The sequence below is a fragment of the Streptomyces sp. NPDC046335 genome (genome assembly GCF_055587985.1).
In genome coordinates, this window is record NZ_JBVJFF010000020.1 from 1 (window position 1) to 55,448 (window position 55,448).

At 70.0% G+C, this 55,448-nt stretch carries 63 protein-coding genes and 2 pseudogenes (1 of these 65 running past the window's edge); 40 read left to right on the forward strand and 25 right to left on the reverse strand.

Annotated elements, in window-relative coordinates; genetic code table 11:
• Positions 1 to 610 precede the first annotated feature (610 nt).
• From ACZ6JY_RS36670 to ACZ6JY_RS36680, 3 genes are read left to right on the forward strand one after another with little or no spacing between them, the layout of a single operon-like run.
• Entirely contained in the window at positions 611 to 1,789 is a 1,179-nt protein-coding gene (locus ACZ6JY_RS36670) for a tyrosine-type recombinase/integrase (protein ID WP_469203233.1), read from the forward strand.
• The gene (locus tag ACZ6JY_RS36675) at positions 1,786 to 4,404 is read left to right on the forward strand and encodes a tyrosine-type recombinase/integrase (RefSeq protein ID WP_469203235.1); all 2,619 of its coding nucleotides are present in this window, start codon (positions 1,786 to 1,788) and stop codon (positions 4,402 to 4,404) included. Before ACZ6JY_RS36670 ends, ACZ6JY_RS36675 begins: the two co-directional genes overlap by 4 nt.
• Positions 4,401 to 4,991, forward strand: coding sequence for a DUF6262 family protein (locus ACZ6JY_RS36680; RefSeq protein ID WP_469203237.1), 591 nt, complete (start codon positions 4,401 to 4,403; stop codon positions 4,989 to 4,991). Before ACZ6JY_RS36675 ends, ACZ6JY_RS36680 begins: the two co-directional genes overlap by 4 nt.
• Positions 4,992 to 5,162: 171 nt before the next feature.
• Here ACZ6JY_RS36680 and ACZ6JY_RS36685 read toward each other — a convergent pair whose 3' ends face one another.
• Both ACZ6JY_RS36685 and ACZ6JY_RS36690 read right to left on the reverse strand, forming a co-directional pair.
• Positions 5,163 to 6,122 carry an NAD(P)H-quinone oxidoreductase gene (locus ACZ6JY_RS36685; RefSeq protein ID WP_469203239.1) on the reverse strand — a complete coding sequence of 320 codons (960 nt, stop codon included), beginning with the start codon at positions 6,120 to 6,122 and terminating at the stop codon, positions 5,163 to 5,165.
• Positions 6,123 to 6,460: 338 nt separating this feature from the next.
• Positions 6,461 to 7,045 (reverse strand): TetR/AcrR family transcriptional regulator, encoded by a 585-nt coding sequence (locus tag ACZ6JY_RS36690; RefSeq protein ID WP_469203241.1) that lies wholly within the window; start codon positions 7,043 to 7,045, stop codon positions 6,461 to 6,463.
• Between the two features lie 110 nt (positions 7,046 to 7,155).
• Here ACZ6JY_RS36690 and ACZ6JY_RS36695 point away from each other — a divergent pair, with 110 nt between their 5' ends.
• The 5 genes from ACZ6JY_RS36695 to ACZ6JY_RS36715 all read left to right on the forward strand — a co-directional run bounded on the left by ACZ6JY_RS36695 (position 7,156) and on the right by ACZ6JY_RS36715 (position 13,052).
• Positions 7,156 to 8,421, forward strand: coding sequence for an NADH:flavin oxidoreductase/NADH oxidase family protein (locus ACZ6JY_RS36695; protein WP_469203243.1), 1,266 nt, complete (start codon positions 7,156 to 7,158; stop codon positions 8,419 to 8,421).
• Positions 8,422 to 8,709: 288 nt separating this feature from the next.
• Positions 8,710 to 9,684 (forward strand): alpha/beta hydrolase, encoded by a 975-nt coding sequence (locus ACZ6JY_RS36700; RefSeq protein WP_469203245.1) that lies wholly within the window; start codon positions 8,710 to 8,712, stop codon positions 9,682 to 9,684.
• A gap of 89 nt (positions 9,685 to 9,773) precedes the next feature.
• On the forward strand, positions 9,774 to 10,694 hold the full coding sequence (locus ACZ6JY_RS36705; RefSeq protein ID WP_469203247.1) for an acetoacetate decarboxylase family protein: 921 nt from the start codon (positions 9,774 to 9,776) through the stop codon (positions 10,692 to 10,694).
• A gap of 14 nt (positions 10,695 to 10,708) precedes the next feature.
• Positions 10,709 to 12,307: a succinic semialdehyde dehydrogenase gene (locus tag ACZ6JY_RS36710; RefSeq protein WP_469203249.1), complete on the forward strand. Its 1,599-nt coding sequence runs from the start codon at positions 10,709 to 10,711 to the stop codon at positions 12,305 to 12,307.
• A gap of 43 nt (positions 12,308 to 12,350) precedes the next feature.
• On the forward strand, positions 12,351 to 13,052 hold the full coding sequence (locus ACZ6JY_RS36715) for a type 1 glutamine amidotransferase domain-containing protein (RefSeq protein WP_469203251.1): 702 nt from the start codon (positions 12,351 to 12,353) through the stop codon (positions 13,050 to 13,052).
• Between the two features lie 60 nt (positions 13,053 to 13,112).
• Here the strand turns inward: ACZ6JY_RS36715 and ACZ6JY_RS36720 are convergent, their stop codons facing one another.
• A complete protein-coding gene (locus ACZ6JY_RS36720) occupies positions 13,113 to 13,913 on the reverse strand; it encodes a hypothetical protein (RefSeq protein WP_469203253.1) in 801 nt (266 codons plus the stop codon).
• Positions 13,914 to 13,973: 60 nt separating this feature from the next.
• Here ACZ6JY_RS36720 and ACZ6JY_RS36725 point away from each other — a divergent pair, with 60 nt between their 5' ends.
• Positions 13,974 to 14,237, forward strand: a complete 264-nt coding sequence (locus ACZ6JY_RS36725; RefSeq protein ID WP_469203255.1) for a hypothetical protein — start codon at positions 13,974 to 13,976, stop codon at positions 14,235 to 14,237.
• Between the two features lie 4 nt (positions 14,238 to 14,241).
• Positions 14,242 to 14,730 (forward strand): DUF6233 domain-containing protein, encoded by a 489-nt coding sequence (locus tag ACZ6JY_RS36730; protein WP_469203257.1) that lies wholly within the window; start codon positions 14,242 to 14,244, stop codon positions 14,728 to 14,730.
• A gap of 133 nt (positions 14,731 to 14,863) precedes the next feature.
• On the opposite strand, the gene ACZ6JY_RS36735 is transcribed toward ACZ6JY_RS36730, so the two are convergent.
• The 20 genes and pseudogenes from ACZ6JY_RS36735 to ACZ6JY_RS36830 form a co-directional block, all read right to left on the reverse strand.
• Positions 14,864 to 15,907: an MSCRAMM family protein gene (locus ACZ6JY_RS36735; protein ID WP_469203258.1), complete on the reverse strand. Its 1,044-nt coding sequence runs from the start codon at positions 15,905 to 15,907 to the stop codon at positions 14,864 to 14,866.
• Between the two features lie 50 nt (positions 15,908 to 15,957).
• A complete protein-coding gene (locus ACZ6JY_RS36740; RefSeq protein WP_469203260.1) occupies positions 15,958 to 16,098 on the reverse strand; it encodes a hypothetical protein in 141 nt (46 codons plus the stop codon).
• A 9-nt stretch (positions 16,099 to 16,107) separates the two neighbouring features.
• Positions 16,108 to 16,308: pseudogene (locus ACZ6JY_RS36745) on the reverse strand (SPDY domain-containing protein); the annotation flags it as partial.
• A gap of 9 nt (positions 16,309 to 16,317) precedes the next feature.
• Positions 16,318 to 16,746, reverse strand: coding sequence for an SPDY domain-containing protein (locus tag ACZ6JY_RS36750; RefSeq protein ID WP_469203262.1), 429 nt, complete (start codon positions 16,744 to 16,746; stop codon positions 16,318 to 16,320).
• A 10-nt stretch (positions 16,747 to 16,756) separates the two neighbouring features.
• Positions 16,757 to 17,599 carry an SPDY domain-containing protein gene (locus ACZ6JY_RS36755; protein WP_469203264.1) on the reverse strand — a complete coding sequence of 281 codons (843 nt, stop codon included), beginning with the start codon at positions 17,597 to 17,599 and terminating at the stop codon, positions 16,757 to 16,759.
• A gap of 291 nt (positions 17,600 to 17,890) precedes the next feature.
• Positions 17,891 to 19,126, reverse strand: coding sequence for an ATP-grasp domain-containing protein (locus ACZ6JY_RS36760; RefSeq protein WP_469203439.1), 1,236 nt, complete (start codon positions 19,124 to 19,126; stop codon positions 17,891 to 17,893).
• 62 nt (positions 19,127 to 19,188) lie between these two features.
• Positions 19,189 to 19,524 (reverse strand): hypothetical protein, encoded by a 336-nt coding sequence (locus tag ACZ6JY_RS36765; RefSeq protein WP_469203266.1) that lies wholly within the window; start codon positions 19,522 to 19,524, stop codon positions 19,189 to 19,191.
• Positions 19,525 to 19,564: 40 nt separating this feature from the next.
• Positions 19,565 to 20,803, reverse strand: a complete 1,239-nt coding sequence (locus ACZ6JY_RS36770) for an MFS transporter (RefSeq protein WP_469203268.1) — start codon at positions 20,801 to 20,803, stop codon at positions 19,565 to 19,567.
• A complete protein-coding gene (locus tag ACZ6JY_RS36775) occupies positions 20,800 to 21,378 on the reverse strand; it encodes a hypothetical protein (protein WP_469203270.1) in 579 nt (192 codons plus the stop codon). Before ACZ6JY_RS36775 ends, ACZ6JY_RS36770 begins: the two co-directional genes overlap by 4 nt.
• Complete coding sequence (locus ACZ6JY_RS36780) at positions 21,375 to 22,277, reverse strand: winged helix-turn-helix transcriptional regulator (RefSeq protein WP_469203272.1); 903 nt, start codon at positions 22,275 to 22,277, stop codon at positions 21,375 to 21,377. The genes ACZ6JY_RS36775 and ACZ6JY_RS36780 overlap by 4 nt, the downstream gene beginning before the upstream one ends.
• Positions 22,278 to 22,307: 30 nt before the next feature.
• On the reverse strand, positions 22,308 to 22,727 hold the full coding sequence (locus tag ACZ6JY_RS36785) for a hypothetical protein (RefSeq protein WP_469203274.1): 420 nt from the start codon (positions 22,725 to 22,727) through the stop codon (positions 22,308 to 22,310).
• Between the two features lie 10 nt (positions 22,728 to 22,737).
• The gene (locus tag ACZ6JY_RS36790; RefSeq protein ID WP_469203276.1) at positions 22,738 to 23,181 is read right to left on the reverse strand and encodes a hypothetical protein; all 444 of its coding nucleotides are present in this window, start codon (positions 23,179 to 23,181) and stop codon (positions 22,738 to 22,740) included.
• A complete protein-coding gene (locus ACZ6JY_RS36795; RefSeq protein WP_469203278.1) occupies positions 23,178 to 23,639 on the reverse strand; it encodes a hypothetical protein in 462 nt (153 codons plus the stop codon). Before ACZ6JY_RS36795 ends, ACZ6JY_RS36790 begins: the two co-directional genes overlap by 4 nt.
• Positions 23,615 to 24,067, reverse strand: coding sequence for a hypothetical protein (locus ACZ6JY_RS36800; protein WP_469203280.1), 453 nt, complete (start codon positions 24,065 to 24,067; stop codon positions 23,615 to 23,617). Before ACZ6JY_RS36800 ends, ACZ6JY_RS36795 begins: the two co-directional genes overlap by 25 nt.
• Before the next feature lie 227 nt (positions 24,068 to 24,294).
• A complete protein-coding gene (locus ACZ6JY_RS36805; protein WP_469203282.1) occupies positions 24,295 to 25,017 on the reverse strand; it encodes a hypothetical protein in 723 nt (240 codons plus the stop codon).
• A gap of 38 nt (positions 25,018 to 25,055) precedes the next feature.
• On the reverse strand, positions 25,056 to 25,745 hold the full coding sequence (locus ACZ6JY_RS36810) for a hypothetical protein (RefSeq protein WP_469203284.1): 690 nt from the start codon (positions 25,743 to 25,745) through the stop codon (positions 25,056 to 25,058).
• Between the two features lie 229 nt (positions 25,746 to 25,974).
• Positions 25,975 to 26,631 (reverse strand): DUF3631 domain-containing protein, encoded by a 657-nt coding sequence (locus ACZ6JY_RS36815; protein WP_469203285.1) that lies wholly within the window; start codon positions 26,629 to 26,631, stop codon positions 25,975 to 25,977.
• Positions 26,628 to 27,116: a hypothetical protein gene (locus ACZ6JY_RS36820; protein ID WP_469203287.1), complete on the reverse strand. Its 489-nt coding sequence runs from the start codon at positions 27,114 to 27,116 to the stop codon at positions 26,628 to 26,630. The genes ACZ6JY_RS36815 and ACZ6JY_RS36820 overlap by 4 nt, the downstream gene beginning before the upstream one ends.
• Positions 27,113 to 27,727 carry a DUF4913 domain-containing protein gene (locus ACZ6JY_RS36825; protein WP_469203440.1) on the reverse strand — a complete coding sequence of 205 codons (615 nt, stop codon included), beginning with the start codon at positions 27,725 to 27,727 and terminating at the stop codon, positions 27,113 to 27,115. Before ACZ6JY_RS36825 ends, ACZ6JY_RS36820 begins: the two co-directional genes overlap by 4 nt.
• A gap of 204 nt (positions 27,728 to 27,931) precedes the next feature.
• Positions 27,932 to 28,687, reverse strand: coding sequence for a DNA-methyltransferase (locus ACZ6JY_RS36830; RefSeq protein WP_125515899.1), 756 nt, complete (start codon positions 28,685 to 28,687; stop codon positions 27,932 to 27,934).
• A 507-nt stretch (positions 28,688 to 29,194) separates the two neighbouring features.
• On the opposite strand from ACZ6JY_RS36830, the gene ACZ6JY_RS36835 reads away from it, so the two are divergent.
• From ACZ6JY_RS36835 to ACZ6JY_RS36920, 18 genes are all read left to right on the forward strand, one after another.
• Positions 29,195 to 30,325, forward strand: coding sequence for a C40 family peptidase (locus tag ACZ6JY_RS36835; RefSeq protein ID WP_469203289.1), 1,131 nt, complete (start codon positions 29,195 to 29,197; stop codon positions 30,323 to 30,325).
• Positions 30,326 to 30,463: 138 nt separating this feature from the next.
• Positions 30,464 to 30,778: a DUF6112 family protein gene (locus tag ACZ6JY_RS36840; RefSeq protein WP_358778164.1), complete on the forward strand. Its 315-nt coding sequence runs from the start codon at positions 30,464 to 30,466 to the stop codon at positions 30,776 to 30,778.
• Positions 30,775 to 31,476, forward strand: a complete 702-nt coding sequence (locus tag ACZ6JY_RS36845) for a hypothetical protein (protein ID WP_469203443.1) — start codon at positions 30,775 to 30,777, stop codon at positions 31,474 to 31,476. The genes ACZ6JY_RS36840 and ACZ6JY_RS36845 overlap by 4 nt, the downstream gene beginning before the upstream one ends.
• 35 nt (positions 31,477 to 31,511) lie before the next feature.
• Positions 31,512 to 32,888 (forward strand): SCO6881 family protein, encoded by a 1,377-nt coding sequence (locus tag ACZ6JY_RS36850; protein WP_469203291.1) that lies wholly within the window; start codon positions 31,512 to 31,514, stop codon positions 32,886 to 32,888.
• A gap of 81 nt (positions 32,889 to 32,969) precedes the next feature.
• Complete coding sequence (locus tag ACZ6JY_RS36855; RefSeq protein ID WP_469203293.1) at positions 32,970 to 34,442, forward strand: SCO6880 family protein; 1,473 nt, start codon at positions 32,970 to 32,972, stop codon at positions 34,440 to 34,442.
• Positions 34,443 to 34,505: 63 nt separating this feature from the next.
• The gene (locus ACZ6JY_RS36860; RefSeq protein ID WP_469203295.1) at positions 34,506 to 34,979 is read left to right on the forward strand and encodes a DUF6238 family protein; all 474 of its coding nucleotides are present in this window, start codon (positions 34,506 to 34,508) and stop codon (positions 34,977 to 34,979) included.
• Between the two features lie 26 nt (positions 34,980 to 35,005).
• Complete coding sequence (locus tag ACZ6JY_RS36865) at positions 35,006 to 35,209, forward strand: hypothetical protein (RefSeq protein ID WP_469203296.1); 204 nt, start codon at positions 35,006 to 35,008, stop codon at positions 35,207 to 35,209.
• Between the two features lie 43 nt (positions 35,210 to 35,252).
• A complete protein-coding gene (locus ACZ6JY_RS36870) occupies positions 35,253 to 36,767 on the forward strand; it encodes an ATP-binding protein (RefSeq protein WP_469203298.1) in 1,515 nt (504 codons plus the stop codon).
• A 15-nt stretch (positions 36,768 to 36,782) separates the two neighbouring features.
• A complete protein-coding gene (locus ACZ6JY_RS36875) occupies positions 36,783 to 37,352 on the forward strand; it encodes a hypothetical protein (RefSeq protein ID WP_469203300.1) in 570 nt (189 codons plus the stop codon).
• 115 nt (positions 37,353 to 37,467) lie between these two features.
• Positions 37,468 to 37,881, forward strand: a complete 414-nt coding sequence (locus ACZ6JY_RS36880) for a hypothetical protein (protein ID WP_469203302.1) — start codon at positions 37,468 to 37,470, stop codon at positions 37,879 to 37,881.
• A 26-nt stretch (positions 37,882 to 37,907) separates the two neighbouring features.
• Positions 37,908 to 38,345, forward strand: coding sequence for a hypothetical protein (locus ACZ6JY_RS36885; RefSeq protein ID WP_469203304.1), 438 nt, complete (start codon positions 37,908 to 37,910; stop codon positions 38,343 to 38,345).
• On the forward strand, positions 38,335 to 39,180 hold the full coding sequence (locus ACZ6JY_RS36890; protein WP_469203306.1) for a hypothetical protein: 846 nt from the start codon (positions 38,335 to 38,337) through the stop codon (positions 39,178 to 39,180). The genes ACZ6JY_RS36885 and ACZ6JY_RS36890 overlap by 11 nt, the downstream gene beginning before the upstream one ends.
• A gap of 32 nt (positions 39,181 to 39,212) precedes the next feature.
• On the forward strand, positions 39,213 to 39,779 hold the full coding sequence (locus ACZ6JY_RS36895; RefSeq protein ID WP_469203308.1) for a hypothetical protein: 567 nt from the start codon (positions 39,213 to 39,215) through the stop codon (positions 39,777 to 39,779).
• 213 nt (positions 39,780 to 39,992) lie between these two features.
• Positions 39,993 to 41,012 (forward strand): DUF8094 domain-containing protein, encoded by a 1,020-nt coding sequence (locus tag ACZ6JY_RS36900; RefSeq protein ID WP_469203310.1) that lies wholly within the window; start codon positions 39,993 to 39,995, stop codon positions 41,010 to 41,012.
• A 36-nt stretch (positions 41,013 to 41,048) separates the two neighbouring features.
• Complete coding sequence (locus tag ACZ6JY_RS36905; protein ID WP_469203312.1) at positions 41,049 to 41,594, forward strand: hypothetical protein; 546 nt, start codon at positions 41,049 to 41,051, stop codon at positions 41,592 to 41,594.
• Positions 41,595 to 41,615: 21 nt separating this feature from the next.
• Positions 41,616 to 42,188: a hypothetical protein gene (locus tag ACZ6JY_RS36910; RefSeq protein WP_469203313.1), complete on the forward strand. Its 573-nt coding sequence runs from the start codon at positions 41,616 to 41,618 to the stop codon at positions 42,186 to 42,188.
• On the forward strand, positions 42,080 to 42,997 hold the full coding sequence (locus tag ACZ6JY_RS36915; protein WP_469203315.1) for a glycosyltransferase family 2 protein: 918 nt from the start codon (positions 42,080 to 42,082) through the stop codon (positions 42,995 to 42,997). Before ACZ6JY_RS36910 ends, ACZ6JY_RS36915 begins: the two co-directional genes overlap by 109 nt.
• A complete protein-coding gene (locus tag ACZ6JY_RS36920; protein ID WP_469203317.1) occupies positions 42,997 to 43,695 on the forward strand; it encodes a hypothetical protein in 699 nt (232 codons plus the stop codon). Before ACZ6JY_RS36915 ends, ACZ6JY_RS36920 begins: the two co-directional genes overlap by 1 nt.
• A 1-nt stretch (position 43,696) precedes the next feature.
• Here ACZ6JY_RS36920 and ACZ6JY_RS36925 read toward each other — a convergent pair whose 3' ends face one another.
• The gene (locus tag ACZ6JY_RS36925; RefSeq protein WP_469203319.1) at positions 43,697 to 44,026 is read right to left on the reverse strand and encodes a hypothetical protein; all 330 of its coding nucleotides are present in this window, start codon (positions 44,024 to 44,026) and stop codon (positions 43,697 to 43,699) included.
• A 134-nt stretch (positions 44,027 to 44,160) separates the two neighbouring features.
• Here ACZ6JY_RS36925 and ACZ6JY_RS36930 point away from each other — a divergent pair, with 134 nt between their 5' ends.
• The 3 genes from ACZ6JY_RS36930 (at position 44,161) to ACZ6JY_RS36940 (ending at position 46,758) form a co-directional block, all read left to right on the forward strand.
• Positions 44,161 to 44,508 carry a hypothetical protein gene (locus ACZ6JY_RS36930; RefSeq protein ID WP_469203321.1) on the forward strand — a complete coding sequence of 116 codons (348 nt, stop codon included), beginning with the start codon at positions 44,161 to 44,163 and terminating at the stop codon, positions 44,506 to 44,508.
• Between the two features lie 22 nt (positions 44,509 to 44,530).
• Positions 44,531 to 45,550 (forward strand): hypothetical protein, encoded by a 1,020-nt coding sequence (locus ACZ6JY_RS36935; protein WP_469203323.1) that lies wholly within the window; start codon positions 44,531 to 44,533, stop codon positions 45,548 to 45,550.
• A 278-nt stretch (positions 45,551 to 45,828) separates the two neighbouring features.
• On the forward strand, positions 45,829 to 46,758 hold the full coding sequence (locus ACZ6JY_RS36940) for a hypothetical protein (protein ID WP_469203325.1): 930 nt from the start codon (positions 45,829 to 45,831) through the stop codon (positions 46,756 to 46,758).
• A 16-nt stretch (positions 46,759 to 46,774) separates the two neighbouring features.
• Here ACZ6JY_RS36940 and ACZ6JY_RS36945 read toward each other — a convergent pair.
• Positions 46,775 to 47,604: pseudogene (locus tag ACZ6JY_RS36945) on the reverse strand (IS5 family transposase).
• Positions 47,605 to 47,691: 87 nt separating this feature from the next.
• On the opposite strand from ACZ6JY_RS36945, the gene ACZ6JY_RS36950 reads away from it, so the two are divergent.
• From ACZ6JY_RS36950 to ACZ6JY_RS36990, 9 genes are all read left to right on the forward strand, one after another.
• The gene (locus ACZ6JY_RS36950; RefSeq protein ID WP_469203327.1) at positions 47,692 to 49,017 is read left to right on the forward strand and encodes an MFS transporter; all 1,326 of its coding nucleotides are present in this window, start codon (positions 47,692 to 47,694) and stop codon (positions 49,015 to 49,017) included.
• Positions 49,018 to 49,091: 74 nt separating this feature from the next.
• The gene (locus ACZ6JY_RS36955) at positions 49,092 to 49,313 is read left to right on the forward strand and encodes a hypothetical protein (protein WP_469203445.1); all 222 of its coding nucleotides are present in this window, start codon (positions 49,092 to 49,094) and stop codon (positions 49,311 to 49,313) included.
• 193 nt (positions 49,314 to 49,506) lie between these two features.
• Complete coding sequence (locus ACZ6JY_RS36960) at positions 49,507 to 50,649, forward strand: AAA family ATPase (protein WP_469203447.1); 1,143 nt, start codon at positions 49,507 to 49,509, stop codon at positions 50,647 to 50,649.
• Complete coding sequence (locus ACZ6JY_RS36965) at positions 50,646 to 52,436, forward strand: hypothetical protein (protein ID WP_469203329.1); 1,791 nt, start codon at positions 50,646 to 50,648, stop codon at positions 52,434 to 52,436. Before ACZ6JY_RS36960 ends, ACZ6JY_RS36965 begins: the two co-directional genes overlap by 4 nt.
• A gap of 82 nt (positions 52,437 to 52,518) precedes the next feature.
• Positions 52,519 to 52,968 carry a hypothetical protein gene (locus ACZ6JY_RS36970; RefSeq protein WP_469203331.1) on the forward strand — a complete coding sequence of 150 codons (450 nt, stop codon included), beginning with the start codon at positions 52,519 to 52,521 and terminating at the stop codon, positions 52,966 to 52,968.
• A 179-nt stretch (positions 52,969 to 53,147) separates the two neighbouring features.
• Positions 53,148 to 53,507 carry a hypothetical protein gene (locus tag ACZ6JY_RS36975; protein WP_469203449.1) on the forward strand — a complete coding sequence of 120 codons (360 nt, stop codon included), beginning with the start codon at positions 53,148 to 53,150 and terminating at the stop codon, positions 53,505 to 53,507.
• Positions 53,504 to 54,406 carry a hypothetical protein gene (locus tag ACZ6JY_RS36980; RefSeq protein WP_469203332.1) on the forward strand — a complete coding sequence of 301 codons (903 nt, stop codon included), beginning with the start codon at positions 53,504 to 53,506 and terminating at the stop codon, positions 54,404 to 54,406. The genes ACZ6JY_RS36975 and ACZ6JY_RS36980 overlap by 4 nt, the downstream gene beginning before the upstream one ends.
• 16 nt (positions 54,407 to 54,422) lie before the next feature.
• Entirely contained in the window at positions 54,423 to 55,136 is a 714-nt protein-coding gene (locus ACZ6JY_RS36985; protein WP_469203334.1) for a hypothetical protein, read from the forward strand.
• 21 nt (positions 55,137 to 55,157) lie between these two features.
• Positions 55,158 to 55,448 carry the 5' portion of a hypothetical protein gene (locus ACZ6JY_RS36990; protein ID WP_469203336.1) on the forward strand. The gene runs 450 nt beyond the window's last position, so only the first 291 of its 741 coding nucleotides appear in the window; it begins with the start codon at positions 55,158 to 55,160; its stop codon lies off the right edge, out of view.

The following is a 55,448-nucleotide window of genomic DNA, read 5'->3' on the forward strand; positions in this document are numbered from 1 at the left end:
AACCGGAATTGTCAGACACCCCCTAAGGGACGATGGACTGCGACTGAGCCGTCGCGTCCGCTCACCGGCAGCCGAACAAGGCCCGTACCCGAAAGGGTGAACACATCCTCATGCAACGCCACCGCCCTCGGCCAACCCATACCTTTACGGCAGGCCCGGCGGATGCGAGACCGCAACCACCATGCAGAGCAGCGCTGGCACCTACGGCGCACACGCACTGCCCAGGTGGCACAGAACGATCGTGCTGCCGACTCCGAGTGGTCACCACTCCGCCGGGCCGCATGCGTAACAGGGACGTACGAGATACCGCCGATCGTCGCCTCAGATGCCTGGCGAGTTGACTGTATTGGTTGTCAAAGGACAACTGCCGGGCGCGGCTTTCACGCGGCACGGGCAGACGGGCGGGCCGCCCTATGCGCGGGCCGCCGCCCAGGCGGCCCCGAGTTCCACGAGCCTTTAGCGGAGCTGGCCTCGCCGCTCCTCCAGTTTTCCGGCCTGTGAGAGTGCTGTTCGTGATGTCCGTCCGCGCTGTGACCTGGGACATCCTGGCCTCGTTTGCCGACCGGCGTCGTGATGTTCGCGATGTCAGCGCCGTCGGCATGGAGGGCACGTGGCTCAGAGACTGGCACTTGGGCAGCTCAGGATGCAGAAGGTGCGACATCGGAACGGCCGCTGCTCGTACACCATCTTCGGCTCGGCCAGCGGACTGCACTCCGCTGCCGACAGGTACCTGTCGAGGTACGCGAGCACGGGCTCGGACCGGACGTACGCGTACCTGCTCGTAGATCACCTTCGGTGGCTGGAGCACGAGGGGCTGACACCCGACAGCGTGGTCTTTCGCGATCTCCAGCGGTACATGGGCGCCGTCGGGGCGAAGGTCCCGATGCCGTACGGAGCGCCGTGGCGGGTAGGCAAGCGCGCCTATCAGAATGACGCTCTGCGCGGGGCGGCCGCTTGCCTCAAGGGCTTCTACCTGCGGCAGGCCGAACTCGGCATCAACATTGCACTCGTCCAGGTCCTGACGCTGTCGCGGATGCCGACGCAGATGGACAGGGACCGCGCCCTTCTGGGGCATCTCAAGCAGAGCATGAACGCCAATCCGCTCGCGCCGAAGGAACTAAAGCGCCGGCACAAGAAGATGCTGCCGGACGGCGCGCGGAACGTGCTGCTGGAGAAGGTGAGCTCGGCCCGGGACCGGGTCGTCGTCGAGTGGCTGAGCGACGGAGGGTTTCGCATCGGTGAACTGTGCGGCCTTCACCTGGCTGACCTGCATCTGCGCGAGGACGCTGCCTGCGGCGAGTGCCGGGCACCGCACGCCCATGTCTGCCACCGCGACGGATTGATCACCGACGCGCGCGCGAAGACCAAATGGCCGTGGGAGTTCGACAACCAGGTGGTCCGGGGCGGGCTGATCAAACGGGTCAGCCCGGCAATGATCCACGCCTACTTCGACTACATGACGACCGAGTACCCGCGCGGGGCCGCCCACGGGATACTGCTAGTCCAGCAGCACGGACACAACCGCGGTCTGCCCTGGGCGCCCGAAGGGGCACGCAAGATGCTCAAGCGGGCCGGGGCCCGCGCCGGCCTCGGTCTGTTCCGCCCACACATGTTCCGTCACACCTGGGCGAACACTTTGCTCGATGCGTCGAACGGCAACCTGCTCATCGTCAGGGACGCGGGTGGATGGGCCTCGACCGAAACGGTCGATGAGATCTACGCACACGTTGACGTGAACGATCCCGCCTTCAACGCCGCTTTGATGGCCACGTGGGGTGAGCTGGTGTGAGCGACATCCTGTTGCCTGTGCACTCCGGCGCAGACCCGACGAAGCGCCGGGAGACCCGCGACCGGCTGGAAGTGCTGACCGCTCTACTCGCAGGCCCACACGTCGAGCCGCTGTTCCGCGAAGCCCTGATCGAAATCCCTGCGGACCACCCCGTCTTCGGCTGGCGCTGCCGGGTCGAAGACTGCGGCCACTCCCGGTACAACGCCCACGACCTGTGCAACCCCCACCGGCAGGAATGGGTACGCGCCCGCCGGGCCAAGCCGCATCTGACACGCCGTGTCTTCCTGCGGGACGCGAAACCCGAGGAGTTCCTGGCCCGGATAGGCGAGCCTCCGGGGTGCCGCATCTGCCCCGAGCGCCCAGCCAGCAACCACACGCTGCGGCTGTGTATGACCCACCGCAGCCGCTGGAGGAAGGCGTCGAGGGTTGACCCGGATCTGGTCTTTGACGATTGGCTCGCCACTCAGGCAGAGCCGCTGCCCGGCTACTGCGACTGCGTCGTGGCTTCCTGCCCGTCCCTGTCCGACAGCCCGCTCGGACTGTGCTGGGTGCACGAACTGCGCTACGAAAGGGAAGGGCGCCCTGGCAAGGCCGCCCGTCTGCCGGGCTGGTTCAACATCAACCACACGGTCGGCATCCCCGCCCTGCTCCAGCACGCGGACAAGGCCGTGTTCCACCGATGGTGCAGGACCGCGCAGCCGGTCATCCGGGCTGGCACAATCAATCTCCACGGTCTTCCTTCGCTGCTGCGAGCCGAATTCCAGTGGATGCTGGTTGCCCACACCCAGCGAACTGCCCGTACCTACTGGCCGCTTCGCTGGATCCAGCGACTCGTGAACCTGGCCCGCGATCGCCGTGTCGGTTCACTGACGGAGCTGGCCGAAGAACGCAGCCAACTGGAGGTCCACACGCGGCTGATCCTTCAGGAATCGCTGACCGAGCTACGGATCGTCTACTTCACACCGGAGGAGACGAAGGAGATCGGCTACATCGAGACCGAGCACTTCGGGGTCTGCTTCCGGCGCCGGCACAGCCAATGGATTCTCACGGACGTCCCCCAGCGATGGCTGCGCGACCTGCTCTGGGAGCACATTGCTAACCGGTTGCGGGCGCCCAGGGCTCTGCGGAGCACCAACCCGCTCGACAATGACCGGCGGGCTTGCGTAGAGCTGGGCGCCTTCTTGGAAATCACGGCTCCCGGTGGCGGCCACGACCCGCAGCTGCTGGACGAAGAGCACATGCGGCGATTCGTCAGCGATCGCCGGAGTCGTATGCGTAACAGCCTTCCCGCCCTGGCCCTTTGCGACAACACGGGCCAGCCGAGCACGGTCACCGAGCAGTCCGGCCGGTTGGTCTTCAACCACGCGCGGGCGATCCTGCGTGCCGCCCTGGACAGCGGACAGGCGGATGAGCTCATGCTGTCACGGAGGTTCGTCGTCGCGCTGCCTGCCGGCGGCGCCGCTCAGCACAGGGCCCGACGGCCGTTCCCCGACCCTGTCGCCCGGGCACTGGCCGACCAGGGAAACCTGCAGGCGCTGGCGGACCGCTACGACCCGAAGGACCGCGGGATTCGCGATGTGTGGGAGACCTTGGTGTTCACCGGCCGTCGGGCCAATGAAGTGCTGCAGCTACGGCTGGAGTGCCTCGCGGTCCACCGCCGTGTCCCCTTCCTCTGGCACGACCAGACGAAGGTCGGCAACTTCGACGAGGCGATCCGCATCCCCGAGGCGCTCTACCTGCGCCTGCAAAAACGCCAACAGGCCACCCTGGAGCGGTTCGAGGACCGCCACAGCCGGCCAGCGACCACGAAGGAGCGCGCTGCGCTGGCACTGTTCCCCTCTCCCAACCACAACTCCAAAGGTACGGAGCCGATTTCGTACACCTTCTTCCAGAAAAGCTTCAGCAGCTGGCTCCAGGACCTCGACATCGGCGCGTGGGTCCCACACCAGGCTCGTCATACTCTGGCCACCAATCTCCTCAAACACGGGGCCGGCCTGCACCACATCAAGCAGTACCTCGGCCAGGTCTCCCAACGGATGGCCGAGCACTATGCGAAGGTCGTCTCCTCTGAGATCGACGACGTCCTGGAGCGCGTCTGGGTGGCCGGACAGGGCTCTGCCCGCCCCGGTGAGCTCCTCGTCTCGCCGACGCAGGGCATGTCCAAGGCGGATGCCGAAGCCATGGCCCTGGACCTGGCTCGCCGCAGCACCCCGGCCGAAGGCGGCTTCTGCACCTTCCAACCCGTGGTCCGCGGAGACGCCTGCCCCCGGAATCTGGACTGCCACAACTGCGACAAGTTCGTCATGTCCGGCGCCGATCTCCTCTACTGGCGCCGCAAGGCCGAGCAGTGGCGGACCCTGGCTGAACGCGCCCCCGACGATGCCACCGCCGACTACCTGCACCAGCTCTTCGAACCCACGGCCCGCGCCCTCGACGGTCTGGAGCAGGCCCTGACCGCCCTCGGCCTGCTCGAAGACGCGCTCGCGCTGGATCTGCGACGTCCTCAGGACTACTTCCATCGCCTGTGGAGCCTCGCCTTCCGCGCCAGCGATCTGGCCGTCGCAAACGGCGACCTTCACGACGACACCCCCACCACGGCCGAGGACACCCCATGACCGCCCCTGCGAGTCCCGCCGCCCGCACGGCCCACGCGCTCCAGGCGCGGCGCAAGAAGGCCGAAGAGGGTCTGATCCGGATCAAGGCTGTCCTCGATCAGATGATCAATGCCCGTACGCCGATCTCCATGGCCGGCGTCGCCCGGGCTGCCGAGGTGTCGCGCACGTTCCTCTACGAGCACGCAGACGCCCGCGCTCTGGTCACCGAAGCGATGAGCCAGGCAGCAGGGCGACGCGTCCAGGACCGCCGGACCGAACAAGCAGAGGTCGTGGCGTCCTGGCGAGAGCGGGCCTTGAACACGGAGGACGCGCTCAAGGCTGCGCATACCGAGATCCTCGCCCAGCGCGAGCAGATCGCCGTTCTCCTCGGGCAGATCCGGGACCTCCAGACTCAGTGGACCCAGGCGGACATCACCCGGATCGTCACTGACGGCAGGGCCTTGAAGAAACAAGTCCATGGGCTGACCACTGAGAACACGTCCTTGACCGGAAAGCTGGCCGCCGCCCGCGAGAACATCCGCTTCGCCGACAGGCGCATCGCTGACCTTGAAGCCCAGCTCGCCGAACCGGACCAGGGCCCGACATGAACTGCGGCCGACCGGTCTCGGGCCCGGTGCCCGTATGTGACCCCAGTGAGCCCCGACGGGGATTGGCCCGATGCACGATCGACAACTGCACGATGAGGACGTAACGGTGAAGCTCTTCGGCCCCAAGGCTGTGTGCAAGCAGCTCAGCTGACCTCGGCCTGGCGGTTCGTTTCAGTCGTTCACCAGCAAGATCTTGCCGGTGTGCTGGCCTGTTTCCATGAGCCGGTGTGCCTGGGCGGCCTCGGCCATGGGCAGGGTCTGATCGATGATGAGCTGCACGGCTCCGTTCTCGATCATCGGCCAGACCTTCTCTTGCGCTGCCGCCACGATGGCGGCTTTCTGCTCTGCGGGCCGGGTGCGCAGGGTGGTGCCGTGTACCGACAAGCGGCGGAAGACCAGCTCAGCGAGGTTGAGATTGCCCTCAAGCCCGTCCTGCAGGCCGATGACTGTCAGACGGCCGTCGGTGGCCAGGGAACGGATGTTGCGTTCGAGGTACTGGCCGCCCACGACGTCGAGGATGACGTCGTAGGGGCCGTGCTCGGTGAAGTCCTGCGTGCGGTAGTTGATCGTCAGGTCGGCGCCCAGGTCTTGCGCGCGGGCGGCCTTCTGGGGGCCGCCCACGGTGGTGACGACCCGGGCCCCCAGCGCCTTTGCGATCTGGATCGCAAACGTGCCTACACCACCTGCTCCGCCGTGCACGAGGAAGGTTTCGCCCTCCTTCAGTCCTGCGGTCATGACGATGTTCGACCACACCGTGGCGACGGCTTCCGGCAAAGCGGCTGCCTCCGCCAGGCCGATCCCCTTGGGAATTGTGAACAGCTGTCCTGCGGGCACGGCGACCTTCTGCGCGTAACCGCCGCCCGTCAGCAGGGCACAGACTTCATCGCCCAGCTGCCAGCCGCTGACGCCTTGTCCGATGGCACTGATGCGGCCGGAGACTTCCAGTCCCGGGTAAGGCGAAGCGCCCTTCGGTAGGGGGTACAGGCCCATCCGCTGCATGACGTCGGCCCGGTTCAGTGCGCTGGCCACTACGTCGACGACGACTTCGCCGGCACCGGGCGCCGGATCTTCGACCTCGGTCCACTCCAGGACCTCAGGCCCGCCCGCTTGTTTGATCGTTACTGCTTTCATGATGCTCCGCTCATGTGGACGAGAAGGGCTTGCGGATGTCCGGAAGGGGGCGCCAGCCATGGGTCTCGCAGGGGAGACCTGGCGCTGCTTGTGGCCCATGCCGACTAGGTGAGGATTTGCATCCTTAGTACGCAATACCCGCAAAGCGAATGTTTGCACTGCTCACATTAGATAGTGAAGTGTGCAGCGTCAACATTGAGCGGGGTGAGGGCCGCCACTCGACGGTCGCCCCTGGCCTGCCGAGGCGCGCGCGAGCCCGTGCTCGCTGAGGGGGTCGCTCTCGCTCTGACCGATGACGGTTACGGTCGCCCGCGGTCAGAGGGGTTGCTGGCGGTTGCCTACGGGAGTGCCGGGGCGGCGCTGAACAGCGCCAGGACCGCAGTGCGGACCTGGCGGGCGACCGCTTCGGGGGTGGCTGCGTCGAACTTGCCGTCGAGGTGCAGGAATGCCAGGCCGTGGGCGAGTGCCCACACCGATGTCCACAGCGTCTCCGGGTCGGCGTCGGGGAAGGTGCGGGTGACGATGTCGCGGACGTACTCCGCGATGGCCGCGGTCGCGGCGACCCGTTCGTCGTTGCCGGGGTCGCAGGGCTCGGCGAACATCGCCCGGAACAGCGCGGGGTGGTCGAGCGCGAAGCGGACGTAGGCGATCGCGACCGCCGCAAGCTCCTCGGGGGTCGCGGGTGCGGGGTGGGCGGTGGCCAGGTGCTCGGTGAGTTCGCGATAGCCCTCGGCTGCGACTGCGGAGACGAGTGCTTCGCGGTCCGGGAAATGGCGGTAGGGGGCGGCCGGTGACACGCCTGCGCGCCGTGCGACGGCCCGCATCGACAGTGCTGCGCTGCCGTCCTCCTCCAGCAGTTCGCGTGCGGCGCGCAGGCAGGCGGCACGCAGGTCGCCGTGATGGTACGCAGTCGCCTGTGTCACAGGTCACGCCCTCTCGTGTATGCACCGCTTACATTCCCTGATTAATGTGAGCGCCGTACACATCCTAGGCGATCGCTCCGAGCGGTCGAACAGAGCAGAGAAGGATTCGGATGACCAGCGAGCTGTTCTCGTCATTGCCCCTGCGTTCCGGACAGGTGCTGGGCAACCGGATCGCGAAGGCTGCCATGGAGGAGAACCTGGCCGGCGAAGGGCAGTTGCCCGGCCGGCATCTGATGGCGCTGTACCGGCACTGGGCTGCGGGCGGCACCGGGCTGCTGATCACTGGCAACGTCATGGTGCATGCCGAGGCGCTGACCGGGCCCGCGGGGGTCGTGCTCGACGAGGCCGCTCCGCTGAAGCCGTTCACCGAGTGGGCCAAGGCCGGCAAGTCGGGCGGGGCATCGATCTGGATGCAGATCAATCACCCCGGCCGCCAGGTGCAGGCCGGCATGCCCGGCGTGGTGTGGGGGCCCTCGGACGTAGGTGTCGACCTGGGACGGCACAGCAACCGGTTCGGCCGGCCACTGGCCATGACTCCCGAGCAGATCGACGCCACCGTGACCCGGTTCGCGGTAACGGCCCACCGCGCCGAAAAGGCGGGCTTCGACGGCGTGGAGATCCACGCCGCGCACGGCTACCTGCTGTCACAGTTCCTCTCTCCGCTGGTCAACAAGCGCACCGACGCCTGGGGCGGGTCGCTGGAAAACCGGGCCCGCATGCTGCTGGACGTCGTGCGTGCCGTGCGCGCCGCGGTCTCACCGTCGTTCGGGGTCGGGGTGAAGCTCAACTCCGCCGACTTCCAGCGTGGCGGGTTCGACACCAACGACGCACGGCAGGTGATCGAGATGCTCGAACCCCTCGGCGTCGACTTGGTCGAACTGTCCGGCGGCAGCTACGAGAGTCCGGCGATGACCGGCCGCCCCGCCGATGAGCGCACCCAGGCCCGTGAAGCCTATTTCCTGGACCTGGCCAAGGACCTGGCACGCAGCAGTTCGGTCCCGCTGATGCTCACCGGCGGCATCACCCGCCGCGAGACCGCCGAGACGGTGCTCGCCGACGGCGTGGCGCTCGTCGGAATGGGCACCGCCCTCTCCGTCACCCCGGACCTGCCCAACCGCTGGCGCAGCGGCCGCGAAGCCGACCGGCAGCTGCGGTCGGTGACCTGGTCCGACAAGGCCCTCGCCTCGGCCGCCACCATGGCCCAGGTCCGCCACCAGATGCGCCGCATCGCCCACGGCAATGCCCCCAGGCCCGGCACCCACCCGGTGCGCGCCCTGCTCACCGAACAACTCCAGCAGCGCCGCGCGCTCCGCCGCTACCGCACCTGGCTGACCGAAACCCGGCACACGGGCACAGGGACGAGTCGGGCCGCGTGACCCCTGTGCGCAGCCGGACTGAGCGACGGCCATGGGGCGACGCCGGCCCCGCGCACCGTCCTTGTCCGGGCCGCCGCATGGCCCCGCGCGCCGGGCGGGGCGGTGCGTGCCTGTGGGCTGCGGCCCGCCCGGCCCCGCCACGAGGCGCGGACGGCAGCGGCGAGAGCTGCGGCCGGTTGCGCATCGCAGGTGAGACGCGACCATGAACGGGGGGATATGCACCTTTCTGTCCGGTTAAGCGCCGGACGCTAGGCGCGACGGAGTACGCACCCGGGACAGGGAGCAGTCATGACCGAGATACCGCCGCCCATCACGCCCTACCTCGAACCCGCCGCCAAGGAGCTGGCTGAGGCGACCGACCCACATCCGCGGATCTACGAGGTCCCCCCGGAGCAGGGGCGCCAGATCCTCCTCAACCTGCAGAGCGACAGCAGCGTGCCCCGCCCCGACGTCGACGAGGAGTGGGTCGAGATCGATGCGGGCAAGTGGGGCACGGTCCGCACGCGCATCGTCCGCCCCAAGGGGGCCAGCGGTCCGCTGCCGGTGGTCTTCTACATCCACGGCGCCGGCTGGGTCTTCGGCGACGACAAGACCCACGACCGCCTCTTTCGTGAACTCGCGGTCGGCGCGGGCGCCGCAGGCATCTTCCCCGTCTACGACCGGGCGCCGGAGGCGAAGTACCCCACCCAGGTGGAACAGAACTACGCCGTGGGCCAGTGGGTCCTGGAACATGGCGCGGAGCACGGCCTGGACACCTCACGCATCGCCGTCACCGGCGAATCGGTCGGCGGCTGCATGGCTGCGGTGTTCGCGCTGATGAACAAGGAGCGCGGCGGGATCGACCTCAAGGCCCAGGTCCTGCTCTACCCGGTCGCCAACGCCGACTTCGACACCCCTTCCTACCTGCAGTTCGCCGAGGGCTACTACCTCACCCGCGAGGGCATGCAGTGGTTCTGGGACGCCTACACCACCGACCCCGCCCAGCGCGCCGAACACCACGCCTCTCCCCTGCAGGCGAGCCTCGAGCAGCTCAAGGGCCTCCCCGCCACCCTCGTGATCACCGACGAGGCAGACGTGCTGCGCGATGAGGGCGAGCAGTACGCCAACAAGCTTCGCGAAGCTGGCGTAGATGTGACATCCGTCCGCGTTGCGGGCATGGTTCACGACTTCCTTCTGCTGGACAGCCTGCGCGACACCCGCGCCGCCAACGTCGCCCGAAGGCTCGCCGTCGACGCCCTCAGCTCAGCTCTGCACGCCACCTGAGACACCCCCGCCTCACGGTGTTGACGGTGCTTACATGGCTGGCTAGGCTGATGTAAGCACCGCCAACATTTCTGTGAGGGAGTCATCAGATGGCGTCAGTTCTGCAGGAAACCGTCACGGTCGATCTGGGCGGCCGTTCGGTCGCGGTCCCCAAGGGCGGCCTGTACGACCGGTACCGCATGGCCACCGACCTCGACGAGGTCGCCCGCGACCCCCGCGTCAGTGGCGTGGACTTCTTCCGGCGGCTGCCCAAGACCGAGGTCGACTCTCCGATCGGGGCCACGCTCACCCCGAACTTCTACTACCGCATCGCAACCGCCCGCCTCACGATGCTCGCCCGCACCCGCGCAATCCGTACCCGCCTCCCCAGGGAGCTGGCACCCCTGGAGGTCGCGCCCGGACTCGGGCTCGTCTCGGTGATGTTCTTTCGCTACGACGTGTGTGACATCGACTTCTACACCGAAGCCGCCGTCGGTATCGCGGTGAAGCCGGCCCGGCACGGCGGACTCGGACTCTTCGACCTCGTGACCGCCCTCAAGAACGAGCACCTCGATACCTATGTGCTCTCCCTGCCGGTCAGCAGCGAGATCGCGCAGGTGCGCGGGCACGACGGCTACGGCTTCCCCAAATGGGTCACCGGACTCGACGTCGACATCGACGCACGCCGCACGACGGCACGGGTGGCCAACGACACGGGCGGGACGGACCTGTCGTTCTCTGCTCCCACGCCTGCCCAGAGCGCCCATCCGAGCGGTGAGCGGGTCTCCAGCCTCACCTCGTACACGTCAGTCAACGGATCCTGGCACTCCACCCTCAACCAGACCAACATGCTCGCGGCGGGCACCGCGCGCTTCCCCCGCGGCCTCGAGCTCCAGCTCGGGCAGGGCCCCATGGCCGACGACCTGCGCTCGCTCAAGCCGACCAGGACGGTGCAGTTCGACGTCATGACCGAAGGCCAAGCCGCCCTGCACATGCCCGTCCCCACCTCGGTCCCCAGTCGGGACCAGTGACAAGGAGCTCCGCCATGGTCACCGATCACGCCGCCCCGCCCGCCGCCGTCCGCGGCACCGGCCTGCCCGCCTCACTCTCCCCAGACCGAATACACCAGCTGGCAGGGCGCGTCGCGGCCACGGCCGATGCCGAACGGGTCACCACCCGCGCCCCCTACACCGGCGCCCCGCTGGCCGACCTTCCCCTCTCGGCACCCGCCGACGTCGAGGACGCGTTCGCCCGTGCCCGCACCGCCCAACGGGCCTGGGCAGCCGCCCCGTTGCGAGAGCGCAAGAAGATCATGCTGCGCTTCCACGACCTCGTTCTCGCCCGCCAGGACGAGGCACTGGACCTGATGCAGGCCGAGAGCGGCAAAACCCGCCGCGACGCCCACCTGGAGGTGGTCGACACCGCGATCACCTCCCGCTACTACGCGCGCAGCGCCGCCACGTATCTGGGGCCCAAGCGCCGCCGCGGCGCGGTCCCGGTGTTGACCCATACCACCGAACTGCGCCACCCCAAAGGCGTCGTCGCCATCGTCTCCCCGTGGAACTACCCCTTGAGCATGGCCGCCGGCGACGCCATCCCGGCGCTCATGGCCGGCAACGCCGTCGTCCAGAAACCCGACACCCAGACCGCCCTCACCGCGCTGTGGGCCCTGGACCTGATGCACGAGGCTGGGCTGCCCGTCGGCGTATGGCAGATGGTGATCGGCCGTGGCAGCTCCATCGGCGACGCCCTGATGGCAGGTGCCGACTACATGATGTTCACCGGCTCCACCGCCACGGGACGACGCATCGCCCGCGACGCGGGGGAACGCCTCATCGGCGCCTCCCTCGAACTCGGCGGCAAGAACGCCATGATCGTGCTCGATGATGCCGACATCGACCGCGCCGCCGACGGCGCCATCGCCGCATGCTTCCCCTCGGCCGGACAGCTCTGCGTCTCCATCGAGCGCCTGTACGTGGCCGAGTCCCTGCGCGACAAGTTCGTCGCCGCCTTCGTCGCCCGCACCAAGAGGCTCACGCTGGGCGCCGCCTACGACTTCAGCATCGACGTCGGCTCCCTCACCACCCCCGCCCAGCTGGAAACCGTCACCGCACACGTCGACGACGCCGTCACCAGGGGCGCCACCGTCCTGGCCGGAGGCAGGGCGCGCCCCGACCTGGGCCCGCTGTTCTACGAACCGACCATCCTCACCGACGTCACCCCCGACATGACGCTGCACGACCACGAGACCTTCGGCCCCGTCGTCTCCCTCTACCCCTTCGACCACGTCGACGAGGCGATCGCACGGGCCAACGCCACCGCCTACGGCCTCAACGCCAGCGTCTGGACCCGCAACGGGGCGCGGGGCCGGGCCGTTGCCGCCCGCATCCACGCCGGCACCGTCAACGTCAACGAAGCCTTCGCTGCCGCCTGGGGCAGCATCGACGCCCCGATGGGCGGCATGGGCGACTCGGGAATCGGCCGACGTCACGGCGCCGACGGAATCCTCAAATACACCGAGCCGCAAACCGTCGCCCACCAGCGCCTCCAGGGCTTCACCCCGCCCTCGCGCATCTCGCCCGACACATGGGCCGCGCTCCTGACGGGCGCACAGAAAGTCCTTCGGGCGGTCGGCGCTCGGTGAACCCTTCCCGGGAGCGAGCGTCATCACAGCAAAGGAGACAGAGATGACCAGAGTCCTCATCGTCGTATCCGCAGCGGACCGCTGGACGCTGAAAGACGGAGAAGTGCACCCCTCGGGCTACTGGGGCGAGGAACTGGCCATTCCCCACAAGATCTTCATCCGCGCAGGATGGGAGATCACGCTCGCGACGCCCGGTGGCAAGGCCCCCACCCTGGACCGCCTGAGCATGTCCCGCACCGCCGGCCTGCCGTCCAAACTCCGCGAAGTCGCACGGTACCTCGACACCATCCAGGACCAACTGAACAACCCCACACCCCTGGAAGCGATCGACCCGGACGCATACGACCTGGTCTTCTACCCCGGCGGACACGGACCGATGGAGGACCTCGCCACCGACCCGGTCTCCGGAGCGCTCCTCACCCGCGTGCTGCACTCAGGCAAGCCGCTGGCCCTGTTGTGCCACGCACCGGCCGCCACGTTTGCGGCGAAGAACGAGGACGGCTCGTGGCCGTTCGCCGGATACCGGATGACGGGCCTGTCCAATTTCGAGGAGAAGTTCAACAGCTTCGGCCGCAAAGCGATCTGGCTCCTGGAAGACCGCCTGCGCGCAAGCGGCGCCGACTACCGCAAGGGACGCCTGCCCCTGCGCCCCTTCATGGAAGTCGACCGCAACCTCTACACCGGACAGAACCCCGCCTCCTCCGAACTGCTCGCCAAACGACTCGTGGAGGTCCTGGACACCTGAGCGGCAAGACGCGGAGCCTCTGCAACACCACGAGTTCAACCTCAGCAGAATGCAAGTTCCCTACCTTCCCCGACGCGAGGGGTGGCGCCACTCACTCGTCAGAGCGATCGATGGTGTCCTTCTCGCAAGCGTCCCGGACATGTTCGCTATGTTCAGCTGCAGGTTGCGCAGCCTGCGCGGACGCTCACGGCCGGAAAACTCAAGGACCAGCGAGGTGGGTGACAGGACGAAGACGTTGCCTCGGTAGGGGAGGAATCCGAGCTGCTCCCACCCTCTGGCGATCTTGGCCGTGACGCGGTCCCACTCGGCTTCGTTCCGCAGTCGATCCGCGCTGAGGTCGGAGACTCCAGGGGCACACGCCACGGCCCGGCATCCGGGCGTCAGACGGAAAATGGCTTCGGAGGCGAGGATCATGCCCAAGCCGCGCCCTCTCCATTCCTCGTGCAGGGTGACGCGGTCCATGACGAGCAGGGCGGAACCGCTGTACTCCAGCAGTTCTCCGACCTCGTCCGTGTAGTAGCCGGTAGCGGGGTCGAGGAGGGCCTGCGCGATCTCGTAGAGGTCCTCCGACGCCTCCTCCATAGCTGCGTACGCGTTGCGCCCGCGGTCGAGGTGCACACGAAAGAAGGTCATCGAACCGGCCGCGCTGTCGCTCACGGTGTACGCCGGGCAGTCTTCTGCGTTGCACGCGCCGGGCGCTGCCGGGCAACGACTGCCGTCGTGCTCCCGGCTCCGGTGGAGGATTTCCACGCTCCACTCTTCCAGGGTGTCCGCGTCGGGGGTGTCACTCAGCGTGTCGGTATAGACGACGCGCAGATGCAGCTCGGACGGGTCACCAGGGAACGGCAAGGGCTCGATCACCGCAGCAGCCTAGCCACGCAAAGGGCTGGAGCGTCACGACGTGCGAGATTAATCGAACACATGATTGGATTGCTCGTCATGGAGGCAACCCCGTACTCCCGTGATCTCCTGCGAGTGCAGGCCGACTGGTGCCGGACGTACGAGACGCTCGCGAACTCGACTGGCGCGGTCGGCGTGACGGCTCTGCGCCGCCGCCTTCTGCACCTGTCCGTCCGGATTCTGTGGCACCCGCACTGGGCAGCGCAGGAGAATTCGCCCGCCGCCCGCGTCGAGCTGCGTCGGCAGGCCAGGGCGATGGAGTCCAGGTCAGCGCGAGCAGGTTAGTCCGGTGAGCGGTCCAGCTGCGCAGCCGTATGCGCGCATCACGCTGGTGCTGCCCGACGACCAGACCGTCGAGGTGCGCCTATACGAGCGTTTGCAGACCACCGGACGGTTTCCTTGGCGGTTTCGCATTGGCCTCCCGTCGTGGGTGGCGACCGAGGCGGGGGTGGAGCCCGCGGAGTATTCGGTCTGGGTCACGGACCAGCAGCTGCGGCCGATCGAAGGGGTTGATCTGTCGGTCGTCCCGACGCATCGGCGCCTGGAAGGTCCGCCGCCGACGAAGCCTTCCGGCTGGGTCGTGCGCCCCGATCCCCAACGCCGTGGCGGCATGCTCGTGCATGATGCCGCGTGTCGCCACGCCACTGGCGGGGGACGGGAGTTGGGCTCCCTTGACGCCCTGGATGCACTGATGCGCCCCGGAACGAAAGCGTGCCACGACTGCGCTGCCGCCGAAATCCTGCTCCCTGCAATGGAATTGGGGCAGGGGTACGGTTAGCCGCCGCTCTGAGCGACGCGAAGCAGCCGCTCAGAGCGGGGCGCCAGGTCCTCTCGACGTCTGAGCTCGGACATGACGAAGCCCCCGGAATCGCGAGGCGGATTCCGGGGGCCGTATCAGGGGCGTGTGTCTGCTAGCTCTCGGTGGAGCCGTCGCTGTCGGAGTCGTCCGTACGGCGTCGGCGGGAAACGATGAGTGCGCCGCCGCCGGCGACGAGGAGGAGACCGGCGCCGCCCATCAGCCACGGGGTGGCATCGGCGCCGGTGTGGGCGAGGGAACCGTCGGGCTCGGGAGCCGTCGTGCTCGATGCGGTCTCGTCGGGAGCCGGGGAGCCAGTCGGCTTCCCCTTCGTCTCCGGCGTGCCGTGGTCACCGGAGCTGCCGGACGTCGTCTTGTCCGAAGGCTTCTCGGTCGGCTTCTCCGAGGGCTTCTCGGTCGGCTTCTCCGAGGGGTCGGGGCTCGGTGGGGTGGTGTGGGTCTTGGCGTTGGTGACGGTCACGGTGACTGGGTCGCCGGGCTTGGCCTTGAAGTCGCGCTGCCCCTTGTAGAGGTCGTATCCCGCGGGCGCCTTCGTCTCCTTGACCCAGAAGTTGGTGCCGGTGCGGTTGTCGACCGGGAGCTTGGCGGTGACAGTGCCCTTGTCGCCGGTGGTGAGGGTGAGGAGGGTCTTGTCTCCGGTGCCGATGTTGACGGTGGCGCCGGGCAGGAGCTTGCCGCTCTTGTCGTCCTTGGCCTTGAGCAGGACGGAGGCGGGCTTGAACGGATCGACGATGGTGAGCGGGGCGTCGGTGCCGGGAGTGACGATGACGTCCTGGTCCTCGACGACGTCGTGCAGCGGGCTGCCGCTGGAGATCTCCTTGAGCCGGTAGACGCCCGGTGCCAGGCCCTTGAAGGCCAGATGGCCCTCGGCGTCGGTCTTGCCGCTCCCGACTTCCTTGCCCGTGGAGTCGTACAGGGCGAAGGACACGCCGGCCAGGACATCGCCGCCCGCGTCCTTCTTCAGGATCGCGACGCCTCCGCCCTCTGTGGCATTACGTGGGGCGGGTGTGGTGGAGGCGGGCGGGGTCGGATCCGGGGTCTGGGCGGAGGCTGACGGGGCCCAGACCAGGGATCCGGTCACAGCGGCGGCGACGGTGAGGGCCGCGGTCGGAAGAAGGCGGGCGGATCGGGTGTGCAAGTAGGGACTCTCCAGGAAGGGGGATGACATGGGCAAGGCCGCGGGGGCGGTTAGCGGGTGCGGCTCGTGCCGGGGAGCGCCGCAGGTGAGGCGACCGGCGCGGAGACGGGCACCTGATGCGCCGGGGCCGTCGCCGCGACGTATATGTGGCGGCGGGTGTGGAAGGGGATGTCCTTCACCGTGCGAGTCACTGGCTCTGTAGAGACCAGCGAGGCGGTGAAGGCGGCGACCAGTGTGGTTGGGCTGCCCTGGGAGAACCGTGCGCGCCAGTAGGGCTCGCTCGGGTAACCGCCCCAGGCCGACCAGGTGGGCGAGTCGGGGTGGATGGTGGTGGCGTAGCGGTGCTGTACGACACCGAGGGACTCGGGATCGCGGAAGAACTGGGCGCCGTCGGTCTTGATCTGGTGTTTTCAGCCGCGGGCGAGGAGCAGCGTGTACGCCTCCTGCGGCGGGGTGTCGTCCTCGAACAGCCGGTCGTGGTCACTGTGGCGGTCTTCGAGGTAGAGGTCGAGGAGTTCGGTGTGGAAGTCGTGCAGCAGCTCGGCGGGGGTGGTGGCGTCGAAGCTGATGTGCCAGGCCGGGGGGCCGAACGGCGCTCGGTTGGCGGTGATCGTCCACTTCCCCTTGTGTGGACTGTCGGTGTCAGGGACCAGGGTGGTGAACAGTCGCAGACACGGGCTGGTGGCGAGGGCCGCGCCGTCCTCGGACTGGTGCACGGTCCAGTCCTCGGGGAAGGGCCAGATCGCATGGAGGTCCATGGGTCCGGGGCCGGCCAGGTGGCGGGGCAGGACCTTTACGGACTGGGCCGGGTTGAGGTTGGCGAAGGGGTCGGTCGACATGGGCGGGTCCTCAGCGGCGGCGGGCGGGCAGCGCGGCACCGGGCGCGAGCGGTGGGAGCGTGGTGGTGCTCCAGCGGGGAACGCTGCGTGTGCCGAGCGCGGGCGGGCGACGGCGGGCGGCGGCGGTCTGCTGGACGTCGAGCGGGGTCGGTGCAGGAGGCTTCGGTGGCTCGATGGGGGTGAGCTGGGCGAGTTGGGCGAGCCGGGGGTGGAGGTTGTTCTTGTAGCGGGCGACGGGGGCGGGGTCGATGAAGGCGGTGGCGGTGGCGGCGATGAGGTGCTTGGGGGTGCGCGCGGTGAAGATCGCCTCGGCGCGGGTCCCCCAGCCTTCAGGTCCGGCCCACAGCTCCACGGTTTCGCGGTCAGGATTGGTACCGACGACGTCGATGCTTGCTCCGGCCAGCCCGTCGGGGGCGATGACCTCTACCGTGCCGCGGGTCAGCGGGCGGCGTTGCCATCCGGCGTCGAGCAGAGGTTGTATCGCGTCGGTCCAGCGGTGCGAGGGATCGGCCAGGAAGCTGTCGGTGTCCGTGCTCCACTCGCGGGCGAGGGCGCTGGTGAGGCCGTGGACGATCTCGGGCGGCGTGTTCTGGTTGAAGGTGGCCGTCCAGGTGGCACGGGAGACGGCGTCCTGGGCTGCGCTGATCTGCCACACGTCGTAGTCGTCGCCCGCCCAGCCGATCTTGATGCGGTGGTCGGGTGAGGTGACGACCGTCTGGAAGGGGCCCTCGTCGAGGTGGTGGTGTGGCCAGTGCTTGACGGGCTCGAAGCTCGGATCGGCGTGGCCGGGCAGGCCGGCGAGGTAGCGCGGGGAGACGTAGACATCTCCCTCGATCGGCGTGGGGTCGGTCATAGGCGTATCCGTCGGGGTCGGAGGGAAGGCAGCGGGCGGCCGCCGGGCACAGGGCGGGCGCGGTCGGACGGGGCGGCGTCCTTGGCCAGGCGCCGATCCAGCGGGCACTCGGGAAGCCGCAGGCGGGTGGCCGGAACTGGGGCTGGCTGCCCGGCTGCCGTCGGGTTTCGCGTCCGGCTCACCGCCTCGGCCCCGGGCCCCCAGCGACGGCCACCCGAGGCCGGGATCGGGTCGGGAGCCCAGTAGGTCCTCTCCTCAGTGGGTTCGGGGCCGGGCTCGGGGGTGCGCGGGTTACGCCGTGGACGCGGAGGGCTGGGGTTCGACGGTGAGGGTCAGGTGGCGAAGGGCCTCTTCGCCGCGGGCCTGTGCGGCTTCGGCCGTGGGCCCGGTGGTGATCAGGAATCCGGCGCGGGCGCTGAACATGTCGCCGGCGGGTGGCAGGGTGACCGTGTCGCCGACCGCGCGTTGGAAGGTGACCTGCTCCAGCCACGGTGCGCTGGCGGCAAAGCCGGCGTCGAAGTGGCAGTGGGTCAGGGTGCCGGAGGCGTTCGGGTACAGCAGCCGGATCGCGGCGGCGCTGTGGCGGGTGCGGGTGAGGTCGGGGGCCTGGCCGCAGGCGGTGTCGGCGGCGGCGCGGGCCAGGTCCACGCCGGTGGCGAGCTGGACGAGATGGCCGATCATGTCGCCGCCGATACGGGCGTTGACCTCGATCAGGCGGGGGCGGCCGTCGACGAGGCGCATCTCGACGTGGCTCACGCCATCAGTGATGCCGAGCGCCTTGATGGCCGCGGCGGCGACGGGCGCGACCTGGTCGAGCAGCGGGTCGGCGGCATCGACGCTGTGGGCGATCTCCTCGAAGAACGGCGGGGCGCCGAGGGTCTTGCGGGTGACGGCTATGGCGGTGGTGTGACCGCGGTGGGTGACGCACTCGACGGAGATCTCGGGGCCGTCGAGGTACTCCTCCACCAGCACCTTGGTGCTCGCGATACCGTCGCGGGCCCCGGCAGCGGCGAACTCGAAGCCGCCGGGCAGTTCTTCGGCGCGGTCGACGCGGATGACGCCGATGCTGCCCGCGCGGGCAGTCGGCTTGAGCACGATGGGGTAGCCGATCGTCTCGGCGGCGAGCGCCGCCTCCAGCAGGGAGCGGGCGGTCATTGACGCGGCCGAGGGCACGCCGTGGCGGGCGTACAGAATGCGGGCAGTCGCCTTGTTTCGGGCGGCTTCCATGACCTCCGGGCTGTTCGTCGGCAGGCCCAGGCGCCGCGCCAGGCGGGCGGCCTGAATGAGATACCACTCGGTCCACGTTGCCACGCCGGTCAGCTCGTGCCGCTCGGCCAGGGCCTGGCCGGCGGCGGCCAGCGCCTGGGCGTCGTCGGGATCGGCGATCTCGAAGTCGGTGATGAACTCCCGCTCCCAGGTGGGGGCGGCGGGGGTGATCAGGACGACGTCGTACCGGGCGGCGACGGCTTCGAGGCAGTAGCCGCGGTACGCCTCGGCCTGCGAATCGGCGGTCGATATGACAAGGATGGCGGGCAAAGACTCTCCAAAGGCAAGCAAACGGGGGGCGGTTCAGGCGCGGCGGTGAAGGTTCAGGCGGCACGTCGGCGACGCAGTTCAAAGATGGAGGCCCACTCGGGGTGGTCCGCGATCAACTTCCGCGCATACAGCGCGCTGTAGTTGTTGTTGATCCCGCGCAGCCCCTGCGGGAGTCGCCAGCGCAGGTCCTCGAACAGGTCCTTGAGTCCGATGCGGGTGGCCCCGGCGGCGAGCCGTTCGTCCGTCAGCTTCTCCAGGGCTCGGTAGATGTAGGGGTGGGCTGCGTCGAAGGCGAGGAACTGGTCGGTGATGGTGGGCCGCGATCCCGCGCGGGAGGAGGGCCGGGTGAGCGGTATGTCGGCCTGGGCGGCGGCAGCGGGCACGGGCATCGGGTAGATCTCCAGGACGCGAAGGGCGGCAGGGCAGGGGTCAGGCGAGACGGGCGTGAAGTGCCGGGAGAGTGCGCAGGCGCAGGAAGGCCAGGCACAGGCCGAGGGCCTGCACGGCGGCGCAGATGGTGATTGCGTGGCCGAGCAGGGCGGGCGGCACCGTGGCGACCAGGACGCCCGCCAGCGGGAAGGGCAGCAGGAGCAGCAGGATCGTCAGCGAGAGGGTGGCGCCGAACACCTGCTGCGGGATGAGGTGGGAGCGCAGGGTGCGCAGGACCACCGTCATGCCGCCCTCTCCGGCCATGAGCACCGCGATCAGCACGAGGTACGCGGTGTAGGTGTGGGTGAGGGAGACGGCCAGGCACGCGCCAGCCGCGACGGTGGCGGAGAGCGCGCCGACGGGCCACAGGCCGAAGCGGTCGATCGTACGGCGGCACACCGCGACGGTGATCAGGGAGGCGACGGCGGCCACCGACCAGATCAGGCCCACGTCCGCGCTGGAGTGTCCGAACTGCTGGACCACAATCACGGGTGCCGCGGCCTGGAGCAGGCCGATGGCGAGGTTGGACAGGGTCAGTCCGCAGACCAGCCAGCCGAGCGCGGGCAGCGAGCGCAAGGTCGTCCATCCAGTGCGCAGCCCCGCAAGGAGGGGCTGTGGCAGCTCGGTCTTGATGGCGTGCTGCCGGGGGGCGAGCGCGCACGCCAGGAGCGAGAAGGCGGCGATCGTGGCCAGCATCCCGGCCGCCCCGGTGCACTCCAGCAGGAGGCCGGCGAGGGCGGGTCCGGCCAGGGTGCCGACCTGGTCGATGCCCAGCAGCACCGACTGCACGCGGTGGGCACGCCCGCCTGCCTCGCGGCTGGCAATGCCGCCCGCCGTCTCCGCGGCGATGTAGGAGAACTCCGTGAGCACGCCGGTCGAGGCGGCGAGCACCATGACCGTGACCGTGGTGGCCGGTCCGGCCTCCAGCTGTGGCAGGGCGAGGGCGGCGGCCAGGACCACGATGGCTCGCAGCGCCGAGGCCAGTCGCAGCACGCGGGTGGTGCCGTGGCGGTCGACCATCGCTCCGGCGACGGCGAACGCGCCCAGGCGCGGCACCCACTCCAGCGCGAACGCCACGCCGGTCAGGGCCGCGGAGTGGGTGGTGGCGAGCACCAGCAGCGGGATGCCGTACGTCGTCATCGCGAAGGCGCCGGCGTCCATGCTGCGGGGCAGGTAGATGCCGCGCAGCAGGGTGGGGACCGGTCGGCGGGCATGCCGGGGTCCGACACTGGATCTCACGCAGCGGTCTCCATCTCGTCCGCCGTGCGGGCGGGGTGGAGGGCCCTGTCGTGCTGGAGGCTCACGCTGGCCTGGAGCCAGGCGGTCAGGGCGGCCTGCGGGCCGTCGAGAGCCGAGATGGCCTGCGGGCTGAGGAGTGCTCCCCCGGGGAGGAGCAGTCCGCCTGAGGTGGCGAGCCGGGCGACACCGCGGGCCAGGGCCGGATCCTGGCCGAGCAGGGTGAGGGTGTGCTGGACTCGGGTGACGAAGTCGCTGGTGGCGGTGGGGAACTGGTGGGTGCGGGCCCATCGTGCGGCGGTGTCGTAGACGTCGGCGAGGTCCTCGCCGCTGTCGGTGAGCCGGTAGCGGACTCGTTCGTCCTCGTCGCCGTACACGAGGCCGAAGTCGCGGGCCCGGTCGATGGCGTGGCCGAGTTGGTTGGCGGTCAGGTTGCCGAAGGCGGCCTGCAGGCTGCCGCGGCGGCGGTTGATGGGGCCGTTGTCGGCGATTTCGCTGACGAGGCGGATCAGGGCCGGCAGGGCCAGCGCGCGGATGGCCTGGCGCTGGTCGAGGCCGTCGATGGAGTGTCTGGTCATCGGCGCTGGCCCCCTGCCTGGGGAAGGGCGAGGGCTCGCACCGGTATCTGGTGCGAGAAGAGGTCGCCGGGCTTCCAGGCCGTGTGCGCCGTGGCCGGAGCCGGGGTGGACGGCGGCTGGGTGGTCAGGGCCGGCGTGGTCGTGGCGGGTGCCGGTACGCGGGGTTGGGTGGTCAGCCACGGCCCGGACTGGGTCTGCGCCGCAGCCGGGGCCTGGCCCCACACGGGGTGGGTGTCGGCGAGCGGGCGTCCGGCGGCCCAGGAAGCGAGGGCTCGGTAGACGGGGGCGAGCGCATGCCCGTTGGAGGTCAGTTCGTAGGCGCGGCCGTCCTTGCGGACCAGGCCGTCCTCGACCAGCCGGTCCACCTGGGGGTAGATGTTGCTGAGCCGGTAGCCGGGCATCGCCGCCGCGGACAGTGCCTTGGCGCTGGTGGCGCCGCGGGCCTTGAGCACCCACAGGATCGAGGTGGCGTGACGGGGGCCGATCAGTGCGAGGGTGTCTTCGATGTTCTGCGCGGGCGCGACCTGGGTGAGCGGTTCCAGCTGGCCGGTGTCCTTGTTCTTCACCAGGGGCTTTTCCAGGTGCGCCTCGCCCCAGGCGGTGATCACGGTCAGGACGGGCATGAGGTCGGCGCCGCGGCCGGTCAGGCCGTAGGTCACATGGCCCTGGGCGACCTCGGTGCGCTCGACCAGTCCGGCGTCGGTGAGCTTGCGCAGCTTGGGGTGGAGCGTGCCGTCGTTGAGCCAGGGCAGGCGCGGCTTGATCTCTGCGTAGCGCAGGGGCTGCACGGACAGCGTCATCAGGATCCACACGCTCCACAGCGGGGTGATCATCTCCAGCGACTCGGTGACGCGTTCCACGTCGACCTGGGTGGAGCGGGGCAGACCGGTGGTGGCCAAGGGGGTAACTCCTAGGGCGGGGCGGGCGAATCAGCGGGTGTGGGTGGCGGCGGGCTCCATGCGCATCGGCGGCACGGAGGTGGTGAGATCCACTGCCGTCGAAGGCGTGGGCGGCGCGGGGGTGCGGTGCAGGCTGGCGAGGACGGCGCTGACGGTCTTGGCGTACGCGTCCCGGGTGGCGACGGATTCGGCGATCCGGCGGGCGCAGTCGAGCAGGTGGCCAGCTTCGAACTTGCCGATCTCCCGTTCCGGGGAGGCAAGTTCACGCAGCCGCTGGAGCTGGAAGGAGATGTTGCGCTCGGCGAGCTGCAGATCACTGTGGCTGCTCGTCAGGGCAGCGAGCATGGTGCCGGTCGGGTTCGTCTCGGCGTGGGCTTCGAGGGCGGCCATCGGCTGGCCGTACAGGTTCTCGATGCGTTCGGCGATGGTCTCGGACGTGGTGTGGGGCAATCGGGGGCTTTCACGGTCGGCGCCCCCGCTCCGCCCCGGCACGGGCAGGTGCCGGGGCGGACGGGAACGTGGTGGAGAGCTTGGGCCCGGTGAGCTGCGCCGGCCGCTCCGGGCAGGCTCCGGGCGGCGGCATGCTGCGCAGCAGCTCGCCGAGCGCCGTGGCGTATCCGTCGCGGGCGGACAGGGCCGCCTCCATCCACTGCGCGTCGAACCGCACGTCATCGGGAGGCAGTTCACCCAGGTCGTGGTTGGCGGCGGTGGCGTCGTGGATGCAGTCGCGGACCCGGGCGACCTGCTCCTCGGCCACCGCCAGCCAGGAGCGCAGCTCCAGGGCGCGCAGCAGGGCGGCGGACGCCTCGGGGCCCGCGGCCTGCGCGTACAGCTCGCTCAGCGAGGCACCGAAGGCTTGAGTCAGGGCCTCGTCCTGGCCGGTCGGCTTGAGTGCGACACTCACCGCGTCGCTCCTCGCACCGGCACGGATGGCGTGGGCGCGCCGCTCGGTATCGGTGTGGTCTGAAGGGCCGGGCTGCGGCGGGGGGCTGCGTCGGCACCGCGCCAGGCTCCCGGACCCCTGCGTCCCAGGGAGTTCGGGTCGGTGTAGTGACGTACGACCATCGCCCGTCCGTCACGGACCGTCACGGCGGCGTTGACTTGGTGGGCCAATTCCATGACCGGGTCATCCAGCACGTCAACGGGAGCGCGGTCGAGGGCCGCGACGAGGGCGTCTTCGGCCTTCTCCAGTACCTCCTGGGCCTCGGCGAGCAAGCCGTACCACTTCACGACGACGGTGGCGTCGTTGGATGCGTGCGGGGCCACGGCCACCGCCCGGCGCAAGTCGGCCAGCGGCATCTGGAAGCAGGCCTCGATCTGCTGGGTGATGACGCCCATCACGTCGTCGGCGTCGTCGGACACGACACGGCTCCTTTCCTTGGAAATGCGTGGGCGAGACAAGAACGCGTGCCGCGCTGGTCAGAGGCGAAGACTGCGAGAAAGTGCCAGCCTCCGGCGAACTCGCATGAGTGCAGAACCGATTGCAGGCATGTGCGAACCTCGTGATTGGCCTGTGAGCCGCAGACCCAGCCCTTTACACCCGTGTTCTTGTCGGTGATGTAGTGCCAATTGGCGCTGCTCTTGCGGGCCGTGAACTCGTGGCTGGCATAGAGCATGCCGGTGGCGGTGATCTTGGCCGATGCCTTGGAGCGGATCGTCACGGCCTTCGTGTCGACCTTCCACGGGCCGAGCAGGTCACACTGGCCGCTGACCAGCGCAGTGGCGGGAACCCGCGGCGCTCGCGGACGTGCCGGCGACGAGCGGGAGAGCGAGCGAGCCGAGAACGGCAACAGCGACGGCTATGCGGGGTGAGCGCATGAAAGATTGACCTCCAGAGGAGAAAGAAGGGAAAGCGGGACCACACCCGGACTGACCGGGCGGGTGGTTCAAGAGTCCGGAGAATCCCCGGTTTCGCTAACCGGGGATGTGCTGCTATGTTTCGCGCTTCTACGGGCACCCGGCCCTCAAGGATCCATGTCGAAAGAGATCCTGCGACAGGGCAAAACGGCTGCTGCGCTTAGCGAGTTGGGCCCGTTCGCGGCGCTGGGGCGGCGGGCATAGCGGGCCCTGCGGACGCGGCGGTGTACCGGGTCGCCGGCGCGGCGGTCGGCAGGGGAACGTCCTCGCCCGACCAGTGGGCGTGCCACCAGGCGGTGGCCTGCTCGTAGGTCGAGAAGCCGCCTTCGCGCAGGGTGTGCGTCCAGTGCTCGGTGTCGACCTCGTGCAGCAGTACCCGGAAGCGCAGCGGTGCCTTCTCGTCGATGGCGGCCAGGAGCACCGTGATCTGCATGCGGGCCGGATCGTCGTCGGTGTAGCTGGTGACGAGGGCGAAGTGGTCGCCGTCGGCAGTGAGGCGGTCCTCCAGCGCCTTGGTGGCCTCGTCGGCGGCATCGGTTCCGATGCCGGGAGGAAGACCGATGGCCTCCTTGGGGCAGCCGCGGGCGATCAGCCAGCTCTGCGCCATAGGCACCAGGGCCAGCCTCTCGTGCTGGAACCGGAAGGTTCGGGCCTCCACGTCCCGCTGCAGGTGGAGGGCCACCAGCTGCGGCTCGCCGGGGATACCCCAGGTCACCGCGCCGTTGTGCATGACGTAGTAGCTGTGCCGCTGATCGTCGGTGTGGTGCTCGGCGAGCACGGCGAGTTCAGTGGATTCGATTTCGATGTGCTGCCAGAACTGCTCGGCGACACGATCGTTGACGGCGTCGTAGCCGTCGAGGCGGAAGTCCGGGGATGAGGGCATAAGGGCTTTCGGAGCAAGGCGAACACGGGAGGCAGGGTTCAGCGGCGGGCGGGAGTGGCCGCGGGCCAGGTACCGGGCCTGGGCGCGGGAACGGCGCCGGGCACCTTGGGCAAGCGTGGGGTGGTCACGGCCGCACGGCCGGTGTCGGTCAGCGTGACGGGCTGGCCTGCCGTGACCGGACGGGAGGTGTCGCGCACCACCAAGCGATCCTCTTCGAGGCGTTGCAGCTGGCTGTAGGGGATGCGGGTGCCGGAGGCGGTGACGACGTACAGCTGCTGCGTCAGCAGGTTCTGGCGGAGCTTGGCGCCCTGGGTGATGGCGAGCAGCGCCGCGATGTCGGGCGCCGGGAGGTTCGGCACGTCGCGCGGAGCGCTGTCGCGGGCGGCGGCCTCGACGGGCTCGAGCGCGGCCACGGTCTGCGCCTGCCGCTCGTCGCGGGTGCGGGCCGCTTCCTCCAGCAGGTCGACAGTCCGGGCGATGCGCTCGAACAGAGCATCGTCGACGGGGTATTGGCCGGAGGAGAGGCTGTTGAGCTGGGACCGGTAGAAGGTCACGGTGGTCTCGGCCTGGACGAGGGCCCGGTGGGCGTCGACCAGCTGCGCGTGCCGTTCGTCGAGCAGGTCGCGGTCGCGGTACTGCCACAGTCGGTCGATGCTGTGGCCCACGGCCGCTTCGATGCGATGATCCAGCTGGGTCAGAGCCTTCTTCACCGGCGCGTTGGGGGGCATGGGGAGGATTCCTTGGGGTGTCATGAGGGCCGGTGTACGAGGCCGCTCACGCCGAGGGGCAGGCGCACGTCGAGGTGCGCTCCGTGCCGCACCTCGCGGACGGGGCCGAGGCGGCGAAGGGGGCGGAGCAGCTGGTTCGACACCTCGGTGTAGATGCTCGGGGTATGAGCGCCCCGATCCTGTGCCTACTGGGCTGTGTGTCGGGCCAGCGCGGTGCCGATGCCGCGCCTCAGCAGGAGCAGACGGGCAGCGCCGCCTGCAGGGAGCTGCGCAGGTACCCCTTGAGCTGGTAGGTGCCGAAGCGGACGTTGCGAGGCCGTGCGCCGTAGGGGGCCAACAGACGGCCCAGCCGGTGTGGGGTGAGTTCGGCGTACGACCAGCGGTCTTCCGCCATGCCGGGCAGCTGGCGGAGGCGGTCGGTGAGAGCGGCCGAGGACATGGCAGCCGGATCGCCGTCGGCCGCGAAGGCGTCGAGACACGCGTGAACGATCGTGTGCTCGGCGACCGGGCAGGAGCGGCAGTCCGCCTCGCCCTCGGCGGTGTCCACCTCGCCCTCGGCGGTGTCCACCTCGTTCTCGGCGGTGTCCGCTTCGCCTTCGTCGGAGGCTGGGGAGCAGCAGCACGGGGTGCTCAGCAGGTGGGTCAGCTCGGCGCCGGCCAGCAGGCGCAGGATGAGGACGTCGGTGAGCTGCTCCATCTGTTCATGGGCATCGGCGAAGCAGGCGGTCGGCCTATCGCCGGCCATGGCGAGGAGATGCGCATCAAGATGCTGAACTCGGCGGTGAGCCTTCAGAATTGCCCGGTGGTGCGGGTTCTCCTGCGGGATGTCGAGTCCGGCGAGGGAGGCCGTGAGGTCGTCGAGGCCGGAGGGAAAGTGGGTCGTCAAAGAGTGCGGTCCTTCGGGGTCGGGGACAGAGCGGGGCGGGGAAGTCCGGGCACGGCGTACGGCGGCGGGCCCGGCTTGGGGGCTTCGCGGCGCGCCTCCAGCTGCGGGGAGCGGGAGCGGGCGGCATGGGCGAGCGCGTTCACCGGGCTGCGGGTGATGCCCAGGCGTTTGCGGGCGACGTTGTACACCTCGTGGCGGTCGCGCGGGCGCACGGCCACCACGTGAATCTCGGCGCGGTGCGCCGAGCCCGGCGGGGCCGGGCGCTGGGCGTAGACGACGCGCCAGGCTTTGCGGTGATCGACGTACAGCTTGCGGTAGTCGGCCAGTTCGCCGAGCAGCCTGGGCCCGAACTGCCTGGCGTTGACGACTTCCTGGAGCTGGGCGAGGGCCAGGTCGCGGATGTCGCCGGGGGCCTGGAGGAGGTCGGTCAGGGCGCGCGGGTCGAAGGAGAGGCCGAAGGCGGGCCGGTGCTCGGAGCCGCTCATGCGGCCTGGTCCGGCTCGCCGGGCTCCTGCTGGTCTGCGGAGGCCGAGCGTGCGGAGCGGATGGAGGAGGCCGGGCCGGGCAGCAGGCGGTGCGCGTCGCGGTCGGGGTCGGTCTGGCAGGCCGAGAGCGGGCCGCCAGGGGCGCGCACGTGGGCCAGGCAGTGGGTGAGGAAGTCGCGGTGCCACACGAACATCCCCGACGGCCCGGCTTCGGGGTCTTTGTGCTGCTGGTAGGCCATCCACAGGGCGTGGAGCCAGGCGACGACGTCGTCGTGCTCCTGCCACTTTCTGCACCACGGGGCCGCGGTGGTGACCTCGGCGCCATAGGTGTCTATGAGGAAGCCGTCGACCCAGTCCGTCAGTGCGTCGAGTTCGTCCTCGTATTCCTCGCCCTCCAGTTCCAGGAGCGGGCGCGGTTCGGGCGGCGCCTGGATCGGCGCTCCGGGCATCCCAGGAAGGCTGGGCACGCCGAAAGCCGCGAAGGGTGCGGGGTCCGGAGGTGCGGCAAGGCTGTCGAGCTGCCGGGCCTGCTCGGCCTGCTGCTCCATGAGCTTGCGGACGCTGGCCTCGACGCTCTCCAGATTCGAGTCCGGCAGCCGGACAGGTTCCATTTCCCCGCCGTCGGGGAGGTCTATGGATTCAGGCACGAAAGAGGTCTCCTTGAAGCCGCGGCCGGTGGGCGTGAATGACGGCTCCACGATCCAGAGAATCCCCGGTTTCGCTAACCGGGGATCCGGTGCTATAACGCATCACCCGGCACGGTGAATGATGGACCAGAAGCCCGCTATCGCTCCGTGCCGGGCATGGGTAGACGCCTAGGCAGACAGAACGAAGTCATCCTGGGACAGGATCTGCTGCACCGTCTCGGTCAGCCGGTCGGCTGCCACCTCGGCGTACTCGCGGGTCTTCTCCACCCCGATGAATGAACGGCCTTCCAGCAGGGCCGCTACCCCGGTGGACCCGGATCCGGCGGTGAAGTCCAAGACGGTGCCCTGCTCGGGGCAGATCTTGACCAGCTCCCGCATCACCTCCACCGGCTTCTGCGTGATGTGCTGGCGGTTCTTGCCCGAAGGCTGCGAGGCGGAGTAGAGGCCGGGCAGATAGACCGGGTTCCGGGAGCCGTCGATCGCGCCCTTCGAGCCCCAGATGATGAACTCACAGTTCTGGGTGAAGCGGCCCTTTTGGGGCCTGGCCTGGGGCTTGTGCCAGGCCAGCACGCCGCGCCACAGCCAGCCGGCCGCCTGCAGCGCGTCCGTCGTCGTCGGCATCTGCCGCCAGTCGGTGAACAACAGCGCGGTGCCGCCGGGCTTGGTCAGCCGGTGCGCCTCGGTCATGATCTGGGTGAGCCAGAAGCCGTAGCTGCGCTGATCCATGTTCTCGCCGGTGAAGTCCGGCAGCTGGTGCTGGGCGTCGGCGGAGGTGTACTTCTGCTTCGCGCTGCGGCTGGTGCGCTCCTTCGCTGTCCGGCCGCCGGAGTTGTACGGCGGGTCGGTGATGACGGAGTCGACACAGCCGTCCGGCAGCGTCGCAAGCACGCTCAGCGCGTCGCCCTGGTGCAGGGAAAAAGGCAAAGGGATACCACAATTCGGTTCGGGTGAGGATGGGTTTTCGCTCCGGCTCGCGTACAGAACCGGCGGAATTGCTGCAGGCATGACGATGGCCACGGCCCGCTATGCGGGATGCGAGGGGGAGGAGCCAAAACTGTAGGGCACGATCCCCGGTGGAGCGGTGTCGCCGCCAAAGTCCGCGCAATCAAGCCTTGGTCACGTTTGATTTCGGGGACCGGGGATCTGGGCTTACTGTTTTGGAGCTGCCCGGCGGACACCGCCGTTGGCTAACTCCCCCTCCCCTGCCCTCACCGAGGTACCCCCTTGCCCGAACCCACCTGAACCCGACCGGCGCACGCACATCGAGGTGCAATTCGCCGCGTGCGTCGGGGCCCCGATTCACCCGCCACCGGCTGCCGCGGCCCCCCGCCCATACGCCCCGCGCGGCCAGGACTCCACCTTCAAGGACGCCCTTGTGCCAACTCCCTACCCACCCCTGCCTGAAACCCCGCCGCTGGGAGGCGCGCCGGATTGAAGGCGATAGCCGCCGGCGTCGGCGTCGTCTTCCTCTCCCCCCTGCTGCTCGCGGGCACGGCCATGATGATGGCCGCCGCCTCCAGCGAAGCCGCCGAAACCACCAGCGGGTTCAGCGGATGCCTGCACGACGTCGACACGGACGCCGTCACCAAGCAGGTGACGAAGATCCTCAACGGAGCGTCCGGCAAAGACGTGAAGGTCGAGGGCCTGTCCATGCCCGCCAAGCAGGTCCCCAACGCCCAGACCATCGTGGCCACCGGCATCTCGCTCGACGTGCCCAAACGCGGCCAGATCGTCGCGCTCGCCACCGCCATGCAGGAATCACGCCTGCGCAACCTCAACTACGGAGACCGCGACAGCCTCGGACTGTTCCAGCAGCGCCCCAGTCAGGGCTGGGGAACCGCTCAGCAGATCCACGACCCCGTATACGCGAGCGAGAAGTTCTACAAAGCCCTGCTCAAGGTCAAGGGCTGGCAGCAGATGACCGTCACCCAAGCCGCCCAGGCCGTGCAGAAGTCGGGCCTGCCCGATGCGTACGCACAGTGGGAACCGCTGGCCACCGCCCTACAGAAGGCCATCGCTGCCACGTTCCCCAGCACTGGGTCGGACAAGCCCTCCGACGGTGACTCCAAGGACAGCGACAACCCGGCCGCCGGCTGCGGCCCGGCCGAGGACGGCTCCTCCTACGGACGCATCCCCGAAGGCAGCGTGCCCAAGGGCTACACGATCCCGAAGAACGCCGACCCCAAGGCCCGCAAAGCCATCGACTGGGCGATGCACCAGCTCGGCACGATGTACCAGTGGGGCGGGTCCTGCACCGCCGCGCACGGCCCTGACCCGATGGGCCGCTGCGACTGCAGCAGCCTGATGCAGCAGGCGTACGCCAAGGCCGGTATCAAGCTCACCCGCACCACGTACACCCAGGTCAACGAAGGCAAGGCCGTCTCGCCCAGCAAGCTGCAGCCCGGCGACCTGATCTTCAGCCGCGGCACAGCCCAACGCCCCGAACACGTCGGCATGTTCATGGGGGCAGGACTCGTCATCGAGGCCCCCAGGACCGGCAAGCCGGTACGCATCACTCCCCTGAAGGACTGGGCGATTCTCGCCGTCCGCCGCGTCCTCTGACGCCGCCCCTGCGTCCAGGCCCCGCCCCTGGCTGGCCGGGCCGGCCCCCCGCGGCATCATCGCACCACTCCCTCTTCCTCCCTTTCCCCTTTCGCCGGGCCGCAGCCGGCCTGCGCACGCAAGGAGTCCGCCACACGCATGCCCATACCTCTCGCTGACCGCGCCATCCAGCTCGCCTACGACCCAGGCGTCTCCCCCAAGGGCGGCGGCCTGCCCGGCCTGGCCGTCCTGAAGAACGTCGTCAACTCGATCAACCTCTTCGGCATCGTCGCTGTCGTCGGGGCCCTGGCCGTCTCCCTCGCCGTGTGGGCCTGGGGTCACCACACCGGCGGCCACCAGGCCGAAGCCAACGGCAAGAAGGGCGCAACCGTCGCCGCCGGCGCAGCCCTCGGCCTCGGCGCCGCCAACGGCATCGTGGCGTTCTTCAGCGCGTTGGGGTCGCAGGTCCACTGATGAAACGATTCCCCTCCTTCTCTCTGTCCTCCTACGGCACCGGCTGGTCGGCCTCGTCCAACCGCCGCATCGCCACCCTCACGGTGGCCGTCGCCGCCCTGCTCGCTCTCGCCGCCACCGTCGCGTTCTTCACCGGACGCGGCAACAACGGCCACCACAGCGAGTCCGGCCCGCCGTCAACCGCGGGCAGCGCCGCTCCTTCCGAAGCCGCCCCGAAGCCGGGCGGAAAGGAGGCGGGGTCCGTTCCTCGGCCACCGCAGGTCGCCGATCCGGTCGCCTACGCCAAGGCCGCGGCCCGGATGCTGTGGTCCTACGACACCCGCGACACCAGTCGTGACCAGCAGCTCGCCGGCATGAGCGCGTGGATGTCGAAGGAGACCAAGTACGCCGACTGGAACTCCGTAGCCGCCCAGGTACCGGATCCGACGCTGTGGTCCCGCATGGCCGACAACGACCAGCACGCCACCGCGACGGTCACCGAAGGCCACTTCCCCTCCGCCTTCAAAACAGCCCTGGCCGAGGACCCCTCCGCGATCACCAAGGCATACATCTACGTCGTCACCGTCAACGGCAAACAGACGCTGTCCTGGAAGGAGGGCGGCGGCGGAGCCGAGGACCGCGCCGTGACCCTGGCGGTCCAGTGCCGGCCCAGCCACGACTGCGCGCTGTCCGCCATCGCCCCCGACGTCACGCAGTGACCCACGCCTAAGAGCAGAAAGGAGCCCAACACCCCGTGGGTTTCTGCGACTACCCCCTGGCCGACAAGCTGTGCTCCATCGGCGGCGCCGCCAAAGGCGCGGTCGACTTCGCCAGTGACCCGGGCAAAGTCATCGGCGACTGGATGGCCAAGTCGGCCGGCGACCTCGCCGCCGCCTCGGCCGATCTGGCCGCTAAGGCCGTGAACAAGACGACCAAGGTCGACCTGAACGCGGGCTGGTTCCGCGACAACTACGAGATGATCTTGCCGATCGGTTTGATCATCCTGGTCGCCACCTTCTGCGCCCAACTCATACGGGCCGCGATGAAACGCGACGGCCAGGCGTTGACCCAGGCATTCACCGGCACCGCTTCCGGCGTGCTCTTCGCGTTCAGCGCCATCGCGTTGACCACCGTCGCGATCGAAGTGGTCGACGCGTTGTCCGACGGCCTGTTCAAGGCATCACACCTGTCGATCGAATCCGCAGTGCGGCGCATCGTCAAGGTGAGCCAGATTCCCGGCCTGGCCGGGCTGGGCTGGCTCGTCGCCGTCTTCGCCGCCCTCGGAGCTGCCATCGGAGCGGTTCTGTACTGGTGCGTGATGATGGTCCGCAAGGTCGGCATCCTGGTCATGGTCACCCTGGCCGTGTTCGCCGGAGCAGGCGGCGGCTGGGAAGCCGCCCGCCGCTGGCGCCGCGGCTGGATCGAAGCCACCGCCACCCTCGTGGTCTCGAAGTTGTTGATGACCGTGATCTTCGTGCTCGGGATCGCCGCGATGGGCAAGACCGAGGCCAAGGACGGCCTCGGAGCCCTGGCCGACGTCATGTCCGGCATCGTGATCATGATCCTGGTGCTGCTCTGCCCGTATGCGACGTTCAAGTTCGTTCACTGGGCCGCAGAAGGCACGGACGGCGAATCGATTCACCGGGCCGGCGGTGCTGGCGCCCAGATGGCCCGGCAGCACACCGAGCGCGCGGGCCGCAAGGCCGCCGCCATGGCATCCACCGCCGGCGCCGGTGGCGCGGCTGCCGCACCGCAAGGGCCCGACTCGGTGCCCGGCGCAGGCTTCCCCGGCGATATCGCCGCCAACCCCACCGGCGGCAGCGGCCAGGAATCCGGCAGCCCCGGTGGTTCCTCCGGCGGCCAGGGCATGAAGGACGGACTGGAGAAGGCTGTTCAGCCTCCGCCCACGCGCCCCACCGACGACACCAGTGGTCAGATCGGCGGCACCCCCGGCCAGGGCGGTCCCGGTTCGGGTGCACAGTCCCCCTCCGGCGGCGGGTTCATGTCCAACCCGTCCGGCGCTTCCACGCCTCCGCCGCAGGGCAATCCCCCGGCCCCGAACTCGTCCTCCACCGACGGCGCCAACGGCGCCGGAGCGCCCCCTCCGCCTCCCCCGCCCACCGGCGTCTGACCCCGTCCCCTCACGCCGGAGCGGCACGCACCACGCCGTGTGTGCCGCTCCGGCCCCGCCCGCGCACCACCGGAACGGCCCTTGTCTGAACTCACGATCACCCCCCTCACGGTCAAATTCCCGCACAGGTCCAAGCGCGGCATCCTGCTCGGCCTCACCCTTGCCCAACTGGTCCTCGTCTCCTCGGCACTGGCATTGCTGCTGGTCACCGTCGTCAGCACCGGACTGTTCGGCGCGATCGTGCTCACCCCGCTGTGGGCCGGTGTCGCCGCCCTGGTCGTCATCCGCCGCAACGGAAAATCGCTGATCGACTGGGCGCCGATCGTCGTCCGCTTCGCCCGGCGCCGCCGCAACGGGCAGACGCTGTGGCTGGCCCGGCCGGTCACCCGCCCCCGCCAGGACGGCACCCTCCACCTGCCCGGCACCGCCGCCTCCCTGCGCGTCGTCACCCCCGGCGACTCCGCCAACCAGGCCGCCGCCGTGCACGACCCGCACAGCCAGACCCTGACCGCCGTCGCCCGCGTCTCCTCCCGCGCCTTCGCCCTGCTCGACCCCGCAACGCAAAACCACAACGTGTCCGGCTGGGGCAGGGCCTTGGCGGGCATCGCGCGGACCGGTCACGTCGCCTCCGTACAGGTCTTGGAGCGCACCGTGCCCGACAGCGGCGACACTCTGGTGCGCCACTGGAGCCAGCAGGGGCGGCCCGAGACCCCGGTCGCCGGGCAGGTGTACTCCGAGCTGGTCGCCTCCGCCGGGCCCGCCGCCGCCCCGCACGAGGCGTACCTGGCCATCTCCCTGGACCTCAAGGCCGCCAAGCGCCTCATCTCCCAGGCCGGCGGCGGCTTTACCGGCGCCTTCACCGTGCTGGAGCAGACCACCAGCGCCGTCGCGCTCGCCGCCCGCAGCGCAGGTCTGATGGTGACCGGATGGCTGACCGCCCGCGAGATCGCCGCCGTCATCCGCACCGCCTACGACCCCAAGGCCCTCTCCGGCCTGCAGCAGTGGTCCCAGAGCGGCCGGGCCGAGGCCGACCCGGCCGCCGCCGGGCCCGTCGTCCAGGTCGAGGAGTACGACCGGGTCGCCACCGACTCCGCCCGGCACGTCACCTACTGGGTCGAGGACTGGCCCCGCACCGAAACCGGCGCCGGGTTCCTGCACGGGCTGATGTTCACCGCCGGCGTGCGGCGCAGCCTGTCCCTCATCTATGTGCCCCAGGGGCTCGAGTCCGCGCTGCGCGACGTCCAGCGCAAGAAGGCCGCGATCATCTCCGATGCCGCCGAGCGCTCGCGCCGCGGGCAGGTCGACTCCGAGGCCGACAGCGTCGAGTACGCCGACGTCAAAACCCGCGAGCGCCAGCTGATCGCCGGCCACGCGGATGTCGCGCTGACCGGCCTGCTCACCGTCTCCGCCGAGACCGACGCCCTGCTGGACGCCGCCTGCGCGCAGATCGAGACCGCCGCCGTCACCGCCCAGGTCGACCTGCGCCGCCTCTTCTACCAGCAGCCCGACGCCTTCACCCTCGGCGCCCTGCCTCTGGCCCGCACCGCCCTGTAGTACACCCCGGCCCCGCCTCATGGGGCCTGTGCCCTGCCGCATCGGCAGGAAGGATCCCCTCTTTTGACCTCAGCCACCCCCGTCGGTGACGCGCACCCTTACCTGCGGGCCGCCAGCGCCGGAGTCCGCCACCACACCCGCGCCCTCTCCACCGAAGCGGCCACCGCTCCGGCCTCCGTGGACCGCACGCACCTGGATGTGCTGCACGCACACCTGGTCGCCCTGCACCGCCTGCTCGACCAGCTTCAAACGGTCACACGGCCGCCGCACCCGGCGGCAGGACGGCATCTGGCCACGGCCGGAACTCGGCTGTGGCAGGCCGGCGCCGCCGTCCACGACGCGTTCCACCTCCTGCCCGCCGTTCACGCGGCCCCTGCGGATGTGGAGGAGTGCCACCCCGAGCGGCTCCCCGAAGGCCCGCCGGTACTGACCATCTGCCAGCGCCACCTCGCCGCCGGCCACCTCGTGCGCCGCACCACCACCCCCACCGACCTCAACCGCCCCGTGCACGGCCACACCACCATCTGCGCCCAGTAACTCCCCGTCCGCGAAGGGCCCTTGCATTGCGCACACTCAAGCGCTCCCCCTCCACCGCCGTCATATTCACCGGCACCGCCGCGCTCGCCACCGCTCCCCCAGCATCCGCCGCCAGCTACCACTGCAAGACCAGCACCAAGCCCGTCGACGACGCCGCCTACCAGGGCTTTTGGACGGACGACGGCAACGGCCACGGGCGCCACCAGTTCGCCGCATCACCGGCCGCGTGATCACCCGCCGCCCCGACCGCCGTCACCTGAAAGCCACTCCGTCATGAGCCACCGGCCCGCCCGGCGCGCCCGCCGCGCCTCCGCCTCGCCTCTGTTCACCCCCCACGGCACCGACCGGGCCAGCCGCAAAGCGGCCCGCCGCCAGCTCGCCGAAGCCGCCGCCAAGGCCCGCGCCGAAGCCGCCCTGCACCCAGCCGGCACCGAACCGGCCGAGCAGGAGATGCCGCTCCCCCTCTTCCCACCCGGCGGTCGCCCCGGCCCCGCCTCCGCCCGCGGCGGCAAACTGAAACTGCCCGCGCACCGCATGACCACCGCGACCGTCGCGGGCGCCTACCCCTTCCTCGCCGAAGGCGGCCTTGGCGCCGAGGGCATCTACATCGGCCGCGACGTCCACGCCGAAGCGAGCTTCTGCTTCGACCCGTTCGCCCTGTACGGCAAGATCGAAGGCTTCACGAACCCCAACGTCCTGTTGGCCGGAGTGATCGGCCAGGGCAAGAGCGCCCTGGCGAAGTCCTTCGCCCTGCGGTCGGTGGCCTTCGGATACCGCGTGTACGTGCCGTGCGACCCCAAGGGAGAATGGACCCCGGTGGCCACAGCCCTCGGCGGCACCTCCATCGCGCTCGGCCCCGGGCTACCGGGCAAGCTCAACCCCCTGGACGCGGCCCCGCGCCCGCCATCGGTCTCCGAGACGGACTGGGCGAGCGAGATCCGCAAACGGCGCCTGCTGCTGCTCGGTTCCCTGGCCCGCACCGTACTCGGGCGGGACCTGCTGCCGATGGAGCACACCGGACTCGACGTCGCCCTGGACGCCGTGGTCACCCGAGCCGCAGCCACCGGCCGCACCCCGCTGCTCGGCGACATCGCCACCATGCTCAACAACCCCGACGACCTGGACGCCGCGGGCGGCCTGATGTCCGGCCGCCTCGGCGACGCCTCGCGCGACCTCGCCCACGCCATGCGCCGCCTGGTGCACGGCGACCTCGCCGGAATGTTCGACGCCCCCTCCACCGTGGCGTTCGATCCCAACAGCCCGATGCTTACCATCGACCTGTCACGACTGGGCGGATCCGGCGACGACACCGCCCTCGTCCTCGCGATGACATGCGCGTCAGCCTGGATGGAATCCGCACTCTCCGACCCGAACGGTCGTCGGCGCTGGATCGTCTACGACGAAGCCTGGCGCCTGATGCGCCACCCCGGCCTCCTCCAGCGCATGCAGAGCCAGTGGAAACTGTCCCGCGGCCTGGGCATCGCCAACCTCATGGTCATTCACCGGCTGTCCGACCTCCTCACCGCCGGCGACGCCGGATCCCGCGGACGAGCGCTCGCCGAGGGCCTGCTCGCCGACTGCTCCACCCGCATCATCTACCGCCAGGAAACCGACCAACTCTACGCAGCCGCCGCCCTCTTGGGCCTCACCCTCGTGGAGAGCGACGCCATCGCCCACCTCAACCGCGGACGCGGCCTATGGAAGGTCGCCGGACGATCCTTCATCGTCCAACACCTGCTTCACCCACAGGAATTTTCGCTCTTCGATACAGATGCCCGAATGCATTAGAAAGTCCGTGAATTCATGAATTCCGATGCCCAGCGCGAACTGATACCTCGCGACCACACCCTTAAGATGGTCGGCGCCCTCAACGATCTGAGGGCGAAACTCGTCGCCTCCGCCGAGAGGCACCAACTGCTGGACGACACCGGCCGTGTACCAGCCGCGCCGTCCTACACCGAACTGCTCCAGCACGCCTTGGACGCGCAGGCCCTTTCCCGGGACGTCGTTCAAATGACTGTGGAATTCTCCCGAAGCACCCACAGCACGAGCCACGTCGGCAGCAGTGTTCTCGCCCACCTCGCGACGGCAGCCACCATGTCGAGCCATGCCGTACCGAACTTCGCGGAGACCGCGGAGGATGCCCTTTCCCTGCCCCGGTCCTCCGGCCCGACCGACCGGCAGGTCCGGGACAATCGCATGGTCATCGCTCACGCCACAGCGCGCGCCTACCTGCGGCACACGTCGGAATCTCTCCGCGACGCGGCCAAGGAACTCGACGCCCACCTCGACTTCCACCGCCTCTTCCCGACGCAGGCCCGACAGCAGAGCCCGGCGACCCCGCCACCCCGGCCGAGCGCACGCCACCGCTAGGGCGTACCGAAGCGGCCAAAACAGGCGCGCCCACTGTCTCCCCCAACTCCCTGGATCACACGCCCTGATGGAAACGCCTTCCAGCGCTACGCCCTCTCCCTCCGTAGGCTCCCAGATGGTGAGTGAGGCGCTCGGCGCCTCACCGCGGCATCTCGAACGGCTCCACACCCCAGACGGCACCGCTGACGTCCTCGCCCAGCTCGTGTTCATGGCCGCGCGTCACCTCGACCACCTGCACGAACAGTTCGCTGATGCCGCCCGGTACGCGGCCTCCACTCTGACGCGCGCCGCCACCGGAAAGTCATCGATCAACTCGCTCGGCGTCCTGCAGAACAGCGCCACGCAAATCGACATCCTGGCCGCACGCCGCGCCGACGCCGTTGAGCACCTCAAGACCCTCATCCACGCATACCGGCAGGTTGCGCCGGCCGACCACACCGCCCCACACCCAGCGCGCCGTCCAGCCGTCGCCCCGATCCACCCAGAGGCAGCTGGCGCGACACTCGGCCGCGCGACGCGCAGCCGATAGCCCTGCCCCTCACCTCCAAGGAGCCCATGCCCGCCTCCCGCACCGACCTCGCCTCCTTCACCGCCGCGCTCGCCGCCCGCCTGCCCGGCGACTGGCACAGCATCTACCGCCAACACGACGCGTACAGCGACCAGTTCCCCCTAGACGAGGAGGTCTGGGACAACGGCCACGTCCACTGGGTCGTCGGCGGATTCGTCCTCGGCCACGACGCCCAGTTGTCCGGCCCCGACGGTCAGCAGCTGTGTGTCATCGACCGTCCCCTTCATCACGACCAGTTCCTCGTGGTCCCCCTCGCCCCAGGCGAGGGCTTCAAGCCCCATCACTTCGCGGGCGTGGACGAGCCCAACGGCATCAAGGTTGGCAACGACCCGGTCAGGGCGGCCGTCGCGGTCAGCCGCCGTGTCCTGCCCCGCTACCAAAAGCGCCCTGGCCGCCGTGCGCCACAACGCGCAGGTGCAGCCTGAGCCCCCGCTGCGGCCCGCGCCGCCTGAGGTCGACCAGGTCCTCACCCTGACCCGGTACGCCGACGGAGCCTTCGGCACGCCGTACATGGCGGTTTCCGCCGAGGCCCGCACCACGCTCTATGTCCACGGCTTCCAGTACCACCCGCACCAAACCACCTTCCTCCTGCCCGCCGAGTACGGCGCGGCCGGTCAGGCCTGCGTATCCAGGCCGTGGCTCAGCAGCTCGCCGTCCACGGCATCGGCGTCAACCTCCGTCACGGCCCGCCGCCCGTCACGCGCCCTGCGGCGAATGCCCACGCGTCGCTGCCGGGCTCGGCACCCGCCGCCCACCACCATTAACCCATCGCCGGGTCTCGCTGCCCGGCCCTGCTCTCAGGAGATCCCGCCTGTCCGTCCCTTCCACCAACCCCCGGTTCCCACCCCTCCGGGCGTTGCCACACCCACCGATCGCGACGGTCGCTACGTCTATGGCCGTCAGGTCCTCGCGCTCACCGACCAGCTCAACGGCACCACGTCCTACGAGCAGGCCGCCACCCTCGCCGACCAGGTCCTGGAACCGACCGACGGCCTGCTGGCGCGGCTCGCCGAGTTCTTCGAGGCGGCGGCCGAGAAGGCCAAGGAGTCCGATCACGACGACGGGTTCGACCTCCATTACGACCTGGACGACGCAGCGGCCACCGTGCGCGGGCTCGGTGAGGACCTGCACATCGCCGTCGACCGCATGCGTGCCTTGGCTCCCCGCTCCGTCACGCACCCGGCCAGGAAGACAACGGTGCCGGGCGTGAGCATCGGGCTGCCGACGGCGGCACTTCCCGCACCTGGTCGTACCCGGTGAACACGTCAGAGCCTCCCGGTTCGCTTGCAGGGTTGGAGCAGGCAGCGCACCTGCACTCACTGGCCGAGCGCATCCACCATGCCGCCGACGATCTCCCGGCCCCGGAGTCCACGCACTCGCTCGCCAGCATCTGCGAGGAGGTCGATAACCAAGTCCGCGTCATAGCGGGCCTTTTCACTTCTCTCGCGAGTGAGGCCACCTTCCACGGTCGCGCGGTGAATCGGCATCCCGGCGCGACCGATTCCCTCGCCCGCCACAAGGTCGCCCTGATGACGCGTGCAGCCGATCCCCTCGGCTGGGCTCTGGCCATGCTGGGCGAAGCTGTCGCCCAGATCGTCCACCTCCAGGAGATCAGCGCCGACCCGCGAACGCCCGAGCGGGCCAAGGCCATCGCCACCGCACGCGCGACCCTCGATAGCCGGCTCGCCAGCGCCCATGCGCATCTGAGCAACGCGGCCAGCAACCTGCACCGGGACGCCGACCGGCTCATCGCCCCGGCGTCCAGCATCCGACGTGCTCCAGCTCCTCCGTCCGCTGAACCGAACCGGCCGCCCGCCGCGCTGCCCGTACGACCCACCGCATCTAGAACCCCCCGCTGACCTGCACAGACGCTGCACGATGGACCAGCGTCGGGCAGCCTCGCACCCGGCGTCTCCGCACGGGAAAGGCGGCAATATAGCGGGCAATCCCCGGTTAGCGAAACCGGGGATTGCCCGGACTCTAGAGGCGGATCACCCACCACCCCCTTCCTCCAGGAGCCCCTCATCCCCCACCCTCTCCACCGCCTCCCCCTGGTCATCGCCACCGCCTGCGTGGCCCTGTCCGCCACCGCCTGCAACGGCGGCGGCGACAGTCCCGAGGCCAAGAACACCGCCCCCTCCGCGAGTGCCGACAAGCAGCGGGAGTTGCCGCCCGCACTCACCAAGCAGCAGGCCCTCGCCGAGATCGACCGGTACGCGAGGGTCAACAACAAGGCCAACGCCGTCCGCGACCGCACCCTGCTCGACACCATTGAGGACGGCCCGCTGTATGCCATGTCGGTCTCGGAGTACAAGGAGACCGAGGGCCTGACCAAGGCCGAGCGCAAGCCGTACAAGCCGTGGGCGTACGACACCCAGAACTCCAGGCTGTACATCCCGCGGATCGCCCCCGGCCAGCCGCGCTGGTTCGCCGCCGCGCTCTCCGGTACCAAGGGCAAGGCCCCCAGCCGGCTCGCCGTCTTCGCCGAACAGCCGCAGCACAAGCGGTGGGAGATGGTCTCCGTCGCCGACCTGTACGGAGCGGATCTGCCCAAGGTCGCCCTGGACTCCGATGGATACGCCACCGCCGTCGCGGCCAACGGCAACAAGAACGTCCCAGCGGGAGCCGACCTGCTGCGCAGCGGCATCCTGGACAACTTCGCCACCGGCGGCCAGAACTCCGGGAAGAAGATCTTCACCAAGAGCAAGGCGAGCAGCCAGCAGATCAAGGTCCACGACAAGACCGTCACCAAGTACGGCAGCCAGGGCACCAGCACGTTCGCCGGTGCCACCAACCGCCACCGTGACGCGTACGCGCTCAAGACCACCGACGGTGGTGCGCTGGTCTTCTTCTCCCACACGCACGCCCAGACCGACGCGGTCGCCCGCTCCGGGCTGCAGCTCAATCCCGGCAAGGACGACCGGGCCTGGCTGCATGACGTCCCCCGCCGCTCCATCCGGTACACGTTCGTCTGCAACGACGCCGCCACCGTTCCCGCGAAGGCCGCGCCCTCCACGCTGCTGGCCTACACCTGCGCCCGCACCGACGCCTCCGGTCCGCCCGTGAACTCCGCGTCCCTGCCCCGCGCGTAGCGCAGCCCACGCCCGCACTGCACGTGGAACATCGTCTTGCCCGATCTCGACTTCGAGCTGTACGACAACGTCGGCCGCGACGCCGACCAGATCGCCGCCGCCCGCTACGGCATCGCCACTGACCGCGACCTGCTCCGCTGGGCGAAGCGAGATGCCGAGCCGTTCCTGGCCGAGCACCCGCTGCCGGACACGCCCCTGCCGAGCCCAGACCTCGCCCCGTATCAACGCGCACTCGCCGCCGCCGAGACACCAGCGCAGGTCAGCGCCGTCACCCAGCACCTCCTGGACGCTGCCGAACCCGTGCTCCAGGCGATCAGCGACTACCTCTTGGCCGCGGCCCGATGGCGCGGCCAGCACCGCGGAGCCGAGCCAGACTCCCCGCCCAAAATGCTGATGGCGGCAGCCAGCCGCAGCCTCGACGTGCTGGCCCTCGCCCACCGAGCCGACCTGGCCATCCTGCGCACCGTCTACGACCCTGCGCCCGTACCGAAGGTGCCAGCCAACGGCCCGGCCAACACCACGTCCCCTCTTCCCCCGGCGCCCCCGCACTCCCCTCCCACCGGGCCGACCTCCGGCCGGTAACCAGCACTCCCCCGAGGCCACTTGACCACACGCTCTGTCATCGCCCGCCCCACCGAGACCGGCTACATCGGCATATACGTCCACCATGACGGCTACCCCAGCGGTCGCCTCCCGCTGCTCCTGGCCGCCTACCAACACCGCTTCGCCCGCGATGTCGAGACCATGAGCGTCCACCTCATCGACCAGGTGAGCATCGCCTGGGACGAGCTGGGCACCGACCTCCTCGATGGCACCCCGAAGTCGCTGCTCAAGCAGCTGACCGGCGGGGAGAGATGGCCCAGCCGCGAGATAGACGACATCATCACCTCGGACGGCTCCCCGCCCGAACGGCAGGTCATCACCGAGGCCGACTCCAGTGACCTGTCCTGGGGTTACGTCCTGCATCCCGTCGGCATCGAGGTCATCAGCCTGTACGCGGCCGACCGCGGCCCGATCGTCGACTGGAACACCGACCCGCGCACGCGGTTCAGCGACCACCCCTACCTGTGGCTCCCCGGATATCCGGTGCCCGCCACACGGCTGCCGCGCACCACACCGGCGCCCGCCGTCTCGGCGCCCACCTCACCGGCTGCACGGCCTGCCACCCACCGCTGACTTCGCACCTTTCGTCTCTGGAGAACGTCCTGTCCTCGCACTCCCGTCCCGACATCACGGTCGTCATCGCCACCCGGCTGCGGCCCGAACGCCTGGGCTACCTCGCCGAACTGCACGCCAGCCTGATGCGGCAGACCGTGCCGTGGGAGGCCGCCCTCGTTCTTGACGGGGCCGACCGCGCGCTGCTGCCGGAGCCTCTCGCTGCCGATTCCCGGTTCCGGGTGGTCGAACTGCCCCGCCCGGTGGGCGCAGCCGCCGCCCGCAACCTGGGCCTGCGCATGGTCCGCACTCCCCTGGTGTGTTACATGGACGACGACGATGTGGTGCCGGACGACAGCCTCGCCGTCCGGCACCAGCGGATCACCGAGACCGGTCTGGGATGGGTGGCGGGCTGGAGCGCCGACCTGCACCCGGACGGCTCCACCACGATCTGGCGCTGTCCGACGCCCCCTGGCGTGCACCAGCCCGGTGACGTGACCGGTTACTGGGCCAGCCCCGAGGCCCAGATCCCGCTCGGCCAAACCATGCTGCTGGCCCGGACCGATCTCGTCATCGCCGCGGGTGGGCACGGCGGGCTCCCAGCGGGGGAAGACTTTTTGATGGTCAACGGCGTGACCAACCTCGCCGCAGGCGAACTGCTGCCGCACGTCGTCTATTTCTACCGGCAGCATCCCCTCCAGATGACTGCCGGCGGCGTGGCCTACCGGGATCTTCGGGGTCCTTCGCGCGACTTCGCCTTCCGGCATGGCCGCGCACTGCGCGCCGCGCTGCGGCATGCACGACCGCGAGGGCAGGAGCTGGTGTCCTGATGGCCTCCGGCGTCACCCAGGCCACCTTGGACTACCTCGCCCGGCGTCTCTACGGTGTCGCCGCCCAACTTCCGACCTCTCATGCGGAGGTGGACCCGGCGGTGCTCACCGACGCCATCGCCCTGCTCGCGCACCACCTCACCTATGCCAGCGAACGCGCGCAGGAACGCTTCGCCGCCTCCGAGAGGGTCTCCCTTCCCGAGCGCCACACTCTGATGCGGCTGGCCGAGGCGATGACCGCCGTCACTGATGCGATGGGCCACCTGACCGAGGCTCTGGATTGTGTGTCCACCGGCTTCTACCGCGAGGCCATCTCGGGGGTGGAGACCTCGCACCTGCGAGGCGATCCCGAAGCGTTGCGGGTCATCGCGGCCGAGGAGTGCAGCACGGCCCGGACGCAACTGATCGCCGCTGCTGCACAGCTGCACACCGAAAGCGGCCGCAGGGGCGAGCGGCCCCGGCTCGCCGTTGCCCCGAGGACACCTCCGCCCGCTCATCGCCCCGCCCTCGCGGTCCGCTTCGGTCTCGCCGCCCTGCCCGCGATCGAGACCTGGCTCGCCGAAGGTGAGGCATTCGAGCGCCAGGCCCGGGCCGCTGTCCCGGGCGGACCGGTGGCGCTGTCGGCCCCGAGTCCGCGCCTGCTCACCGCCCGCCCGGCGCCCCCCGCCGTGCGCCGGCCTTCGGCGGCACACCGCTGACCTAGCAGAAAGGATCCGCCTTCTGTCCGATCACTTCCACTTCGCCGTCCATCCCGAGTACGGCTTCGTCGCCGCTCCCACGGCCGCGGTCACCACGCACCTGGCCGAGTGGCTCCTCACCCGCGAACAGTTCGAGCCCGTCCCCGAGCTGGCGGGCGTATACCGGATCACCCATCCGGAACAGGACGGCCGGCGCCGCGCCCGCCAGGCCGTCCAGGACCTGCGTGCCTACGGATTGCGGGTGCAGGCCGATTACTCGCTCGACCCCGCGATCACCCCCCAGCCCGCTCGCCCGTACCTCCTCAACGGACCGCTGGAGCGCCGCCGGCACATCGCCCAGGCCGCCGCAGCCACCACTCCGCAGCGCGCGCCGGCACGGCCCACCACCCCGGCACAGCCCCCGGCTCAACCGACCGCCGTCGCCGGACGCGCTCCGGGCCCCGGCCCGGCACGGGGGCGATGAGCATGAGCACCGAGCCCATCCGCATCGCCCGCAAACGCGGCGGCGAGGTGGACGTCGAGGGCCCCGTCGACGAGTTCGCCGCCCAGATCCTGGACCGCGCGGGGTTCATCTTCCGCCCGATTCTGGGCGGCGTCTGGATCCGGCTGCACTTCGACACCGGCCAGGCGCACGAGAACCAGCAGGCCACCTATGCCGCCCAGATGCTCATCGCCGCGGGCTACCAGGTCGATCTCGATCCGAACCTGCTCCCCGCCGCCGGGCACCGCGCGCCGGTGAACTGGTGGCCACCGAGGATCCCCACCTCACCGCCGCATCCGGCACCCAACACCACGCAGCGACGGCAGCGCTGACCGCTCATGAACGCAAGGCACCATGACCCCCTCCGCCAAGATCACGCTCTACCTCAGCGCCCACAACAAGATCATCGCCCTGCCGAGCGGGACCGGCCGCAGGTGGGCCGAGACCGCACTGGACCTGTCCGACTTCACCAAGAGCCACGACCCGACCCGCACCCTGGCGCTGGATGACCAGGCCCGAGCGCGTCAGGTGCTCACCCATCTCCACCAGGCCGCCCGCGACTGCCAGGTGACCATCGCCACCCACCCCCGCCCCTATCTAGGCGACATCGCCGAGGCGATCGTGGCGGCACTGCCGGGCCACTGGATGGCAGACGTCGAGCCCCTGCCACAGAAACAAGACCACCCGTACTACCTACGAGACTTCGTCTGGGAGGCGGGCGAGATCTCCGACCTCCTGGACAGATCTCCGCTGGGCTTCGCGGCGGTCCTCCGCGATGGCGGCGGCATGGAGCTGCTGCTGGTCGAGCGCCCCTCAGACGGCGCGTACATGGTCGGCGCTCTGATACCGAGCCCTGATCACGTCCATGTGACAGCCCCGGCTCCGCGCAGCGTCATCGCCTCCGATGCCCGGCTCGCCGCCCGGTTCACCCAGACTCGCCTGCTGCCCGACTACAAACGAGCCGTCCATCTCTCACGGCTGGACGAAGCGGAACGGGACCTGCACTGGGCGCGGGAGGAGCACAAGCCGGGGACGCACACCGCCGCGGACCTGCAGGGGGCGCTGTACCGGTTCCGCACCCACGCCATCGTGTTCATCGCCACCCTGCGCGACAACACACCACTCTCGGTCGAGCAGGCCATCTTCCTGGATCGCATGGAGGACGCCCTGAACCTCGACGCACTGGACGACCCCGATCCCGAGGCCCTCGCCGACGCGGGGGCGGCGTGGCTCGTCGACGGCGAGGAGCTGATCGAGATGGCTCGCGCCACCACGCCTGCGCCCGTCACCCCACCCGCGAAGCCCAAGAGGCTGGCCACAGCCCCACCGCCACCAGGGGCGGTGGCCTCCAACGTCCCCGGCCCGCGCCGCTGAACCCCACACGCAGCCGCCACGCCCCTGTACCGGAGTACCTCATCACCGACATCCCCACCGAAAAGCTCAGCACCGCCCTCACAGAACTTTGTACCTTCCAACGACAGTTCGCACTGATGCATGAGCGCTACGAGCGCGCCTGGTCCCAAGCAACTGCCGCAGATGCCCCACAGGCCGCAGCAGTCATTACGCAGAGCCGGCGTCGAGAAGGCGCCGCGCTGTTTGAGCGCCATGTAGCGCCGCACGCGAATACGCTGCTGACCGCCGCACGGAGTGCCGTGGAGACCATGCCGCCGGCCCGACACCATGCCGCGTGGCGGGAGCTGATCGACGACATGGCCCACGCCGCGGACCACATCGTCCGCATCCGGTCCGCGCCCGACAAGCAGCCCGAGCCCGATGCCACCCGCGCCCGTCACGTCCAGCTGTGGCCCTACGTTCTGGCCTGGGCCGAGCGTTCCTTCATCATCAGCGGCCTTGCCGAACAGCACCGCCCCACCGGTCCGCCACTGCCATTGAAGGAACAGCAGCTCTGGACGGACCTCGCACTGGAGGCATGGCGACGCGGCGACTTGGACGTCGACGACGTCTGGTACAGCGCCGACAACGAGCTCATCACCCTGGCCCATCTCGTCGAGCCCGACGACCAGACAGTGGTGGTGCTGGCGGGCGAACTCGGCACCGAACAAATCCGCGTGCTCGGCCACTACGACACCGTGCAGAAAGCTGTCGAAGCATCCCCGCCCCCGGTCCCCGCCGGGGTCCTGCGTAAAGACTTCTCGCCCTTCGCGTCCCAGGCTCCCGCAGCGGAGGCCCCGGTCGCGAAACTGGTCCGGCAGATCGAGGAGGCGCGGCACACCGGCGATGTCTACATGGCGCTGCTCGACGCCGTGGACGACTCAGGGTTCTCCCGCGGACCGCTGCCCCGCCTGGCCGACCTCCTCGACCGAGCAGCGACGTTCGCTGACGCGCTGGAGACGAAACAGGGCCAGCGCTCCGCGGCCCGCCTGTCCGTCCTCGCAAGGCAGCTGGGCGCGCTGAAAGAGGAAATCGAGTCCGCCATGGAGGGCCTCGGAGCCGGCGTACTGCCACCGCACCGCACACCCCGCCCCGTGTTCCACGTCGCCCCCACACCACCGGCGCCGTCGCCGACACCGTCTGCCGCTCCGGCCGCGCCCCACTCCCCCGGCACTGCCCGCCGCCGCTAGGTTCTGTCGTCAAATGTCACGCCCACATCAGGAGTGACGCGAGGGTGACGGCTGCTTCGTAGGACTCGGCGGTCTTGTCATAGCGGGTGGCGATGCCACGCCACTGCTTCAGGCGGTTGAAGCACCGTTCCACTACGTTGCGGTGCTTGTAGATCTCACGGTCAAAGGCCGGCGGGCGGCCTCCGCGGCTGCCTCGCCGAGCCCGGTTGCGTACCTGGTCGGCCCGCTCGGGAATCGTGTGGGCGATACCTCGGTGGCGGAGCCAGGTGCGGATCGCCTTCGAGCTGTAGCCCTTGTCTCCCAGGACGTGATCGGGCCGGACCCGGGGTCGCCCGGGGCCGGTCCGTGGCACCCGGATCGCTTCCATGACGGTGGTGAACCGGGTGCAGTCGTTGGTGTTGCCGCCCGTGACGACGAAAGCGAGCGGCCGGCCCCGGCCGTCACACGCCAGATGAATTTTGCTGGTCAGACCGCCTCTGGACCGGCCGAGGGCCGGGTCGCGGAGCCCCCTTTTCGAGCCCCGGCCGCATGCTGGTGAGCCCGGACGACGGTCGAGTCGACCGACACCAGCCACTCGACGTCGCCCGCCGCGTCCGCTTTCGCCTGGGCGGCCCGCAGCATCCGGTCGAACGTGCCGTCCGCCGCCCACCTGCGGAAACGGGTGTGCAGCGTCGCCCACGGGCCGTAGCGCTCGGGCACGTCCCGCCAGGCTGTCCCGGTGCGGAACTTCCACACGATCCCGTTCAGGACCCTGCGGTCGTCCAGCCGCTTGCGTCCTCGCAACGACTCGGGCAGCAGCGGCCGGACGAACTCCCACTCGGCGTCCGACAGTTCATGGCGACGTATCACGAGACCATGATCTACCAGTGATGATCATTTGAAGACACTGCCTAGCACCCCCTGCACCGGGGGCCTCACCCCAGAAAGCGCCCGTTGACCTCCACCACCGGCTCCGGCTCACTGCTTGCGCAACGCCACGTCACCCGCCTGCTGTTCGGGACCCTAATCGGACGCCTGCCCAACGGCATGGCGCCCGTCGCGATCCTCCTGCTCGTCGCCGACCAGGGCGGATCGCTGAAGACGGGCGGACTGCTGTGCGCGCTGTACGGACTGGCCTCCGCCATCGGGCAGCCGGTCCTGGGCCGGATGGTCGACCGGCGCGGCCAGAGCCTGGTCACCGCCGCAGCTGTCCTGCTCACCACGGTCTGCCTGCTGGCCCTGGCCGTGGTCGAGGTCGCCGCCCGGCCCGGCCTGGCCACCGCTCTCGTCACGCTCGCCGGTCTGAGCACCCCGCCGCTGGAAGCAGGACTGCGGGCTCTATGGCCCGTGGTCCTGCCCGACGAGGCGCGGCGCCGGGCCGCGCTCGCGCTCGACACCGGCGCCCAGGGGCTGATCTACGTCACCGGCCCCCCACTGGTCGCCGTGCTGTCCACGACGACCGGGCCGCGCACCGCGATGGTGGTGAGCGCCTCGCTCGGGCTGGTGGGCGCCACGGTGGTACTGAGTGCCGCGCCGTCGCGCCGCTGGCGCCCGGCCCGAGCGACCCAGCGCACCGGGCCGCTTGGGCCCCTCGCTCATGCGGGACTGCGCTGGTTGTTCGTGGCGGTGAGCGGCGTCGGCTTCGCCCTGGGAGCGGTGAACGTCTGGGCCGTCGCCCTTGCCGAGGATCTCGGGATGGACCTGCTGTCCGGGCTCATCCCGGTCGCGCTGTCCACCGGCAGCCTCATCGGCGGCTTCCTCTACGGGAAGCGCACCTGGCCAGGCACCCTCTCCGGGCAACTGCGCTGCGCAGCAGCGCTGTTCGTAGCCGCGTGGCTTCCACTGATGACGGTCACCGGCCCCCTCTCCGCGGTCGCGCTTACGGCTGTGCCGGGTCTGCTGCTCACCGCCGTGATCACCTCCGCGTTCCTGACCGTGGACGCCCTCGCTCCGGCCGGCACCACGACCGAGGCGTACGCCTGGCTGATCGCCGCGGTCGGCGCCGGCCAGGCCGCCGGGACCGCTCTGTCCGGCACGCTCTCCGAGCACCCGCCGATCGGTGCGGCTCTCCCCGCAGCCGGCGCCGCGCTCACCCTCATCGTCCTGCTCGCCACAAACCGGCACCTCGCTGTCCCCCAGCGCCGCCGCCCGGCGCCGGGGCCGCCGCACGTCGACTCACGCCTCGCGCTGAACACCCCCAACGCCCAAGGGAATTCACCCCTAGCTGTTGGTCGTACATCCGGCTATCGGAACGTGGGGAAAAGGGAGTCAGGTAGCTGAGGGGCGGTGTGGCCCGCTTCCCCGCCACCACCGATAGGAGACCCGCCTTGCCCGAAACGCCTGCAGAGCCGTTCATGACGATCCGGCACGCCATCACCGGCGAGATCACCACCACCGGCTACAACGCCGCCGCCCGGCGGATCCTGCTCCAGTCCGGCTTCGAAGAGGCGCCAGGATGCGCCTGCCGAGCGACGGAACCAGGTACGGAGCGGACGCACGGACCCGCTCGGCAGCCAGCGAGCTGCTCGTCGCCGGCCATCCCGTGCACCCGTACCGATGCCTCGGCCGGCCGATGAGCGGCGACAATCCGCCCCGGTTGGCCCGGTCGCCGACGTCGGCACAGTCCGCGATCCGCTCCGAGAGCGGCCAGCCTTTCCAGCGCATCGCCAACCCCGCCCGCACCCGCACCTGTAGAAGGATCCTCGTTTGACCACACCCGGAACGCGCACCAGTCCAGCGCGCACCAAGGGCGGCGAACTACGGGCCAAGGTGGCCCGACTGCTGGCCGACCGGCCGACGGACACGTTCACCATCGGGGACATGGCCAGGCAGCTGGGCCACTCCCACGGCGCCGTCCGCAACGCCGCCCTCACCCTGGTGCGACGCGGCGAGGCCGACCAAAGCGGCACCGGACAACCGAAGTTCCGCGCGAACGCGAAAACCGCCGCAGCCGCGCAGACCGCCGTGATCAGCCCACCGGGCACCCACTCTCCCCGCGCCCAGGCCGCCACGGCCCGCACGACCATCACCGCAGCAGCCACGCCCCGGCAGACCGGCCCCATCCGCCGCGCGGGGGGACAGCTCTACCACCCCCGGGAGCTGGCCGATCTGCCCGACGTCGAGGCGCTGAATCGCTTGCGCGACGCCGACGTGCCGGTGCTGCTCTACGGCCCTCCGGGCACCGGCAAGACGAGTCTGGTGGAGGCGGCGTTCCCGGACCTGCTCACCGTCGCCGGCGACGGCGACACCACGGTCGGCGACCTGATCGGCGAGTACACGCAGGACGACAGCGGGGGCTACGTCTTCCAGTACGGGCCGCTGGTCACCGCGATGACCGAGGGCCGCGCCCTGCTGATCGACGATGCCACCTTGATCTCACCGAAGGTCCTGGCGGCGCTGTATCCCGCGATGGACGGGCGCCGACAGATCCAGGTCAAGGCCCACAAGGGCGAGACCATCAAAGCCGAGCCAGGCTTCTACGTGGTGGCGGGCCACAATCCCGGCGTCCACGGCGCCGTTCTCACGGAGGCGCTCGCGTCCAGGTTCAGCGTGCAGATCCAGATCGGCACGGACTACGACCTCGCCCTGGCCTTGAGGATCGACGCCCGGGTGGTCCGGGTCGCCCGACACCTCGCCCACCAGGTCGAACTCGGCGAGCTGGGCTGGGCCCCCCAACTGCGAGAGCTGCTCAGCTACCAGAAGACCGAGGCCGTCCTCGGCACCAAAGCCGCCCTCGCGAACCTCGTCGGCATCGCTCCTGCGGAGGATCGCGACATTGTCGCCGCCGCCGTCATCAAGGCTGCCGGCGTCAAGAAGATCGCGCCCCTCACCCTCGGCAAGCAGCTCCCCGCCTCAGCTGCCCGGCAGCCCCCGGGCAGCACCGGCTCCGCACACCGGGGCCGCCCGCGATGAGCGCCCACCACCACGTCCAGTCCACGCCGGACGATGACGCCCACCTCGCGCGATGGGACGACGACGGCGCCCCGCCCGCGCAACCCCGCTCCTCCCCCAGCGCGTGGCTGCGCGTGGGAGCCGAACTCGGCGACCGGCTCGTCGCCCTCTCCGGCCGCCAGGACCTCCTCGTCACCTGCCGCCCCGGCACGCGCAGCGGCGCACCGGCCGCGTTCTTCCCAACCCTGGGCGAGGTCGAATTCGACGCGGGCCTGTTCGCCCCGCTTAAGCCCCACGAGATCCATCCTCGGATCGTGGGCGACGAGGAGCGGTATCCCGCCGCCTGGGGCGTGTTCGTCCACGAGGCCGCGCACGCGGCCCACTCCGTCTGGACGGCGCCTGCCGGAGCGAACCCCCGTGTCGTCGAGGCCGCGCTCCTGCTGGAGGAGAGCCGTGTCGAAGGCGCACACCTGATCGCGCGGCCCACGGACCGCACATACCTGCGCACCAGTGGCCGAACCCTGGTCATGCCCGACATCGCCCACCCCACCGTCCAGGGCATCGAGCAGGCCGCCTCCGTGGCCGCCCTGATCCTCGGCCGCCGTGACGTCGGCATCCTGGACGCCGGCGAGACCCGGGCCGTCGCCGATCTGTGCGAAAAGGTGCTGGGCACAGACCTGCTGGCCACACTGACCCGTATCTGGACCGCGGCCCACCAGTGTGCCGACCACGACGCCACGACCATGCTCGCGCGCGGTCAAGAGTGGTGCGACGCTCTGGACGCCGCGGCCCCTGCCCTGCCTGTGCCGAAGGGCCTCGCGGATCTGCTGTCCGGCGCCGTGGGGGTCGTCATGGACAGCACCGCAGCCACCGACGCCGCCGACCTCGCGGCACAGGCCGCAGCGGCCAACGCCCTGGCCGCGCAGTCCAAGGCACAGGCTCAGGACCGCGCCCAGCGAGCCGGCCAGCGACGCAAAGCCGCCGCCACCGCCAAGTCGGTCTTCAACACCCGTGGCACCACCGTCACCCCCGACGGCACACCGGCGCCCCGTAGCAACCCGGTCACCGGCACCCGCAGGCCCACCGCCGCCGAGCAGAAGGCCGCCGCCCGCCTGAGCCGCGCCCTGCGTGCCGCCGCCTACCGCGAGCGGACCGAGGAGCGGACCACCAGCCCCACCCCGCCCGGTCGCCTCAATATGCGCGCGGCCCTCGCCCGCGACGCTCAGCGCGCGGCCGGGTCGGTGCCCACCGCAGAACCGTTCACCCACACCCGGCGCCGAAACTCGCCCACCCCACCGCTGCGTGTGGGAATCGCCGTCGACGTCTCCGGCTCCATGCGTGCCGCCTGCGCGCCCGTCGCGTCCGCTGCCTGGATCGTGGCACGCGCAGCGGCCCTGACCGACCCCGACTCCCTCACCGCCACCATCGCCTACGACACGCATCTGACCGCATTGACCAGACCCACCCACCGGGCGCCGGAGCGCGTGACAACGTTCGGTGCCAACGGCAGCAGTCACAACCTCGCCAACGCCCTGGATGCGCTCGACCACGGCCTCGAACTCAGCCGCCCCGGCGCCGGCCGTCTCCTCGTGATCGTCACCGACGCCATCTACACCGCCGACGAGACCGCTGACGCCGTCACCCGCGTCAAGCAGCTCACCACCGCCGGCTGCGCCGTACTCCAGCTAACCCTCACCGCGAAGTCCCAGCACTTGCCGGGGACCACCTTGCTGCACCTGCCCCGGCCCTCCAGCGCTCCCGCCGCCATCGCCACGGCGGCCACAAACGCCATCCGCAGGACCCGCTGAGACCACCCAGAAGACAGAAAGCAGGAACAACCACGTGGCAGTCCGCACATCCTTCAAAGTTGTCCACACCTGTGGACACACCGTGACGCACAACCTGTCCGACCGGCCCGCCGACAAGCGCGCGTCCTTCGCCCGCTGGCTCGCCTCCAAGGACTGCACCGACTGCTGGAAGGCCGCCCGCGACAACGACAGCTCCAGCAAGCAGGAGTGGCTCGCCGCCAAGCGCGCCGCCGAACAGCAGGCCGCCGCCGACTGGGCCACCCAGTTCGAGATGCCACCGCTCGAAGGCCCCGAGAAGGCCCTGGACTGGGGCGAACGCTCCCGCCACCAGCTGGTGACCGCCACCTACACCGCGCTGGTCACCGAAGGCACCTGGGACGAGGCGGACTGGTCCGCACTCGAAGAGAAGATCCGCACGATCACCCGCGCCGGGTGGTGGATCGACCAGCGAGAGGCCGAAGGCACTGACCTTCCTGAGCTTCTCGACGCCGCCACGGAGGCCGATCGCGGCACGGAGAACCCCTTCCGCTAGTTGTGCGCGGTGGGCGCGGGGATGCCGTATACCCGACGATCCCCGGTTAGCGAAACCGGGGATCCTCCGGACCATTGTCCTTCCACCGCCGCCCGTGCCGTTCGTGGAAGGACCCCGTTGTGCCCCAAGCCGCGCGCCCGCCGTACGTGCCCGACGACATCCTCACGCCCAAGAGGGACATGACCCATGGCCACTTCCGGCCCGGCGACCAAGTCGTCGTCCTCAAGGGCGTGGCCGGCGGGGAGTTGTGGGGGGATGCCATGGCGGTGGTGACTCCGTCCTGGCACACGCCCACCGACGAGGACGGCTGGCGGCTGCGCGACCCCAACGGCGGGCAGCAGACATTCGTCACCGCCCATCCCCGCTACCTGGTCCACCTCTCGCGGCGCTGCGCTGACTGCCTCGTCTACCTGCGGGCCCTGGAGGACTACCTGATCCCGAAGTTCGCCGACGCGGGCACCGTGATCGACTGCGGCTGGTACTCCACCACCTCGCTGAACCAGCTCGTACACATCGCCGATGCTCGGGGCGGCCGATGATCCCGCTCATCTGCGAGTCGCAGTTCTTCCCCTCCATCTCGGTCTCCGCCGCCCTGGGCCGTCCGATCGCCGAACAGGACGTTCTGGGTGATCTCCTGGTGGCCAGCGCGCCTGTGGACTGCAGCGTCGCCGAGGGCGGCCCCAAGGAGTGGATGTTCGCCGACTGGGAGGAGTACCTCCGCACGCCGCAGTCCCTCCACCCCTACGCTGCCAGGCCGAACGCCAACGCTCCCGAGATCTTCCACCTGGCGGTCCGCCTGCACCCCGCCGACCGGGACCTGCGTCGGCCGGAGTGGGCGGAGATCGCCCAGCGGCTGACCCGCGCCACCGGCCTGGCCCCCGCCGGGGATGAACACGCGTGCCGCTGGGTCGCTCTGCAGGCCCGCCCCGGCCGACTCGATGTGATCGCCAACCCCATCCGCGAAGACGGCACCCGGGCTCGACAGCCGTGGCCCGTGCACGAGGCTCTCCGCAATGAGTGCCGCCTGATCGAAGTCGACCTGGGCCTTGTCCCCGCCCAGCCTGACGGCGAGCGCCCGCTGACCGCGCATCTCCCGTACCAAAGCCCCTCCCTGCCACCACCGGTGACAGAACAGTCCCCGCCCGCGGTGGCCGCACTGCTCGCCACGCTGATGTATCAGCTCGCCGACGAGACCAACGGGCCGATCGCCTCGGTGCGTGGCCTGGTCGAGCAGGCCGCCCACCGGCTGGAAGAGCTGCCCCACTCCTACGGTCCCGCAGCAGGGCACCGGCTGGAGTGGATCGCCCGGCGCCTGTACGGCATCCAGCAGGACCTGAAGGCAGCCGCCGCGGATCTGCCCGCAGCCAACGAGCACGCCACCCTTGCCCCCCGCATGCCTGCCGCACCGCACCCCGCGCCCGCGCGCCGTTCCCGGTGAACACTCTGAGAAAGCAATGCCCTTGGCCATTGCCGACCGTTACCTGACCCTGCAACGCGACGTGCACTCGGGCGAAGTCCTCGCCCGCGGCGGCGACCCGGAAGCGCACAGCATCCTTCAGCGCACCGGCTTCATCCCCGTCGTCCGCGTACACGAGCACTACCACCGGCTGCCCACCGGCCTAGACAAAGCCGAGGAGGAACGTCTCGCCACCCGGGCCGTGGCACGACTGCGCACCGTCCGGTACCACGTCGCCTGCGACGCGGCGTTCGAGACCGAACTGCGCGAGGCCCACTACCTCCCCCTCGGTGCTTCCGTCGCCCACCAGGGCGAACGCATCCGCCAGGCGACCACCACCGAGGAGGTCGCGGATGCCCTGACCGAACTCACCGCCGCCCACGACGGCGTCCTGGCTGCCCTCGACGATGTCCTCGCGGCAACCATTGAGTTCCATCTGAGCCTTGGCGGACCATCTGACATCGCTACCGCCGGGCGGCTGCGCCACCTCTCCGAAGGCCACCTGGACGCCATCCGAGCCGATCTGGCCGCCGTCCGCGCCGAGCTAGCCGACCGGCACGAGCCTCACCCACAGCGCAGCGTATGCAGCGCCGAAGTCGGCCCGAACGAGCGCGAAGTCTCCGCCGTCTGCGGCTGCCCGCCCCCGCCCCTGCCCGCCACCGCATCCAGCCCGCCGCCCCCTGCCCCGGCCCCTGCCGGGCGGCGGCGCTGAGCTCCCACCCCCGAGGAACCCATGCACGACCCCACCTCTGATCTCGCGTCCTTCGCCATCGCTCTCGCCGACGAACTCCCCGGCAACTGGACCAGCGAGCACCACACCCATGCGCAGTACCCCGTCCAGTTCGCCCGCGCCGAACACCTCTGGGACATGAACCTGGTCGCCCACGCCATCGCCGAGCACGTCCTGGACCAGGACGCCATCCTCACCCGCGACGACGGCACCCGCCTGTACGTCATCCCGCGCCCCCGCAGCGGCGAGGAGTTCCTCGTCGGCGCCATCGCCCCGGCCGACATCCCTGCGGAA

What these genes read in the sequence shown, in the direction of transcription:
- ACZ6JY_RS36765 (WP_469203266.1), bottom strand. Translation starts at nt 19,524, where the DNA reads ATGCCCGTGCCCGCTGCCGCCGCCCAGGCCGACATACCGCTCACCCGG.
- ACZ6JY_RS36955 (WP_469203445.1), top strand. Translation starts at nt 49,092, where the DNA reads ATGACGATCCGGCACGCCATCACCGGCGAGATCACCACCACCGGCTAC.
- ACZ6JY_RS36985 (WP_469203334.1), top strand. Translation starts at nt 54,423, where the DNA reads ATGCCCTTGGCCATTGCCGACCGTTACCTGACCCTGCAACGCGACGTG.
- ACZ6JY_RS36870 (WP_469203298.1), top strand. Translation starts at nt 35,253, where the DNA reads ATGAGCCACCGGCCCGCCCGGCGCGCCCGCCGCGCCTCCGCCTCGCCT.
- ACZ6JY_RS36840 (WP_358778164.1), top strand. Translation starts at nt 30,464, where the DNA reads ATGCCCATACCTCTCGCTGACCGCGCCATCCAGCTCGCCTACGACCCA.
- ACZ6JY_RS36725 (WP_469203255.1), top strand. Translation starts at nt 13,974, where the DNA reads ATGATTGGATTGCTCGTCATGGAGGCAACCCCGTACTCCCGTGATCTC.
- ACZ6JY_RS36775 (WP_469203270.1), bottom strand. Translation starts at nt 21,378, where the DNA reads ATGACCAGACACTCCATCGACGGCCTCGACCAGCGCCAGGCCATCCGC.
- ACZ6JY_RS36750 (WP_469203262.1), bottom strand. Translation starts at nt 16,746, where the DNA reads ATGTCGACCGACCCCTTCGCCAACCTCAACCCGGCCCAGTCCGTAAAG.
- ACZ6JY_RS36875 (WP_469203300.1), top strand. Translation starts at nt 36,783, where the DNA reads ATGAATTCCGATGCCCAGCGCGAACTGATACCTCGCGACCACACCCTT.
- ACZ6JY_RS36685 (WP_469203239.1), bottom strand. Translation starts at nt 6,122, where the DNA reads ATGAAAGCAGTAACGATCAAACAAGCGGGCGGGCCTGAGGTCCTGGAG.
- ACZ6JY_RS36715 (WP_469203251.1), top strand. Translation starts at nt 12,351, where the DNA reads ATGACCAGAGTCCTCATCGTCGTATCCGCAGCGGACCGCTGGACGCTG.
- ACZ6JY_RS36980 (WP_469203332.1), top strand. Translation starts at nt 53,504, where the DNA reads ATGATCCCGCTCATCTGCGAGTCGCAGTTCTTCCCCTCCATCTCGGTC.
- ACZ6JY_RS36965 (WP_469203329.1), top strand. Translation starts at nt 50,646, where the DNA reads ATGAGCGCCCACCACCACGTCCAGTCCACGCCGGACGATGACGCCCAC.
- ACZ6JY_RS36920 (WP_469203317.1), top strand. Translation starts at nt 42,997, where the DNA reads ATGGCCTCCGGCGTCACCCAGGCCACCTTGGACTACCTCGCCCGGCGT.
- ACZ6JY_RS36930 (WP_469203321.1), top strand. Translation starts at nt 44,161, where the DNA reads ATGAGCACCGAGCCCATCCGCATCGCCCGCAAACGCGGCGGCGAGGTG.
- ACZ6JY_RS36885 (WP_469203304.1), top strand. Translation starts at nt 37,908, where the DNA reads ATGCCCGCCTCCCGCACCGACCTCGCCTCCTTCACCGCCGCGCTCGCC.
- ACZ6JY_RS36755 (WP_469203264.1), bottom strand. Translation starts at nt 17,599, where the DNA reads ATGACCGACCCCACGCCGATCGAGGGAGATGTCTACGTCTCCCCGCGC.
- ACZ6JY_RS36880 (WP_469203302.1), top strand. Translation starts at nt 37,468, where the DNA reads ATGGTGAGTGAGGCGCTCGGCGCCTCACCGCGGCATCTCGAACGGCTC.
- ACZ6JY_RS36710 (WP_469203249.1), top strand. Translation starts at nt 10,709, where the DNA reads ATGGTCACCGATCACGCCGCCCCGCCCGCCGCCGTCCGCGGCACCGGC.
- ACZ6JY_RS36825 (WP_469203440.1), bottom strand. Translation starts at nt 27,727, where the DNA reads ATGGAACCTGTCCGGCTGCCGGACTCGAATCTGGAGAGCGTCGAGGCC.
- ACZ6JY_RS36805 (WP_469203282.1), bottom strand. Translation starts at nt 25,017, where the DNA reads ATGCCCTCATCCCCGGACTTCCGCCTCGACGGCTACGACGCCGTCAAC.
- ACZ6JY_RS36935 (WP_469203323.1), top strand. Translation starts at nt 44,531, where the DNA reads ATGACCCCCTCCGCCAAGATCACGCTCTACCTCAGCGCCCACAACAAG.
- ACZ6JY_RS36705 (WP_469203247.1), top strand. Translation starts at nt 9,774, where the DNA reads ATGGCGTCAGTTCTGCAGGAAACCGTCACGGTCGATCTGGGCGGCCGT.
- ACZ6JY_RS36680 (WP_469203237.1), top strand. Translation starts at nt 4,401, where the DNA reads ATGACCGCCCCTGCGAGTCCCGCCGCCCGCACGGCCCACGCGCTCCAG.
- ACZ6JY_RS36820 (WP_469203287.1), bottom strand. Translation starts at nt 27,116, where the DNA reads ATGAGCGGCTCCGAGCACCGGCCCGCCTTCGGCCTCTCCTTCGACCCG.
- ACZ6JY_RS36700 (WP_469203245.1), top strand. Translation starts at nt 8,710, where the DNA reads ATGACCGAGATACCGCCGCCCATCACGCCCTACCTCGAACCCGCCGCC.
- ACZ6JY_RS36810 (WP_469203284.1), bottom strand. Translation starts at nt 25,745, where the DNA reads ATGCCCCCCAACGCGCCGGTGAAGAAGGCTCTGACCCAGCTGGATCAT.
- ACZ6JY_RS36975 (WP_469203449.1), top strand. Translation starts at nt 53,148, where the DNA reads ATGACCCATGGCCACTTCCGGCCCGGCGACCAAGTCGTCGTCCTCAAG.
- ACZ6JY_RS36695 (WP_469203243.1), top strand. Translation starts at nt 7,156, where the DNA reads ATGACCAGCGAGCTGTTCTCGTCATTGCCCCTGCGTTCCGGACAGGTG.